The organism is Streptomyces sp. NPDC036815 (assembly GCF_055609205.1).
Genome location: NZ_JBVJPW010000019.1, coordinates 1 through 56,681, shown reverse-complemented (window position 1 = coordinate 56,681; position 56,681 = coordinate 1). Strand labels below are relative to the sequence as shown.

Annotated in this window: 53 protein-coding genes and 1 pseudogene (1 of these 54 running past the window's edge); 14 read left to right on the top strand and 40 right to left on the bottom strand. The window is 71.3% G+C overall.

Features of this window, described 5'->3' with window-relative positions:
* The 10 genes from lepB (ACZ69I_RS30055) to ACZ69I_RS30010 form a co-directional block, all read right to left on the bottom strand.
* Window positions 1–391, bottom strand: partial view of a signal peptidase I gene (gene lepB / locus ACZ69I_RS30055; protein ID WP_470835724.1) — the 5' portion only. Its footprint begins 365 nt before the window's first position; the window shows 391 of its 756 coding nt (coding positions 1–391); the start codon lies at window positions 389–391; the stop codon falls past the left edge of the window.
* A gap of 80 nt (window positions 392–471) precedes the next feature.
* A complete protein-coding gene (gene lepB / locus ACZ69I_RS30050; protein WP_467671803.1) occupies window positions 472–1,440 on the bottom strand; it encodes a signal peptidase I in 969 nt (322 codons plus the stop codon).
* Window positions 1,325–2,410, bottom strand: a complete 1,086-nt coding sequence (gene lepB, locus ACZ69I_RS30045; RefSeq protein ID WP_470835723.1) for a signal peptidase I — start codon at window positions 2,408–2,410, stop codon at window positions 1,325–1,327. Before lepB (ACZ69I_RS30045) ends, lepB (ACZ69I_RS30050) begins: the two co-directional genes overlap by 116 nt.
* Window positions 2,403–3,125 (bottom strand): signal peptidase I, encoded by a 723-nt coding sequence (gene lepB, locus ACZ69I_RS30040; protein ID WP_470835721.1) that lies wholly within the window; start codon window positions 3,123–3,125, stop codon window positions 2,403–2,405. Before lepB (ACZ69I_RS30040) ends, lepB (ACZ69I_RS30045) begins: the two co-directional genes overlap by 8 nt.
* A gap of 45 nt (window positions 3,126–3,170) precedes the next feature.
* Window positions 3,171–3,521, bottom strand: a complete 351-nt coding sequence (gene rplS, locus ACZ69I_RS30035) for a 50S ribosomal protein L19 (RefSeq protein WP_467671797.1) — start codon at window positions 3,519–3,521, stop codon at window positions 3,171–3,173.
* Window positions 3,522–3,691: 170 nt separating this feature from the next.
* Window positions 3,692–4,513: a tRNA (guanosine(37)-N1)-methyltransferase TrmD gene (gene trmD / locus ACZ69I_RS30030; RefSeq protein ID WP_470835720.1), complete on the bottom strand. Its 822-nt coding sequence runs from the start codon at window positions 4,511–4,513 to the stop codon at window positions 3,692–3,694.
* Window positions 4,513–5,100, bottom strand: coding sequence for a ribosome maturation factor RimM (gene rimM / locus ACZ69I_RS30025; protein WP_470835719.1), 588 nt, complete (start codon window positions 5,098–5,100; stop codon window positions 4,513–4,515). The genes trmD and rimM overlap by 1 nt, the downstream gene beginning before the upstream one ends.
* A gap of 92 nt (window positions 5,101–5,192) precedes the next feature.
* Window positions 5,193–5,432 (bottom strand): RNA-binding protein, encoded by a 240-nt coding sequence (locus ACZ69I_RS30020; protein ID WP_014176063.1) that lies wholly within the window; start codon window positions 5,430–5,432, stop codon window positions 5,193–5,195.
* Between the two features lie 2 nt (window positions 5,433–5,434).
* Window positions 5,435–5,872, bottom strand: coding sequence for a 30S ribosomal protein S16 (gene rpsP, locus ACZ69I_RS30015; RefSeq protein WP_150186450.1), 438 nt, complete (start codon window positions 5,870–5,872; stop codon window positions 5,435–5,437).
* 191 nt (window positions 5,873–6,063) lie between these two features.
* Entirely contained in the window at window positions 6,064–6,660 is a 597-nt protein-coding gene (locus tag ACZ69I_RS30010) for a hypothetical protein (RefSeq protein ID WP_361720674.1), read from the bottom strand.
* A gap of 631 nt (window positions 6,661–7,291) precedes the next feature.
* Between ACZ69I_RS30010 and ACZ69I_RS30005 the strand changes: the two genes are divergently transcribed.
* Window positions 7,292–8,152 (top strand): SAM-dependent methyltransferase, encoded by an 861-nt coding sequence (locus ACZ69I_RS30005; RefSeq protein ID WP_470835718.1) that lies wholly within the window; start codon window positions 7,292–7,294, stop codon window positions 8,150–8,152.
* Window positions 8,153–8,158: 6 nt separating this feature from the next.
* On the opposite strand, the gene ftsH is transcribed toward ACZ69I_RS30005, so the two are convergent.
* From ftsH to nsdA, 6 genes are all read right to left on the bottom strand, one after another.
* Window positions 8,159–10,093 carry an ATP-dependent zinc metalloprotease FtsH gene (gene ftsH / locus ACZ69I_RS30000; RefSeq protein ID WP_470835716.1) on the bottom strand — a complete coding sequence of 645 codons (1,935 nt, stop codon included), beginning with the start codon at window positions 10,091–10,093 and terminating at the stop codon, window positions 8,159–8,161.
* A gap of 151 nt (window positions 10,094–10,244) precedes the next feature.
* Entirely contained in the window at window positions 10,245–11,798 is a 1,554-nt protein-coding gene (ffh, locus tag ACZ69I_RS29995) for a signal recognition particle protein (RefSeq protein ID WP_467671786.1), read from the bottom strand.
* Between the two features lie 146 nt (window positions 11,799–11,944).
* A complete protein-coding gene (locus tag ACZ69I_RS29990; RefSeq protein WP_470835715.1) occupies window positions 11,945–14,422 on the bottom strand; it encodes a [protein-PII] uridylyltransferase in 2,478 nt (825 codons plus the stop codon).
* Between the two features lie 88 nt (window positions 14,423–14,510).
* Window positions 14,511–14,849 (bottom strand): P-II family nitrogen regulator, encoded by a 339-nt coding sequence (locus ACZ69I_RS29985; protein WP_467671782.1) that lies wholly within the window; start codon window positions 14,847–14,849, stop codon window positions 14,511–14,513.
* Window positions 14,846–16,243 carry an ammonium transporter gene (locus ACZ69I_RS29980; protein WP_470835714.1) on the bottom strand — a complete coding sequence of 466 codons (1,398 nt, stop codon included), beginning with the start codon at window positions 16,241–16,243 and terminating at the stop codon, window positions 14,846–14,848. The genes ACZ69I_RS29985 and ACZ69I_RS29980 overlap by 4 nt, the downstream gene beginning before the upstream one ends.
* 334 nt (window positions 16,244–16,577) lie before the next feature.
* On the bottom strand, window positions 16,578–18,053 hold the full coding sequence (gene nsdA / locus ACZ69I_RS29975) for a transcriptional repressor NsdA (protein ID WP_467671778.1): 1,476 nt from the start codon (window positions 18,051–18,053) through the stop codon (window positions 16,578–16,580).
* Between the two features lie 421 nt (window positions 18,054–18,474).
* On the opposite strand from nsdA, the gene ACZ69I_RS29970 reads away from it, so the two are divergent.
* Complete coding sequence (locus ACZ69I_RS29970; RefSeq protein ID WP_467671776.1) at window positions 18,475–19,137, top strand: bifunctional DNA primase/polymerase; 663 nt, start codon at window positions 18,475–18,477, stop codon at window positions 19,135–19,137.
* 119 nt (window positions 19,138–19,256) lie between these two features.
* Here ACZ69I_RS29970 and ftsY read toward each other — a convergent pair whose 3' ends face one another.
* On the bottom strand, window positions 19,257–20,480 hold the full coding sequence (ftsY, locus tag ACZ69I_RS29965) for a signal recognition particle-docking protein FtsY (RefSeq protein ID WP_470835713.1): 1,224 nt from the start codon (window positions 20,478–20,480) through the stop codon (window positions 19,257–19,259).
* A gap of 199 nt (window positions 20,481–20,679) precedes the next feature.
* Between ftsY and ACZ69I_RS29960 the strand changes: the two genes are divergently transcribed.
* Entirely contained in the window at window positions 20,680–22,140 is a 1,461-nt protein-coding gene (locus ACZ69I_RS29960) for a purine-cytosine permease family protein (protein ID WP_470835711.1), read from the top strand.
* Between the two features lie 114 nt (window positions 22,141–22,254).
* Entirely contained in the window at window positions 22,255–23,238 is a 984-nt protein-coding gene (locus ACZ69I_RS29955; protein ID WP_470835710.1) for an LLM class flavin-dependent oxidoreductase, read from the top strand.
* A 52-nt stretch (window positions 23,239–23,290) separates the two neighbouring features.
* Here ACZ69I_RS29955 and ACZ69I_RS29950 read toward each other — a convergent pair whose 3' ends face one another.
* From ACZ69I_RS29950 to ACZ69I_RS29935, 4 genes are all read right to left on the bottom strand, one after another.
* The gene (locus ACZ69I_RS29950) at window positions 23,291–24,715 is read right to left on the bottom strand and encodes a sugar porter family MFS transporter (protein WP_467671768.1); all 1,425 of its coding nucleotides are present in this window, start codon (window positions 24,713–24,715) and stop codon (window positions 23,291–23,293) included.
* A gap of 207 nt (window positions 24,716–24,922) precedes the next feature.
* Window positions 24,923–28,483 (bottom strand): chromosome segregation protein SMC, encoded by a 3,561-nt coding sequence (gene smc / locus ACZ69I_RS29945; protein ID WP_470835709.1) that lies wholly within the window; start codon window positions 28,481–28,483, stop codon window positions 24,923–24,925.
* A gap of 231 nt (window positions 28,484–28,714) precedes the next feature.
* Window positions 28,715–28,918: a hypothetical protein gene (locus ACZ69I_RS29940; RefSeq protein WP_055551056.1), complete on the bottom strand. Its 204-nt coding sequence runs from the start codon at window positions 28,916–28,918 to the stop codon at window positions 28,715–28,717.
* A 403-nt stretch (window positions 28,919–29,321) separates the two neighbouring features.
* Entirely contained in the window at window positions 29,322–29,603 is a 282-nt protein-coding gene (locus ACZ69I_RS29935; protein ID WP_361720632.1) for an acylphosphatase, read from the bottom strand.
* 192 nt (window positions 29,604–29,795) lie between these two features.
* Between ACZ69I_RS29935 and ACZ69I_RS29930 the strand changes: the two genes are divergently transcribed.
* Entirely contained in the window at window positions 29,796–30,614 is an 819-nt protein-coding gene (locus ACZ69I_RS29930) for a CAP domain-containing protein (protein ID WP_470835707.1), read from the top strand.
* 128 nt (window positions 30,615–30,742) lie between these two features.
* Window positions 30,743–31,123, top strand: a complete 381-nt coding sequence (locus ACZ69I_RS29925; RefSeq protein ID WP_467671761.1) for a winged helix-turn-helix transcriptional regulator — start codon at window positions 30,743–30,745, stop codon at window positions 31,121–31,123.
* Here the strand turns inward: ACZ69I_RS29925 and mutM are convergent.
* The 9 genes from mutM to ACZ69I_RS29880 all read right to left on the bottom strand — a co-directional run bounded on the left by mutM (window position 31,096) and on the right by ACZ69I_RS29880 (window position 40,351).
* Window positions 31,096–31,956, bottom strand: a complete 861-nt coding sequence (gene mutM / locus ACZ69I_RS29920; protein WP_470835706.1) for a bifunctional DNA-formamidopyrimidine glycosylase/DNA-(apurinic or apyrimidinic site) lyase — start codon at window positions 31,954–31,956, stop codon at window positions 31,096–31,098. The genes ACZ69I_RS29925 and mutM overlap by 28 nt on opposite strands.
* Before the next feature lie 95 nt (window positions 31,957–32,051).
* Complete coding sequence (rnc, locus tag ACZ69I_RS29915; protein ID WP_467671757.1) at window positions 32,052–32,870, bottom strand: ribonuclease III; 819 nt, start codon at window positions 32,868–32,870, stop codon at window positions 32,052–32,054.
* A 7-nt stretch (window positions 32,871–32,877) separates the two neighbouring features.
* Window positions 32,878–33,051, bottom strand: coding sequence for a 50S ribosomal protein L32 (rpmF, locus tag ACZ69I_RS29910; protein ID WP_026165248.1), 174 nt, complete (start codon window positions 33,049–33,051; stop codon window positions 32,878–32,880).
* Between the two features lie 2 nt (window positions 33,052–33,053).
* On the bottom strand, window positions 33,054–33,737 hold the full coding sequence (locus ACZ69I_RS29905; protein ID WP_470835705.1) for a YceD family protein: 684 nt from the start codon (window positions 33,735–33,737) through the stop codon (window positions 33,054–33,056).
* 118 nt (window positions 33,738–33,855) lie between these two features.
* A complete protein-coding gene (locus ACZ69I_RS29900; protein WP_470835704.1) occupies window positions 33,856–34,914 on the bottom strand; it encodes a cell division initiation protein in 1,059 nt (352 codons plus the stop codon).
* 111 nt (window positions 34,915–35,025) lie between these two features.
* Entirely contained in the window at window positions 35,026–35,505 is a 480-nt protein-coding gene (coaD, locus tag ACZ69I_RS29895) for a pantetheine-phosphate adenylyltransferase (RefSeq protein ID WP_467672050.1), read from the bottom strand.
* A gap of 26 nt (window positions 35,506–35,531) precedes the next feature.
* Window positions 35,532–36,125 (bottom strand): 16S rRNA (guanine(966)-N(2))-methyltransferase RsmD, encoded by a 594-nt coding sequence (gene rsmD / locus ACZ69I_RS29890; RefSeq protein ID WP_467671751.1) that lies wholly within the window; start codon window positions 36,123–36,125, stop codon window positions 35,532–35,534.
* Window positions 36,126–36,360: 235 nt separating this feature from the next.
* Window positions 36,361–38,580, bottom strand: coding sequence for an ATP-dependent DNA helicase RecG (gene recG, locus ACZ69I_RS29885; protein ID WP_470835703.1), 2,220 nt, complete (start codon window positions 38,578–38,580; stop codon window positions 36,361–36,363).
* Between the two features lie 109 nt (window positions 38,581–38,689).
* Window positions 38,690–40,351 (bottom strand): DAK2 domain-containing protein, encoded by a 1,662-nt coding sequence (locus tag ACZ69I_RS29880; protein WP_470835702.1) that lies wholly within the window; start codon window positions 40,349–40,351, stop codon window positions 38,690–38,692.
* A 239-nt stretch (window positions 40,352–40,590) separates the two neighbouring features.
* Here ACZ69I_RS29880 and rpmB point away from each other — a divergent pair, with 239 nt between their 5' ends.
* The 3 genes from rpmB to ACZ69I_RS29865 all read left to right on the top strand — a co-directional run bounded on the left by rpmB (window position 40,591) and on the right by ACZ69I_RS29865 (window position 45,222).
* Entirely contained in the window at window positions 40,591–40,776 is a 186-nt protein-coding gene (gene rpmB, locus ACZ69I_RS29875) for a 50S ribosomal protein L28 (protein ID WP_016642993.1), read from the top strand.
* A 121-nt stretch (window positions 40,777–40,897) separates the two neighbouring features.
* On the top strand, window positions 40,898–43,993 hold the full coding sequence (locus ACZ69I_RS29870; RefSeq protein WP_470835701.1) for an AfsR/SARP family transcriptional regulator: 3,096 nt from the start codon (window positions 40,898–40,900) through the stop codon (window positions 43,991–43,993).
* Window positions 43,990–45,222 (top strand): FAD-dependent monooxygenase, encoded by a 1,233-nt coding sequence (locus ACZ69I_RS29865; protein ID WP_470835700.1) that lies wholly within the window; start codon window positions 43,990–43,992, stop codon window positions 45,220–45,222. Before ACZ69I_RS29870 ends, ACZ69I_RS29865 begins: the two co-directional genes overlap by 4 nt.
* On the opposite strand, the gene thiD is transcribed toward ACZ69I_RS29865, so the two are convergent.
* Window positions 45,195–45,989: a bifunctional hydroxymethylpyrimidine kinase/phosphomethylpyrimidine kinase gene (gene thiD / locus ACZ69I_RS29860; protein ID WP_467671741.1), complete on the bottom strand. Its 795-nt coding sequence runs from the start codon at window positions 45,987–45,989 to the stop codon at window positions 45,195–45,197. The two genes, ACZ69I_RS29865 and thiD, sit on opposite strands and share 28 nt — an antisense overlap.
* Window positions 45,986–46,954: a thiamine-phosphate kinase gene (locus ACZ69I_RS29855; protein ID WP_467671739.1), complete on the bottom strand. Its 969-nt coding sequence runs from the start codon at window positions 46,952–46,954 to the stop codon at window positions 45,986–45,988. Before ACZ69I_RS29855 ends, thiD begins: the two co-directional genes overlap by 4 nt.
* Before the next feature lie 209 nt (window positions 46,955–47,163).
* Between ACZ69I_RS29855 and ACZ69I_RS29850 the strand changes: the two genes are divergently transcribed.
* Window positions 47,164–47,397 (top strand): Lrp/AsnC ligand binding domain-containing protein, encoded by a 234-nt coding sequence (locus ACZ69I_RS29850; RefSeq protein WP_361720591.1) that lies wholly within the window; start codon window positions 47,164–47,166, stop codon window positions 47,395–47,397.
* A gap of 20 nt (window positions 47,398–47,417) precedes the next feature.
* Window positions 47,418–47,915, top strand: coding sequence for a DUF3515 domain-containing protein (locus tag ACZ69I_RS29845; protein WP_470835699.1), 498 nt, complete (start codon window positions 47,418–47,420; stop codon window positions 47,913–47,915).
* An 18-nt stretch (window positions 47,916–47,933) separates the two neighbouring features.
* Here the strand turns inward: ACZ69I_RS29845 and ACZ69I_RS29840 are convergent, their stop codons facing one another.
* From ACZ69I_RS29840 to ACZ69I_RS29830, 3 genes are read right to left on the bottom strand one after another with little or no spacing between them, the layout of a single operon-like run.
* Window positions 47,934–49,112, bottom strand: a complete 1,179-nt coding sequence (locus ACZ69I_RS29840; RefSeq protein WP_467671734.1) for a D-alanine--D-alanine ligase family protein — start codon at window positions 49,110–49,112, stop codon at window positions 47,934–47,936.
* A 46-nt stretch (window positions 49,113–49,158) separates the two neighbouring features.
* Window positions 49,159–50,187 carry an NAD(P)H-dependent glycerol-3-phosphate dehydrogenase gene (locus tag ACZ69I_RS29835; protein WP_470835698.1) on the bottom strand — a complete coding sequence of 343 codons (1,029 nt, stop codon included), beginning with the start codon at window positions 50,185–50,187 and terminating at the stop codon, window positions 49,159–49,161.
* A complete protein-coding gene (locus ACZ69I_RS29830) occupies window positions 50,184–50,966 on the bottom strand; it encodes a lysophospholipid acyltransferase family protein (RefSeq protein ID WP_470835697.1) in 783 nt (260 codons plus the stop codon). Before ACZ69I_RS29830 ends, ACZ69I_RS29835 begins: the two co-directional genes overlap by 4 nt.
* Window positions 50,967–51,164: 198 nt before the next feature.
* Between ACZ69I_RS29830 and cofC the strand changes: the two genes are divergently transcribed.
* Both cofC and ACZ69I_RS29820 read left to right on the top strand, forming a co-directional pair.
* Window positions 51,165–51,800 carry a 2-phospho-L-lactate guanylyltransferase gene (gene cofC, locus ACZ69I_RS29825; protein ID WP_470835696.1) on the top strand — a complete coding sequence of 212 codons (636 nt, stop codon included), beginning with the start codon at window positions 51,165–51,167 and terminating at the stop codon, window positions 51,798–51,800.
* 14 nt (window positions 51,801–51,814) lie between these two features.
* The gene (locus ACZ69I_RS29820) at window positions 51,815–52,018 is read left to right on the top strand and encodes a hypothetical protein (RefSeq protein ID WP_467671726.1); all 204 of its coding nucleotides are present in this window, start codon (window positions 51,815–51,817) and stop codon (window positions 52,016–52,018) included.
* 153 nt (window positions 52,019–52,171) lie between these two features.
* Here ACZ69I_RS29820 and ACZ69I_RS29815 read toward each other — a convergent pair whose 3' ends face one another.
* The 4 genes from ACZ69I_RS29815 to leuC form a co-directional block, all read right to left on the bottom strand.
* Window positions 52,172–52,870, bottom strand: coding sequence for an HU family DNA-binding protein (locus ACZ69I_RS29815; RefSeq protein WP_470835695.1), 699 nt, complete (start codon window positions 52,868–52,870; stop codon window positions 52,172–52,174).
* 161 nt (window positions 52,871–53,031) lie between these two features.
* Window positions 53,032–53,268, bottom strand: a complete 237-nt coding sequence (locus tag ACZ69I_RS29810) for an SCO5555 family protein (protein ID WP_361720567.1) — start codon at window positions 53,266–53,268, stop codon at window positions 53,032–53,034.
* A gap of 248 nt (window positions 53,269–53,516) precedes the next feature.
* Entirely contained in the window at window positions 53,517–54,110 is a 594-nt protein-coding gene (gene leuD / locus ACZ69I_RS29805; protein ID WP_470835693.1) for a 3-isopropylmalate dehydratase small subunit, read from the bottom strand.
* 5 nt (window positions 54,111–54,115) lie between these two features.
* Window positions 54,116–55,540: a 3-isopropylmalate dehydratase large subunit gene (leuC, locus tag ACZ69I_RS29800; protein ID WP_467671720.1), complete on the bottom strand. Its 1,425-nt coding sequence runs from the start codon at window positions 55,538–55,540 to the stop codon at window positions 54,116–54,118.
* A 180-nt stretch (window positions 55,541–55,720) separates the two neighbouring features.
* On the opposite strand from leuC, the gene ndgR reads away from it, so the two are divergent.
* A complete protein-coding gene (ndgR, locus tag ACZ69I_RS29795; protein WP_135330737.1) occupies window positions 55,721–56,437 on the top strand; it encodes an IclR family transcriptional regulator NdgR in 717 nt (238 codons plus the stop codon).
* 152 nt (window positions 56,438–56,589) lie between these two features.
* On the opposite strand, the pseudogene ACZ69I_RS29790 reads toward ndgR, so the two are convergent.
* Window positions 56,590–56,681, bottom strand: a pseudogene (locus ACZ69I_RS29790) (IS5 family transposase); the annotation flags it as partial.

Sequence of the window (56,681 nt, the reverse complement as noted above, 5' to 3'; positions counted from 1 at the left end):
CGGTGGCCGCCGCGCCCTGGCCTTCGGGGAGATACGGTTCTGCGACTTCCTCGCCGTTGACGGTCAGCTTGCCGTCCTTGCAGCAGGCCACCTTGTCGCCGCCTATGCCGACGACGCGCTTGACCATCGGCAGATCGCCCCAGGTCGACTGCTTGAAGACGACGACGTCGCCGCGGCGGACGTCGCCACCGTCGATCCGCTGCGCGAGCACCCGGTCCCCCGAGCCGATCGTCGGCGTCATCGAGCCGGTGGGGACGGTGTAGGGCTGGTACTGGACGGCACCCCAGGCGAACCCGCCGAGGAAGAGCACACAGCCGAGGGCCACGGCGACGCCCGACAGCACGCTGCCGAGCCGTCCGCGGCCCTCGTCCGTACGACGTGTCCTGCTCATCCCGGTGCTCCCCCGTCTCGGAGACGACCCCGCCGTCCGTAGGCACGGACGGCGGAAGATCGGCGATCTGGGACGGCACCCTACCTGGCGGTACCTCCGCCAGAAACCCTCGCGGCCTGCGCGGCCGCGACCGTCAGGCGTCGCCTGCGCCAGAGCACGATCGGCACCGAGCCCGCGAGACCGAGGACGCCCGGCGCCGCGCTGGAGAGCGCGTTGATGCCCGGCTGGTCGAAGGTGTCCGGCTTGGGCAGCGTGGCCCAGCGGGTGGGCGGCCAGGCGATCACGATGGCGCGGCCCACGACGTTGTCCACGGGGACCGCGCCGCCGCCGGGCTGGTTCTGGTGGTAGCGGGAGTCCAGCGAGTTCTGCCGGTGGTCACCCATGACCCAGATTTTGCCCTTGGGCACCGTCACCTTGAACTGGCCGCCCTGGTCGTCGACGCTGCACGGGGTGTTCCCCGCGAAGACGTACGGCTCGTTCAGCGCCTTGCCGTTGACCTTCACCGGGCCGGTGCCCTTGCACTCCACGGTGTCGCCGCCGACGCCGATCACGCGCTTGATGAGGTCCTTCTCGTCGGCCGACGGCATCAGGCCGACCCAGCCGAGGACCCGCTGGACCGCGTTCGGGTCGGGTGTGGGCTCGCCGTCCAGCCAGTGGCCCGGGTCCCTGAAGACCACGACCTCGCCGCGCTCGGGCTCGGAGCCGAACCACGGAGTCAGCTTGTCGACGAGGACGCGGTCGCCCTGCTGCAGCGTGTTCTGCATCGAGTCCGACGGGATCGAGAACGCCTGGACCAGGAAGGTCTTGATGACCAGCGCCAGGACCAGGGCGATGCCGATGAGCAGGGGCAGTTCCTTCCAGAAGGAACGGGGCTTCTTCTGCTGCTTGGCATCCTGCTCGCGCGTCGCGCCGTCGCCGTCGCCGTCCGCGACGTCATTCCCGGGGGTGGCACCGCCTTCGACGCCCTCGACGCCCGGCTCGTCGGATCGTTCCGGCCGCTCCTCGGGCCCCTCGTGTCCGGATCGTGCGCCGACCGCCAAATCCCCCACATCCACTCCTCAGTCCGTGCCGCCGCCTGCCCCAGATGCGATGCAGGCCCACCACTCCCATAACGAGCGGGAGTTCCGCAGGGGTCGGGAGCCGGATCAATCCATATCGATCGTCGGTGGCCACCCTATGCGACACACCTGTGGCGGTGTCCGATGCCGCACGCGCGTCGGGAACCGACGCATACGTGGCGGGCTCTTCCAGTTTGCGCCAGTGGCCGAAGGGCCAGGCGATGACCATCGCGCGCCCCACCACCTCGTCCTCGGAGACGGTGCCGTGGAACTTCTCGGTGCGGTGGAAACGGGAGTCGGCCGAGTCGCTCCGGTGGTCGCCCATCATGAAGAGCCGCCCTTCGGGGACCTTCACCTCGAACGCGAAGGCGGAGGGCTTGTCCCCGGGGTGGATGTACGGCTCGTCCAGAGGGACCCCGTTGACGGTGACCTTGCCGTTCTTGTCGCAGCACTTCACGGTGTCGCCGCCGACGCCGATCACGCGCTTGATCAGGTCCCGTTCACTGTCGGAGGGGAGCAGACCGATCTGGGTCAGGCCCTCCTTGAGCTGCTTGACGACCACCGGGTCGTCCTTCTTCTTGCCCTGCTCCTCTTCGAGCCAGTTGCCGGGGTCCTTGAAGACGACGACGTCACCGCGGTCCGGCTTCGACCCGAACCAAGGAGTGAGCTTGTCGACCAGGACCCGGTCACCGATCCGGATCGTCTGCTCCATGGACCCGGAGGGGATCACGAAGGCCTGTACGAGGAAGGTCTTCAGGACCAGCGCTATCAGCAGGGCCACGCCTATGAGGAGCGGCACCTCCTTGATCGCCGAGCGTCGCCTGCGCCGCTTCACCTTCCTCGCGAGCTTGCGGCGATCGGCCCGGCCGGGCAGTACGGGGCCGCCGGTCGGCCGGGACCCCGTGGGCAGCCGGGTGTCCGCGTCGTCGCCGGCGCCACGCGTCCGTCCCCGGTTACCCATGGCGGCCTCCCGGGTCCGGCACGCGCGCGTAGCCGTCGGGCCGCTCCAGGGACGTCCAGTGACCGACCGGCCAGGCGATCCAGTCGGCCCTGCCGATGACGTCGTCGACCGGGATCATGCCGCCGCCGGGCTCCCCGAGGTGGTCGCGGGAGTCCCGGGAGTCGCTGCGGTGGTCGCCGAGGAGGAAGAGGCTGTCCTCGGGGACGACGACGTCGAAGGGCACCTGGGAGGGGACGTCCCCCGGGTACAGGTAGGGCTCGTCGACGGGTTCACCGTTCACCTCGACCCTCCCCCGCTTGTCGCAGCAGACCACCCGGTCTCCCCCCGTGCCCACGACCCGCTTGATGTAGTCGGCGTCTCCGAAGTAGCCGGTGCCGTCGAAGACGACCGCGTCACCCCGCTGCGGCTCGGAACCGAAACGGTACGCCAACTTGTTGACGAGCACCCGGTCCCCGGACCGGAACGCGGGCTCCATGGAGCCGCTCGGGATCTCGAAGGGCTGCACCGCGAAGGTGCTGACGGCGAGCAGGAGACCCATGCACAGCAGGAAGGACAGGGTGAGCCTGCCGCCCGGCAGCCAGTCGGTCAGTGACGCAAGAACGGAGCGCGACCGGTCCTCCGTCTCCTCGGACGCTTCGGCGACGTGCGGGACGTCTCCGGAGTCGGAGGATGAGGAGGAGCGGTCGCGCTCCGTGTGCTGTGCTTCGGTGTCCATCGGGGCCAGATGCTATCCGGCCCCGCTGTGGACCCGCGCGCGAGCTCAGTTGTCGCGCTTCTCCTTGATCTTCGCGGCCTTGCCGCGCAGGTCACGGAGGTAGTACAGCTTCGCGCGACGCACGTCACCGCGGGTGACGAGCTCGATCTTCTCGACGATCGGGGTGTGCACCGGGAAGGTGCGCTCGACGCCGACGGAGAAGGAGACCTTGCGGACCGTGAAGGTCTCGCGCACGCCGGCACCCTGGCGGCGGATGACTACGCCCTTGAACTGCTGCACACGGGAGCGGTTGCCCTCGATGACGCGGACGTGCACGTTGACGGTGTCACCCGGGCGGAACGCGGGGACGTCGCTGCGCAGCGACGCGCTGTCGACGGAGTCGAGCAGGTTAGCCATGATCGTCTGCTTTCTTCACTGATGCCACAGGTCATCAGCGGAACGTGGTGATGAGGATTCGGTAGCTGATCGCGTCGGGCGGGCGTCTTGACCATCTCCCGCTGACGCGGAGAGAGAACTTCGGTCGATCCCCCTGTGGCAGGGGCGCACGCTGGACGTACAGCAGCGGCCTATTCTTCCACGGCTTGGGGGTCTCGCCCAAATCGGCCGTCGGGCCCCGGCCGCCACCCCAGGATCGAGAGCATCTCGCGGTCCTTCTTGTCGAAGGCCTTGGGGTCGCAACGCTCAATGAGGTCAGGCCTGTTGCGGGTGGTGCGCCGCAGCGCCTCGTCCCGCCGCCAGCGCGCGATCCTGCCGTGGTGACCGCTGACCAGCACGTCCGGAATGCCGTGCCCGCGCCACTGGGGAGGCTTGGTGTAGACGGGGCCCTCCAGGAGGTTGGCCATCGCCCCGGGGGCGAAGGAGTCGTCCTGGTGGGACTCCGCGTTGCCGAGGACACCCGGCAGGAGCCGCGCCACGGCCTCCGTGACGACCAGGACGGCGGCTTCCCCGCCCGCGAGGACGTAGTCGCCGATGGAGACCTCGTAGACGGGCATACGGGTCGCGTACTCGTCCGTGACGCGGCGGTCGATGCCCTCGTAGCGCGCGGGCGTGAAGACGAGCCAGGAGCGCTCGGAGAGCTCCACCGCGAGTTCCTGGGTGAAGGGGCGCCCGCTGGGCGTGGGGACGACCAGGACGGGGCCGTGGGCCCCCGCCTCGTACCCCTCGGCGAGCACGTCGTCGAGGGCCGCGCCCCAGGGCTCGGTCTTCATGACCATGCCGGGGCCGCCGCCGTAGGGGGTGTCGTCGACCGTGTTGTGCCGGTCGTACGTCCACTCCCTGAGGTCGTGCACCCGGACGTCGAGCTGCCCACGCGCGCGTGCCTTGCCCACGAGGGAGACGTTCAGGGGCTCCAGGTACTCCGGGAAGATCGTGACGACGTCGAGCCGCATTACGCCTGGTCCTCCGACGCCGCGCCGTCGCCGCTCTCCTCGGCCGCCTCCGCGTCCCGGGCGGAAGCGATCTCCGCGCGGTCGTCGATGAGGCCCGGGGGCGGGTCGATGACCGCGCGCTGCTCCTCGAGGTCGATCTCGGTGACGATCTCCCCCACGAAGGGGATCATGACCTCGCTGCCGTCGGGCCGCTCCACGATGAACAGGTCCTGCGAGGGCAGGTGCGAGATCTCCGTGATCCGGCCGACCTCGGTGCCGTCGGTCAGGACGACGTCGAGGTCCATGAGCTGGTGGTCGTAGAACTCGTCCTCTTCCTCGGGGAGCTCTTCGGGGTCCACCTCGGCGATCAGGATCGTGTTGCGCAGCGCTTCGGCCGCCGTGCGGTCGCGCACGCCCTCGAAGCGCAGCAGCAGGCGGCCGCTGTGCACCCGGCCGGACTCGATCGTCAGCGGGCCGGTGGCGGCGGGGTCGGTGGCGAGGACGGCGCCGGGGCCGAGCCGCAGCTCCGGCTCGTCGGTGCGGACCTCGACGGTTACCTCACCCTTGATGCCGTGGGCACGGCCGATGCGGGCGACTACCAACTGCACTGCGTTTCTCCTCATCCACGACTACGGGCCGGGGAAGGCCCTTGAGCCCTCCCCGGCCCGAGCCGGTGCTGCTGTGGTTCTACGAACCCGGTTCAGCGAACCTGGTCCACGTCGACGAGGTCGACGCGGACACCGCGGCCACCGATGGCGCCCACGACCGTGCGCAGAGCGCGTGCGGTGCGGCCGTTGCGGCCGATCACCTTGCCGAGGTCGTCAGGGTGGACCCGGACCTCGAGGACGCGCCCGCGGCGCAGGTTGCGCGAGGCCACCTGCACGTCGTCGGGGTTGTCGACGATGCCCTTCACGAGGTGCTCGAGAGCCTCCTCGAGCATGCTCAGGCCTCGGTCGACTCGGTGGACGCGGCTTCGGCCTCGTCCGCCTTCTTGTCAGACTTCTTGGCCTTCTGGGTGATGGCCTCACCCTTGGCGTCGTCGCCCTCGAGACCCTTGGTGAAGGCCTCGAACGCGGCGCGCTTGTCCTTGGGCTCGGCAACCTTCAGCGGCGCCGGGGCGGGCAGACCCTTGTGCTTCTGCCAGTCGCCGGTGAGCTTCAGGATCGCCATGACCGGCTCGGTCGGCTGGGCGCCGACGGACAGCCAGTACTGGGCACGCTCCGAGTTGACCTCGATGCGCGAGGGGTTCTGCACCGGGTGGTACAGACCGATCTCCTCGATGGCCCGGCCGTCACGGCGGGTACGGGAGTCGGCGACGACGATGCGGTAGTGAGGCGAACGGATCTTGCCCAGACGCTTCAGCTTGATCTTGACTGCCACGGGAGTGGTGTCTCCTGGTCTTGACGTGGGTGGGCACAACAGTGATGCCGCGTGGGGTTGCGGTACTCGAGTGCCCGATGGACGCGTCAGCCGGAGGAGAGAGGGGTCCTGTGCGACTGTCGAGTACAGCTAGCCATTGTGCCATACGTCGCCGGGGCGCCCGAACCCGGGCCGGACGCCCCCGCTCCAGCTCAGCCCACGCCCACACCGACCACTTCCGGGATGCGGAACGGCTTTCCACAGCCGCCGCACATGATCGGCGCCTGGGCGAGCACGGAAGGGACGACGCGGACGTTGCGCCCGCAGTCGCAGACCGCCTTCACGCGCACGCCGCCCCCGGAGGAGCCGTGCCGGGCGGCCGGTCCCCGGAAGCTGCGCGCGGTGTCCGCCGTCGTCGCCGCGGTGTGCGCCTTCAGTGCGCGCTGGAGGCGGTCGATCGTCGGGCGATACCGCTTCTTCGCCTCGGGGTTGAGCGTGACCAGGGAGAAGCCGCTGCTGGGGTGTGGCTCCTCGGGGTGATCGAGGCCCAGCTCCTCGGCGATCGCGAGGAATCTGCGGTTGTGATATCGGCCGGCACGTGAAGTGTCGCGTACACCGCGCGAGGCGGCGATGCCATGGACTGCCTCGTGAAGCAGTCGCTCGAAGGAGAGCTCGGCGCCGCAGGCGGACGACGACTCTCCGATCAGGGATTCGGGCGCGGCAAGGTCGGGCAGCTCGGGGTGGTGCCGCTGAATGTCGGCCCACGCCTGTGCCAGCTCTGCGGCGAGAACAGGTGGTGTCGTGCTCACGTCGTGACAACGAGCCGAGTGCCCTGGGGGTTCCATTCCGGGGCATCCCAAATAATTTGCACGTACCCGTCAGTTGCCGTTGATGCGTCCGGACGAGGGCGGGTGCGCTGATCTGCGGAGAAGCCTCACAGCTCACACCAAGCCGGTACGTAGTGGCGCGTACGCCCCGGCGCGTAGGCCATGTCCTCGCGCCGGGTCTCGTGTCGCACGGGCGGGAGCGTGGACCGGGGGCGGACGCGCTGGTACCGGAGCCGCATCTCTCAGTTTCCTCGGCGGGGCGGGCCCGTGTTCCTCGGTCGGAGCGGGCCGCGGCAGCGACGTTACCCGGGGTCTCATCGGCGTCCGGCACCGCCCCGTCCCCCAACGACCGGACGCCGTACGGTCACGGCCTGCCCGGCCGGGTGTCCGGCCGTGGCGCGCAGGGGAGAGGCGGGGCTGCGGGGACGTGAATCCCCGCCCCTCGGGGGGCGCACGACGGTGGCACGCAAGCATTGCCACACAACCCCTGGACTCCACGACGGATGCGGAGTTCTCTGGCATACGGGGGGAGTGCGAGCGCACTGCACGGGGGGCGGACGAACCGTTGAATTCCGGCACGGCACGTAACTCTCGTTGGATTGGGGCGCTTTCGATGACACCAACACTCGTGCAGTCGCACCTCCCCCGCGCGGGCGCTTCGCCCCGTGTGGACCTGTGTGCACGCGCGCGTGACTGGGCGGAGATCCAGGAACGGATGCTGGTCCCGCTCTATGAAGCGGTGTACGAACGGCTCGAAGTGGGTGCCGGCACCCGGCTCCTCGGCCTCGGCTGCGGTTCCGGACTCGCTCTGCTGATGGCGGTCTCCCGCGGCGCCGCGGTCACCGGCGTCGACCCGGCGCACCCCGAACGCCTCGCTCTCGCGCGAGGGCGCCTCCTCTCGGACGGCACGGAGGACGCACGCGCGCGTGCGGACACCCGCCTCGTGGAGGGCGGCCCGGCGGACGCGGCGGAGGCGGGCCTGCCCGCGTACAACCTCGTCACCGCCATGCAGCCCATCGGCTGCACGGCGGGCGACTCCGAAGGGCTGTCCGAGCTCCTGGAGGCGGCGGCGCCGCTCGCCCGGCGCGGCAGCCCGGTGGTGCTCGCCGGCTGGGGCCCTCCGGAGCGGTGCGCGACGTCCTCCGTCCTTCGGGTGGCCACGAAGCTCGCCGAGCCCCTGCGGTCCACGGGCAGCTGGCGGCCCGCGCTCCGGGACGACCTGGAGGAGGTCGCCCACCGGGCCGGGCTCAAGCCCGACGGCTCGGGCCGGGTGGCGTGCCCCTTCGGGTACGCGGACATGGAGAGCGCGGTCCGCGGGCTGCTCTCCACGGGGCTGTTCGACGCGGCGGTGGGCGCGACGGACCAGGTGCAGGTCGACAAGGAACTGACGGAGGCGCTGCATCCGCACCGGCGCGGGGACGGGACGGTGTGGATGCCGAACGTCTTCCGCTACCTGATCGCACGCACGCCGTAGACAGACCTAAGAGTCCTTGGTCATCCGCGTGATGCCCGCCACCCGGTACGCCTGCGTCTCCTCCAGCGTCTCGTTCTCCAGCAACGCCGCGGCCAGCGCGTCCAGTTGGGCCCGGTGCTCGCGCAGCTGCCGGCAGGCGCTCTCGTAGCACTCGTCGACGATCCGCCTCATCTCCGTGTCGATCGTGTCGAGGGTCCCGGGTGCCGCGGCGAGCCCGTACGCCTGCTGGGCGTCGTTCGGCAGGGCCGAGAGGCGGCCCACCCGTTCGCTCATGCCCCAGCGGCCGACCATGCCGCGGGCGATGTTGGTGACCTGTTCCAGGTCGTTCTCCGCGCCGGTCGTGATGACTCCGTAGACGACGTGTTCGGCGGCCATGCCGCCCAGGGCGCCGGTGATGCGGCCCCGGAGGTACTCCTCGGTGTAGGCGTACTTGTCGGAGTCCGGGGTCGAGAGCGTCACGCCGAGCGCGCGCCCGCGCGGCACGATGGTGATCTTGCGGACCGGGTCGGCGCCCGGCTGCAGCATGCCGAGCAGGGCGTGGCCGCTCTCGTGGTACGCGGTGCGCCTGCGCTCCTCCTCCGGCATCACGAGCGGCCGCTCGGCGCCGAGCTGCACCTTCTCCATGGCTTCGGAGAGGTCGGACTGCGTGACCGCGTCCTGCTTGCGCTTGACGGCGACGAGGGCGGCTTCGTTGGCGAGGTTGGCGAGTTCGGCGCCGGTCATGCCCGGTGTCGTACGGGCGACCTGGGCGAGGTCGACGTCGTCGGCCAGCGGGATGGCCCTCGTGTGGATCCTGAGGATGGCCTCGCGCCCACCGCGGTCGGGCGGCGAGACGTTGACGACGCGGTCGAAACGCCCCGGCCTGGTGAGGGCGGAGTCCAGGACGTCGGCACGGTTGGTGGCGGCGAGCACGATGACACCTTCCGCGCCGGAGAAACCGTCCATCTCGGTGAGGATCTGGTTCAGCGTCTGCTCGCGCTCGTCGTGCCCGCCCATCCCGCTGCCGCCGCCCCTGGCCCGTCCGATGGTGTCGATCTCGTCGATGAAGATGATCGACGGGGCGACCTTGCGGGCCTCCGCGAAGAGTTCCCGTACGCGCGAGGCGCCCACGCCCACGATCATCTCGATGAACCCCGAGGCGGAGGCGGAGAAGAAGGGCACGCCCGCTTCGCCCGCGACGGCGCGCGCGAGCAGCGTCTTGCCGGTGCCGGGCGGCCCCGCGAGCAGCACGCCGCGCGGCATCCTGGCGCCCATCCTGCGGTAGACGTCGGGGTTCTTCAGGAAGTCGACGACGTCGTTGAGCTCGCCCTCGACCTCGTCGATCCCCGCCACGTCCTCGAAGGTGGTCCGCTTCGCCCCGGGCTCCAGCTCGACCGGCTTGGGCGGCGTCTTGCGCCCGAGCATGCCGCCCCCGCCGCCCATCCCCGCGCTCATGCGCCGGGCGATGAAGATCCACAGCACCACGAGCAGCAGCATCGGGGCGAGCGAGATCAGGAGGTTGGAGAGGAAGCTGCGCTCCTGCACCACCGGTTCGGCGGTGACCGTGACCCCGTGCTTGGTCAGGTCGTCCCAGAGCTTGTCGTCGGCGAAGGCGGGGCGCTGCGTGGTGAACTTGGTGTATTTGCCCTTGTCGCCGTCCGGCGCGGACTGCTCCTTCTTGAGCTGGCCCTGGATCGCGTCGCCCTTGGAGTAGATCTTCGTGACGTTGCCGTCGTCGACCTGCTTGCTGAACTCCGTGTACGAGATCGTCGGCTCGTCGCCGTCGTTGAAGAAGGACAGGACGAGGTTGGCGATGAGATACACGATCAGAGCCGTGAGGATCAGGCTCCCCCAGCCGCCCGGCATCTTCTTCTTCGGCGGCGGCGTGGGTGCGGGCGGCGGGGCGCCCTCGGAGCGCCACGGCTGATCGGGCGCCTGGCGCGGCGGCACAGGGTTGCTCATATCCGGACGTTACGTCAGAAAAGAGGACCGGGCACCCGCTCCGTACACCCGGGGAAACGCCGAGGGCGCCCCTCCGCGGAGGGGCGCCCCGGTGACGTACGAGACGGAACAGTCCGTGATCGGCGGGCGGCTCCGCCCGCTTCGCCGGACGTCAGCCCATGAACTTCTTGAACTCGTCGGGGAGCTCGAAGTCCTGGCCGGCCTGGCCGCCCGGCAGGCCGAAGGCGCCCCCGGCCTGGCCCGCCGCCTCGCGGCGCGCGGCGGCCTCCTGCTCCTCCTGCTTGCGCTTCATCGGGTTGCCCGACTTGCGCTTGCCCTTGGCCTGCTTCTGCTTCTTCTTCTGCTTGCCCGGGCCACCACCCATGCCCGGCATCCCGGGCATACCCGGCATCCCGCCGCCCTGGGCCATGCGGGACATCATCTTCCGCGCCTCGAAGAACCGCTCGACCAGGTTCTTCACCGCGCTGACGTCGACACCGGAACCCTTGGCGATACGGGCCCGGCGCGAGCCGTTGAGGATCGTCGGCTCCTGACGCTCGGCGGGCGTCATCGACTTGATGATGGCGGCGGTACGGTCCACGTCCCGCTCGTCCAGATTGTTGATCTGGTCCTTGATCTGCCCCATCCCGGGCATCATCCCGAGCAGCTTGCTGATGCTGCCCATCTTCCTGACCTGCTCCATCTGGGCCAGGAAGTCGTCGAGGGTGAAGTCCTGGCCCTTCTTGGAGGCCAGCTTCGAGGCCATCTTCTCGGCCTCTTGCTGCGAGAAGGTCTGCTCGGCCTTCTCGATCAGCGTGAGCATGTCGCCCATGCCGAGGATGCGGGACGCCATGCGGTCCGGGTGGAACGCGTCGAAGTCGTCCAGCTTCTCGCCGTTCGAGGCGAACATGATCTGGCGGCCCGTGACCTGGGCGATCGACAGGGCGGCGCCACCGCGGGCGTCACCGTCGAGCTTCGACAGGACGACGCCGTCGAAGCCGACGCCGTCGCGGAAGGACTCCGCCGTGTTGACGGCGTCCTGACCGATCATGGCGTCGACGACGAAGAGGACCTCGTCCGGGCTCACGGCGTCGCGGATGTCCGCGGCCTGCTGCATCAGCTCCTGGTCGATGCCGAGGCGGCCGGCGGTGTCGACGATGACGACGTCGTACTGCTTCGTCTTGGCGAACTCGATCGAGTCCTTGGCGACCTGCACCGGGTCACCGACGCCGTTGCCCGGCTCGGGGGCGTACACGCCGACGCCGGCGCGCTCCGCGACCACGCTCAGCTGGTTGACGGCGTTGGGGCGCTGGAGGTCACAGGCGACGAGCAGCGGCGAGTGGCCCTGCCCCTTCAGCCAGAGACCGAGCTTGCCCGCGAGGGTCGTCTTACCGGCACCCTGCAGACCCGCCAGCATGATGACGGTCGGGCCCGTCTTGGCGAACCGCAGGCGCCGCGTCTCGCCGCCGAGGATGCCGACGAGCTCCTCGTTGACGATCTTGATGACCTGCTGGGCGGGGTTGAGGGCCTGGGAGACCTCGGCACCGGCCGCACGCTCCTTGACCTGCTTGATGAAGGCACGGACGACGGGCAGGGCCACGTCCGCCTCGAGCAGGGCGATGCGGATCTCGCGCGCCGTGGCGTCGATGTCCGCCTCGGACAGGCGGCCCTTGCCCCGGAGGTTCTTGAATGTCGCTGCGAGGCGGTCGGAGAGAGTATCGAACACGGCGGTCGCGAATCCTCGGGTCGGGGGAAGGGGGACAGGTCGCCTTCCAGAGTATCGGTCGACCGCGGGTGCCCGGGGCTCCGGGCGGCTCTTCCTTGGCTCGGGGGGGCGAGCGCCACCGGGCCGCGCCCGCCCCGCGCTCGCGCTCAGCCCCGCAGGACCCCCTCCACCTCCCGGGCCACTCCGGCGGCCCGCTCCCCCTCCAGGGGAACCCCGTCTGCCCCCGTCACATAGAACGCGTCGACCGCGTTCGCCCCCAGCGTCGACACGTGCGCACTGCGCACCACCACCCCTGCGTCCTCCAGCGCCCGCCCGATCCGCCGCAGCAGGCCCGGCGCGTCCTGGGCCCGCACCTCGATCACCGTCGCGAGCCGCGAACCCGCCGGGGCCACCGCCACCCGGGCCGGCGGTGCGACCGTGCCGCGGCGGCGCGGGTACGCCGCCTCCCGTTCCGCGAGCCGCGCCTCGATGTCCAGGGAGCCGTCGAGCGCGCGGACCAGATCGGCCCGCAACCGTGCCGCCTGTGGCATCGAGCCGTACTCCGCCGCGACCCGCCAGCTGAGCAGCAGCACCGAGGAGGACTCGACGCCCGAGGGCAGCGTCACCTCCCGCAGCTCCGCGGTCCGCACCGCGAGCCGGTGCAGCGCGAGCACCCCGGCCACCGCGGACAGCACCCCGGGCTGATCCGGCACGGCGACCACCAACTCGACCCCGAGCGGCTCGGCCCCCTCCTCGGACTCGGCGGCCCCCGGCGTGCCCTCCGCCCGCGCCCGGAGCGCGAGCACCGGTCCGCCCGTACGGAACGCCTCCATCGCGAGCCGCTCCTGCTCGGCCGTCGGCGCCGCGTCCTCGGCCCGCGCGGGCTCGTCCCCGGACAGCAGCGCCGCGACCCGCCGCACCAGGTCGGCGACGAGCGCCCCGCGCCACGCCGACCAGGCCGCGGGCCCGGTGGCCAGCGCGTCCGCCTCGGTCAGCGCGTGCAGCAGTTCCAGCGTCCCCACCGAACCCACCGCCTCGGCGACCCCCCGTACCGTCGCGGGATCGTCGAGGTCGCGCCGGGTGGCGGTCTCCACGAGGAGCAGGTGGTGGCGCACCAGGCAGGCGACGACCGCCACGTCGCCCCCGTCGAAGCCGATCCGCGCGGCGACGTCCCTGGCGATGATCTCCCCGGCCGCGGAGTGGTCCCCCGGCCACCCCTTGCCGATGTCGTGCAGCAGCGCGGCCACCAGGAGCAGGTCGGGCCGCCCCACGCGCCGGGTGAGTTCGGCGGCCCGTACCGCCGTCTCCACCAGGTGCCGGTCGACCGTCCAGGTGTGGACGGCGTTGCGCTGCGGCCGGCACCGCACCCGCTCCCAGTCCGGCAGCATCCGCGTGATGAGCCCCTCGGCCTCCAGCGCCTCCCACACCTCGACGGTGGGCCGCCCCGCGCCGAGCAGCGTCACGAGCTGCTCGCGCGCCTCGGCGGGCCACGGCGTGGGCAGGGGGCGCGCCGCGGCGGCGAGGCGGCGCACGGCGTGCAGCGACAGCGGGAGGCCGGCCTGCGCCGCGGCCGCGGCGGCCCGCAGCGGCAGGACGGGGTCCCGTTCGGGCCGCGCGGCGCGGGCGAGCACGGCCTCGCCGTCCTGTTCGACGACCCCTTCGGCCAGCGGCGTCCGCTCGGCGACGGCCCCCCGGCCGCCGCCGAGCAGCGTGCGCAGCCTCGGCCGCCCGGCCCGCGCCCGCAGCACGCGCCCGACCTCGCGCCAGGTGACGTCGCTTGCGTACGAGACGACGCGGGCCGCCTCGTACACCTGTCGCAACAGGGTGTCCGCGTCCAGCAGGCCCAGTTCGGCGGCGACCTGGTCCTGCTCCTGGAGTGCGAGCCGGTCGGTGGCACGGCCGGTGGTCAGATGCAGTGCGTCGCGCACGTCCAGGAGTTGCCTGCGGGCGTCGGCGAGCCCCTCGCGGGGCGCGTCCGCGAGCCACGAGGCGGCGACGGCCCGCAGCGCGGTCGCGTCGCGCAGGCCACCCCTTGCCTCCTTCAGGTCGGGTTCGAGCAGGTAGCTCAACTCGCCCTGCCGCTCGGCTCGTTCCTCGCACAGCTCGCGCAGTTCGGGCAGCCGCTTCACCGCCTGGTTGCGCCAGTCGGCGAGCACGGTCGTGCGCAGCGCGGCGGTCAGCCCCGGGTCTCCCGCGACATGGCGGGCGTCGAGGAGCCCGAGGTGCACCTTGAGGTCCTCGCCGGCCGTCCGGCGCGCTTCCGCCGGTGTCCGCACGGAGTGGTCGAGGGCGAGCCCGAGGTCCCAGACGGGGTACCAGAGGCGGTCGGCGAGCGCGGCGACCTCCTGCCCGTCGGCGTTCCCGTCGTGCAGGAGGAGCAGGTCCAGGTCGCTGCGGGGCGACAGCTCGCCCCGCCCGTAACCGCCCACGGCGACGAGCGCGGCACCCCGGGGCACGCTGCCGACCGGGGCGGACCCGGCCCGGAAGAGCCCGGCCAGCCAGTCGTCCGTCAGCTCGGCGAGGGCGGCACGGCGCGGCGGCCCGGACCGCGACTCCTCGTGGAGGAGCCGCAGCCGGGCCGCCGCGTAGCCGCTGGGTCCGGAGTCTTCGGTTGTCGCTTCGGTCTCTACGTCCACACTCGTCACCCAGCAGCTCCTGTTCAGTCCCGCTCAGTTCCCTGCATCACGCCTCACACCCCCCGCGCCCCGCGCCTCCCTGCCGACACCTCGCGCCTCACAGCGCGTCGGGTCCCCGCTCCCCGGTGCGCACCCGGACAGCCGTATCGACCGGGACGCTCCAGACCTTGCCGTCCCCGATCTTGCCGGTACGGGCGGCCTTCACCACGACGTCGAGGAGTTGCTCGGCGTCGCCGTCCTCGACGAGGACCTCGATGCGAATCTTCGGCACGAGATCCACCGTGTACTCGGCACCCCGGTAGACCTCGGTGTGTCCGCGCTGCCGTCCGTAGCCGCTGGCCTCGGTCACGGTCAGGCCCTGGACGCCGAAGGCCTGCAGCGCTTCCTTGATCTCGTCGAGCCGGTGCGGCTTGACGACCGCGGTGATGAGCTTCATGCGTCCACCTTCTTGTTCTTCCGAGCCGTCTCGTCCTTCTGAGCCGTCTCGTCCCTCTGGACAGGAGCACCCGCGCCGCCCCCGAGCGGGGTGGGGAGCCCGGTGCGCGCGGCCGTGCCGCCGCCCGCCCCGCTGAAGTCGTACGCGGTCTCGGCGTGTTCCACCTGGTCGATGCCCGCGACCTCGTCGTCCTCGTCGACCCGCATCCCGATCGTCCTGTCGACGAGGAGGGCGAGGGCCGCGGAGGCGATCAGGGAGTACGCGAGGACGGCGCCGACACCCGCGAGCTGCTTCCACAACTGGTCGAGGCCGCCGCCGTAGAAGAGGCCCTGGGCCTTGGACTGGCCGCCGCCGGTGGCGAAGAAGCCGACGAGGACCGATCCGGCGATGCCGCCGACCAGGTGGACGCCGACCACGTCCAGGGAGTCGTCGTAGCCGAACCTGAACTTGAGCCCGACGGCCATGGCGCACAGCAGACCGGCGATGGCGCCGATGGCGATGGCGCCGAGCGGTGAGCAGGAACCGCCGGAGGGGGTGATGGCGACGAGGCCCGCGACGGCGCCGGAGGCCGCGCCCAGCGTGGTGAACGCGCCGTGGCGGAGCTTCTCGTAGAGGAGCCAGGCGAGCATGGCGGCGGCGGTGGCGACCTGGGTGTTGACGAACATGAGCGCGCCGACGCCGTCGTCGTTGCCGAGCCACGATCCGGCGTTGAAGCCGAACCAGCCGAACCACAGGAGGGCCGCGCCGAGCATCACCAGCGGGAGCGAGTGCGGCCGCATCGGGTCCTTCTTGAAGCCGACGCGCTTGCCGATGACGAAGATCACGCCGAGCGCCGCGGCTCCGGCGTTGATGTGCACCGCGGTGCCGCCCGCGAAGTCGATGACTCCGAGTTCGAAGGCCCAGCCGCCGGTGCCCCACACCCAGTGCGCGACGGGGAAGTACACGACGGTGGCCCACAGCGTGATGAACAGCGCCCAGGCCGTGAACTTCACGCGGTCCGCGAGGGCGCCGCTGATCAGCGCGGGGGTGATGATCGCGAACATCAGCTGGAAGACGGCGAAGACGTAGACCGGGATGGTGTATCCGTCCCAGAGCTGGTTGATGCCGAGACCGCTGAGGCCCACGTAGTCACCCTCCCAGCCGACGAGGCTGCCGTGGTCGGTGCCGAACGCGACGGAGAACCCGTACAGCACCCAGAGGATGGTGACGATCCCCAGGCTGATGAAGCTCATCATCAGCATGTTCAGGGTGCTCTTGACGCGGACCATGCCTCCGTAGAAGAAGGCGAGTCCCGGCGTCATGAGCATCACCAGGGCGGAACAGATGAGCATGAACCCGGTGTTGGCGGCAGACAGCTCGGGGGCGTCTGCGGCGATCGTGATGCCTGGGGGCATCGGCGTCTCCTCGTCTCGTATGCGGCCCGTGCGGGCGAGGCGTGCGGGGTGCCGAGGGGCCCTTGCTCGGGGAGCGCGGGGCTGTGGGCCGGTCGTGCGCCAGACATTGGCGCAGCGCGGTTTCGGCGGGCGCCCCTCGGTGTTTCGCCGCAGTGACGAAGAGGTCGTGCGTGTTACGCGGTCATGAACTGCCGGGTCGCGCGGGGGGCGGTTCCCTCTTCCGCGCGCTGGATGAGAACCGGCCGCGGCGGCCATCCGGCTGACCTGGCATGGGGGAGCCGAGTCGGGCTGTTCGGGATGGTCCTGCCGCGGCCGGGGCCGGTCGTGCCGGGCTTCAGACCGCTTCCGCGGTCTCCGGCATCTCGATGGCGAGCCGTTCGGTGATCTCCACGACCTCGGCGACGTCGCCGAAGTCCCGTACGGCGGTGTCGACGGTCTTGCGCAGGCGGGTGTTGACCCGCTCCGAGCGGACCTTCTTGGCGATGTCCAGGGCCTGTCCGGCGAGGACGGTGCCTTGCTCGGGCTCGCGCTGGAGGAGGTGGACGGTGGCCTTGCCGATGAGGTTCAGCGCGTACGAACGCTGGTGCTCGGGGTCCTTCTCGAAGAGCTCCACGGCGCGCTCCATGACGGGCTCGGCGAGTGAGGCGTACGTGGGGCTGCGGCCTGCCACGTAGGCCAGGTCGCGGTACGAGTGGGCGTTCTCGCCGTTGAGCTCGGCCTCGGAGAAGAAGCGGATCCAGTCCGGCTCGGGCCCGCCGAAGTCCTCGGCGTCGGCGAAGGTGTCCTCGGCCATCCGGACGGCCCGCTTGCACTTGCCGGGCTGGCCCATGCTGGCGTACGCCCGGGCCTCCATCGCATACAGCATGGCCTGGGTGCGCGGGCTGGCGCAGTCGCGGCTGCCGTACTGCGCGAGGTGGATCAGTTCGAGCGCGTCGTCGGGCCGGCCGAGGTGGATCATCTGGCGGCTCATGCTGGAGAGGATGTACGACCCGAGGGGCTTCTCACCCGCCTCCTTCGCGGCGTGCAGGGCGAGGACGAAGTACTTCTGGGCGGTGGGCTGCAGTCCCACGTCGTAGCTCATCCAGCCCGCCAGCTCGGCCAGTTCGCCCGCGACCTTGAAGAGGCGCTTGGAGGTGGCCTCGGGCTGGGGCTCCTGCAGCAGATCCGTCACTTCGTGCAGCTGTCCGACGACGGCCTTGCGCCGGAGCCCTCCGCCGCACTGGGCGTCCCACTGCCGGAACATCACCGTCGTGGACTCGAGCAGGTCCAGCTCGGGCTTGGAGAGCCGAGACGGGCGGCGCGGGGCGGCGGCCTCGGGGTCCCGGGGCGCCGAGGCGGACGGTGAGGGCACCAGCCAGCGCTGCATGGGCTCGATGAGGGCGGGGCCCGCGGAGAGCGCGAGCGAGGTGCCGAGGAAGCCGCGGCGGGCGAGCATCAGGTCGCTGCGCGAGAACTCGCTCATGAGCGCGACCGTCTGCGGGCCGGTCCAGGGCAGGTCGACCCCGGAGGAGGCGGGGGTGCGGTGCGCGGCGCGCAGGCCGAGGTCCTCGACGGCGACGACGCAGCCGAAGCGCTCGGAGAACAGCTCGGAAAGGATGCGGGGAATCGGCTCGCGGGGATTCTCGCCGTCCAGCCAGCGGCGCACCCGCGAGGTGTCCGTCGAGATGTGGTGGGCGCCCAACTGGCGTGCTCTGCGGTTGACTTGGCGGGCCAGCTCACCCTTCGACCAGCCGCTGCGCACGAACCAGGATGTGAGCATCTCGTTGGGGCGCTTCTCAGCGTTCACTCCGCCTCCGCCGTTGCCGCCCACTGGAACGCCCCCATCCATCAAGCCACTTGGTCGTTGTGCACGCCAAGCCCTAACAGAATGCCGCGTCTTACGGCTGTCCGTCCGGAGAATGTCACCCATCGAACAGGAAACCGACTTGCCTCCGGCATACCCACGGGTGCTCGAACTCCCAGGGCCATGCACCGAAAGTAATCCTACGATCACCCCTCTCGCGAGGGCGATTGCGGAAACGCCACCATTCGCCACCCCTTCGAATGAACTCCCGGGCCGCCACAAGCGATTCACTTGACATAGGACGGACGAAAGTGGGCGGAGCGGAGTGCACCGGGGCGCGCGGCACCGGGCGCACCACCCTTGAAGCCATCGGGCGCCGTCCCGCGACAGAGGGTCACGATCCCATTCCGTCACGTAACCGCGGCACGCTCGACCCGTTGGAGGGGGCATGGGCTTCACGATCGGCGGCACCCGGGGGACCGACAGGCCCCGGACCGGAGCACGGCGGCGCGGCCGCACGTCGGACTGCACCGCGGTCGCGGAGTACACCGGCCTGTGGGGCTGGGCCGCGGTGCCCGGCGCCCGGACCCTGGACGGCGCCTGCTCGTGCGGTGCCGCCGACTGCGCCGCCCCCGGCGCCCATCCGCTGGAGTTCGCCCCCGAGGTCCCGGCCGGGGCCACGCTCGACGAAGTGGCCGACGCCTGGGCGGAGTTCCCGGGCGCGGCCGTACTGCTGCCGGTCGGGCGCGCGTTCGACGTGCTGGAGGTGGCGGAGACGGCCGGGCGGCGCGCGCTGTTCCGGCTGGAGCGGATGGGCCTTCCGCTGGGCCCGGTGGCGGTCACGCCCGACGGCCGGGCGCAGTTCTTCGTCGCCCCCGGCGCCGCGACCGAACTCCCCCGGCTGCTCTACCGCATGGGCTGGGACGGCGCCGCCCTGGACCTGCGCGGCCTGGGCCACGGCGCCCACATCACCGCGCCCCCGTCGGACCGCGGCGGCCTCGGACCGGTCCGCTGGCTCCGCTCCCCCGCGCTCGACACGGCGACGCATCCGCCGCAGGCACGGCTCCTGCTCGGCACGCTGGCGTACGTCGCGCACCGGTCCCCGGCGTAGCCCCGGACCCGGCACGACCCTCACGACCCCATACGGAAGGGCCCCTCGCACCTGCACCGTGCGAGAGGCCCTTCTTCGCGTACGCCACAGCGTCACGCACGGAGGAGCGTGCGGGGCCCTCAGTCCCCGATGAGCGCGTCCACGAACGCCTCGGGCTCGAAGGGAGCCAGGTCGTCCGCGCCCTCGCCGAGGCCCACCAGCTTGACGGGAACGCCCAGTTCGCGCTGGACGGCGACGACGATGCCGCCCTTGGCGGTGCCGTCCAGCTTCGTGAGGACGATGCCCGTGATGTCGACGACCTCGGCGAAGACCCGGGCCTGCACCAGGCCGTTCTGGCCGGTCGTGGCGTCGAGGACGAGCAGCACCTCGTCGAGCGGGGCGTGCTTCTCCACGACGCGCTTGACCTTGCCGAGCTCGTCCATGAGGCCGGTCTTGGTGTGCAGCCGGCCCGCGGTGTCGATGAGGACGACGTCCGCGCCCTCCGCGATGCCCTCCTTGACCGCGTCGAAGGCGATCGACGCGGGGTCGCCGCCCTCGGGGCCGCGGACCGTACGGGCGCCGACGCGCTCGCCCCAGGTCTGCAGCTGGTCGGCGGCGGCGGCGCGGAAGGTGTCGGCGGCGCCGAGGACGACCGAGCGGCCGTCGGCGACGAGGACGCGCGCGAGCTTGCCGGTGGTGGTGGTCTTGCCGGTGCCGTTGACCCCGACGACCATCACGATGCCCGGCGTCTCCAGGCCGGACTCGGTCTTCACGGTGCGGTCGAGATCCGCGCCGACGAGCGTGAGGAGCTCCTCGCGGAGCAGGGTGCGCAGCTCGTCGGGGGTGCGGGTGCCGAGCACGCGCACGCGCTCGCGCAGCCGCTCGACGAGCTCCTGGGTGGGCGCGACGCCGACGTCCGCGGTGAGCAGCGTGTCCTCGATCTCCTCCCAGGTGTCCTCGTCGAGGTGCTCGCGGGACAGCAGCGTGAGCAGCCCCTTGCCGAGCGCGTTCTGCGAGCGGGAGAGCCGGGCGCGCAGCCGGACCATGCGGCCCGCGGCGGGCTCGGGGGTCTCGATCTCCGGCGCGGCCGGTTCCTCGGTGACCGGTTCCTCGACGACGACCGGGGCCGTGGCCGACGGCTCGACGAGCGGGAGTTCCACCTCCTCGATCGTGCGGCGCGGTTCGTCGCGCGGCGTCTCGGCCTCTTCGCCGACCTTCGGTTCGGCGGGAGGGGCGGTGATGGTGGGCGTGCTGGACGGGGCCTGCGGGGGCAGCTGCTTCTTCTTGCGGCTGCCGATCACGAGCCCGCCGAGCGCGCCGATCACGACCACGGCGATGACTACAGCAAGGATGACGATTTCCATAACCCGTCCAGTATCGGCCATGCCACCAAGAGAGGCCCAGATTGGAGTTTCCTCCAAAGAACATATGCCATGGGAGGGCACTACTCGGACTAAAGTACGATGGAGGTCCCCGCATCAACGCGCGTAGAGTCCATCGCGAATCACCCCCACCGGCGGATCGCGACGTTGCGATCCGAGTGAGAGGCACGGACCCACCCCCATGAGCAGCACCACCGCCGAATCCGAAGGCGCCCTCGAGACACGCGGCCTTGAGCCCGTCCCGGACGCCGAGCGCACGGGCAGGACCCGTGAGCTCTTCCCCACCTGGGTAGCGGCCAACATCAGCGTCCTGCTGCTGACCATGGGCGCGGGCCTGATCGTCTCCAACGGCCTGAACATCTGGCAGGTCCTGGTCGTCGCGCTCGTCTCGCCCCTGCTGAGCTACGGCATGGTCGGCCTGATCTCCATCGCCGGCAAGCGCGGCGGTTCGCCCGGCATGACGCTCTCCCGCGCGGTCTTCGGCCAGCGGGGCAACCTCTTCCCCGGCGCGCTGATCTGGATCGCCCGCTGGGGCTGGGAGACGATCAACGCGGTCACCGGCGCGTACGCGATCATCACCGTCCTGAACATCTGCTTCGGCGTGGAGTCGAGCACCTGGCTCACCGTCGTCACGCTGGTCGCCTTCGTCACCTGCACGTTCCTGATCAGCGGCCTCGGCCGGAAGATCCTGCACATCTGCAGCACCTGGTCGACGTACGCCTTCGGCGCCTTCAGCGTCCTGGTACTGATCTACCTCCTCGCCGAGACCGACTGGTCCGCCGTCTTCGACAAGCCCGCGGGCTCCACCGCGATGATGGTCGCGGGCGTCGGCACGATCGCCGCGGGCGGCATCAGCTGGGTGCCCACCGGCCCCGACTTCACCCGGTACCTGCCGCGCGCGGCCTCCAACAAGCCGCTCATCGGCCACGCCATCGGCGGCGCCGGCATCGTCGTCGTCCCGATGGTCCTGATGGGCGCCGTCATGGCGGTCTCCGACCCAAAGCTCTCCTCGGCGCAGGACCCGGTCTCCTTCCTCGGCGAGCTGCTCCCGATGTGGATCGCGGTGCCGTACCTCCTCATGGCGCTCATCGGCATGCTGCTGATCAACTCCATGTCGATGTACTCCGCGGGCTTCACCGCCATGACGCTCGGCATCAAGGTCCCGCGCACCTGGGCGGTGAGCGTGAACGCCGTGATCAGCCTGATCTTCGGCTACATCCTGATGAACGTGGCGACCAGCTTCATGGGTTCCTTCATCTCCTTCCTCACGCTGCTCGCGGTCGCGTTCTCCGCCTGGATCGGCGTCTTCGGCGTCGACATGCTGCGCCGCAAGACGTACGACGGGGAGGCCCTGATGGACACCAAGCGCACCAGCGCCTACTGGTACAGGGCCGGCTTCGCCTGGCAGGCCATGACGGCGTGGGCGGTCGCCCTGGTGGGTGGCCTGCTCTTCACCAAGGTCGACTGGTTCAGCGGCCCGCTCGCCACGTCCTGGATCGGCCGGCACGGCCTCGGCTGGCTGACCACGATCGTCATCGCCGCGCTGCTGTACGCGATCCTGCCGAAGACCCCGCCGGTCGAGCGGCCCGCGGCGGCCTCGGACGGCAAGGGCGAGGGCGACACCGAGCTGGTCTCCGCCTGACCCTCGCCATCTTCGGCGCGGATCGATCCAACTCCCGTACGAGGCTATCCATCTGACATCGCGTCAACTAACGTCCCCCTTCGCCGCCCACGCACGGTGAAGGGGGACGTTTCCATGCCCGCCACAGTCGTACGTTTCAACCTCGTCGATCCCGCGGCGACGCCCGCATCCCTGAGCGAGCGCTACCGGACCGCCCTGGAGATGGCCGCCTACGCCGACGACCGCGGCATCTCCACCGTCCAGACCGAGGAACACCACGGCGCGGAGAACAACTGGATCTCCTCGCCGTTCACCTTCGCGGGCGCCGTCTTCGGCGCGACCCGGCGCATCGCGGTGACGGTGTCCGCGGTCATCGGCCCGCTGCACGACCCGCTGCGGCTCGCCGAGGACATCGCCGTACTCGATCTTCTGAGCGCCGGCCGCCTCGTCACGGTGGCGGGGATCGGCTACCGGCCCGAGGAGTACGAGCAGGCGGGCGTCGACTGGGCGCACCGCGGAAAGCTCCAGGACGAGCTCCTGGAGACCCTGCTCAAGGCCTGGACGGGCGAGCCGTTCCCTTACCGCGGCCGCACCGCGCGCGTCACGCCGCGGCCCTTCACCCAGCCCCACCCGCTGCTCCTGGTCGGCGGCTCCTCGAAGGCTGCGGCCCGGCGCGCGGCCCGGCTCGGCCTGCCCTTCTTCCCGAGCGCCCACCTGCCCGAGCTCGAGGCGTACTACGACGCGCAGCGCGCGGAGCACGGCACCGAGGGCTGGACGATGATGCCCGCCGCCGAGACCCCGCTCCTGCACATCGCCGACGACCCCGAGCGCACCTGGGCCGAGCACGGCGAGCACTTCCTGCACGAGGCGCGCACGTACGCCTCCTGGCAGTCCAAGGACATCCGCTCGGCGGTGAAGTCGTCGGCGACGACAGTCGGGGAACTGTGCGACGAGGGCGTCTACCGCATCCTGACGCCCGACGAGTGCGTGGCGTACGCGAAGAACGGCGCGGGCAGCCTCGTCCTGCATCCGCTCTCCGGCGGCATGCCCGTCGACGAGGGCTGGCGCAGCCTGCACCACTTCTGCGAAAACGTACTGCCCCGGCTCAAGGACAAGTGAGCACGAGTCCTTCAGCCGGGGCAGCTTCCTGAAGAGGAGGGGGCAGCGGGGTTTAGCCCATCTCCTCCAGGGCCTTGCCCTTCGTCTCCTTGACGAACTTCATGACGAAGGGGATCGAGATGGCGGCGAAGGCGCCATAGATGATGTACGAGCCGGTCAGGGACCACTCGGACATGCTCGGGAAGGTCTTGGTGATCGCGAAGTTGGCGAGCCACTGGGCGGCCGCGGCCACCCCGAGCGCCGCGGCGCGGATCCGGTTCGGGAAGATCTCGCCGAGCAGCACCCAGACCACCACGCCCCAGGAGAGGGCGAAGAAGAGCACGAAGGCGTTGGCGGCGATGATCGCGGTCAGGCCCTGCGCGTTGGGCAGCGAGACGTTGTCACCGGAGCCGGTCTTGTACGAGAACGCCCACGCCATGGTGAACAGCGCGGCCGCCATGCCCGCGGAGCCGATGATCGCCAGCGGCTTGCGGCCGATGCGGTCGACGAAGATCATCGCGATGACGGTGCCGATGATGTTCACGATCGACGTCTCGAACGAGTACAGGAACGAGCTGGACGGGTCCTTGCCGATCGACTGCCACAGCTGGTTCGAGTAGTAGAAGATCACGTTGATGCCGACGAGCTGCTGGAAGACCGAGAGCCCGATGCCGATCCAGACGATCGGCAGGAAGCCGACCTTGCCGAGGAGGTCCTTGAAGGAGGGCTTGTGCTCCCGGTGCAGGCCCGTCTCAATCTCCTGCACGCGCGCGTCCAGGTCGATGTGCTGCCCCTCGACCTCGCCGAGGACCTTCTTCGCCTCGGCCTGCCGGCCTGCCGAGATCAGGAAGCGCGGCGACTCCGGGATGATGAAGGACAGCAGCCCGTAGAGCAGCGCGGGGATGACCATGACGCCCAGCATCCACTGCCAGGCCTCGAGGCCCCCGATCTTGCCGCGCTGGTCACCGTCGGCCATGTTCAGGATGCCCCAGTTGACCAGCTGGGAGACGGCGATGCCGATGACGATCGCGGCCTGCTGGAACGAGGCGAGGCGGCCGCGGTAGGCGGGCGGGGCGACCTCGGCGATGTACGCAGGGCCGATCACCGAGGCCATGCCGATGCCGATGCCGCCGATGAGGCGCCACACGGTCAGGTCCCAGGCCGCGAAGGGCAGGGACGAGCCGATCGCGCTGGCCGCGAAGAGCACGGCGGCGATCTGCATGCAGCGGATGCGGCCGATGCGGTCCGCGATGCGGCCTGCGATGGCGGCACCGACGGCACAGCCGAGCAGCGCGGTCGCGATGATCCAGCCGAGCATGTTGGCGTCGACGTCGAAGCGGTGCTGGATGGCGACGGTCGCGCCGTTGATCACCGAACTGTCGTAGCCGAAGAGGAAGCCACCCATCGCGGCGGCCGCCGTGATGAAGATGACATGTCCGAGATGGTCCGGGTGGGCCTCTCTGGCTCCGGACTGAGGCGCCTGCGATGTGCTGGTCACGTGTACTCCTCGGGCCACCGGCAGCGTTGCCGGGGGTGGGGGCGAGCTCTTCAAGTGGCGCACAACTTCACGCCGCCCACCACCTGAAGGTAAAAGCAATGTTGCAGAGACTATGCCTTCAAGTTTCGAAGTCAATAGGGGGGCTGCTGTGAAGTTGCGGGCACTCTGAGCTTGCTGATGTTCAAGTCTTGAAGTGTTGAAGAGCGCCTAGCGGAGCCGCTGGCTGATCACCTTCGAGACGCCGTCACCCTGCATCGAGACGCCGTACAGCGCGTCGGCGACCTCCATCGTGCGCTTCTGGTGCGTGATCACGATGAGCTGCGAGGCCTCCTGCAGTTCCTGCATGATGCGGATGAGCCGCTGCAGGTTGGTGTCGTCGAGCGCCGCCTCGACCTCGTCCATCACGTAGAACGGACTGGGCCGCGCCTTGAAGATCGAGACGAGCAACGCCACGGCCGTCAGGGACCGCTCGCCGCCGGACAGCAGCGAGAGCCGCTTGACCTTCTTGCCGGGCGGCCTGGCCTCGACGTCCACGCCGGTGGTGAGCATGTTGTCGGGGTCGGTCAGGATCAGCCGCCCCTCGCCGCCGGGGAAGAGCCGGGAGAAGACACCCTCGAACTCGCGGGCCGTGTCGTAGTACGCCTCGGTGAAGACCTGCTCGACGCGCTCGTCCACCTCCTTCACCACCTGGAGGAGGTCGGTCCGCGTCTTCTTCAGGTCTTCGAGCTGCTCGCTGAGGAACTTGTGCCGCTCCTCCAGCGCCGCGAACTCCTCAAGGGCCAGCGGGTTCACTTTTCCGAGCTGCTGATACGCCCGTTCGGCTGACCTCAGCCGCTTCTCCTGCTCGGCCCGGACGAAGGGCACCGGCCCGCTCCGCGGATCGTCGGCAGCGGGCAGCTCCTCACCCTCGGCGGGGGGCGAGGCCGGTACGAGCTGATCCGGACCGTAGTCCGCCACGAGTCCCGCCGGTTCCACACCGAGCTCCTCCAGCGCCTTGGCCTCCAGCTGCTCGATCCGCAGCCGCTTCTCGGCACCCAGTACCTCGCCGCGGTGAACTGAATCAGTCAGTTTGTCGAGTTCGGCCTTGAGGTCCCTGCCCCGGCCGCGCTCGGCCACCAGATCCCGCTCCCGCGCCTCCTTGGCACGCTCGGCCGCGGCCCGCTCCTCCTGCGCCCGTACGAGGGAGACCTCGACGTGGGCGAGCAGCTGGCGCCCGCCGGACGCGACGGCCCCGGCCACCGCCGCCTCGTGGCGCAGCCGGGCCCTGCGCTGTTCGGCACGCGCGCGTGCCTCGCGTTCGGCGCGGGCGGCCCGGTCCAGGGAGTCCGCGCGGCCCGCGAGCGCCTTGACCCGCTCCTCGTGCGTACGGGCCTGGAGCCGGGCCTCCATCTCCGTCTGCCGGGCGTTGGCCCCGTCGGCGGCGAGCCGGTCGCGCGCGGCGGTGTCCGGCTCCTCCTCTCTTTCTCCCGAGGGAGAAGCCTCCTCGGCGACGGCGAGCCGCTCGGCGAGTTCCTCGGCCTCCTCCAGAGCCCTGTCCAGCGCGTCCTGCGCCTTCGCCGCCGCGGCGGCGGACCGCTCGGCCTCACCCGCGGCGCCCCGCGCCTGCCCGGCGAGCCGCCCCAACTGCTGCGCCACGGCGGACTTCTCGCGGTCGGCGGCCCTGCGCCGCTCCCCCAACTCCTCGACCAGCGCGGCACATTCCCTGCGCCGCTCCCCGGCCCGCTCCTGATCGAGGGCCAACTGCTCGCACCGCCCGCCGAGTTCCGCCAGCTCGGCGGCGGCCTCGTCGACGGAGGCCTGCACTTCGAGCAGGCTCGGCGCCCCCGCGGACCCGCCCTGCGCGAAGTGCGCCCCGAGCAGGTCCCCTTCGGCGGTGACAGCGGTCAGGCCGGGGTGTGCGTAGACCAGGTCCTCCGCGTCCTCCAGCGTGCCCACGGCGACGATGCCGCGCAGCAGCCGCCGCACGGCGGGCAGCAACTCCTCGGGCCCCCGTACCAGATCGGCGACCAGCGGCGGCCCCTCCGGGCGTACCTCACGCGCCTGGTCCGGGGCGCCGCCGAGCAGCAGCGCGGCCCGCCCGGCGTCCTGCTTGCGGAGCAGGCGGATGGCCTCGGCGGCCGTGCTCGGACCGCTCACGGCGACGGCGTCGGCGCAGGCGCCGAGCGCGGCCGCGACCGGGACCTCGAAGCCGGGGGCGACGGTGAGCAGCGCGGCGGCCGGGCCGAGCAGCCCGGTGAGCTGCTCCCCGGCGGCGAGCAGCGCGCCGGTGCCGTCCTTGCGCCGCAGGCCGAGCGCGAGCGCGTCGTGCCGGGCGGCGACCGCGGCCCGCTTGCGCTCGGCGCCGGTCGCGGCCTCCCGCGCCTCGGTCAGCGCGGCCTCCGCCTCGGCGAGCTCCCGCTTCGCCGCGTCGTGCCGCTCCCCGAGCTCCGCGTCGTCCGCGTCGAGCCCGTCGACCTCGGCCTTGAGCTGCTCGTACTCCTCCTGGGCCGTCACCGCGCGCTCGGCGGCCTCGTCCCGGGCGGCGGCGAGCCGGTCGATCTCGGCCTGGGCGGACGCCGCCCGCGAACGGGCCGCGCCGACCTGTCCGCTCAGCCGGGCGAGCCCTTCGCGCCGGTCGGCGATGGACCGCGCCACGTCCTTGAGCCTGCGCTCCTCGACGGCCAGTTGCCGTTCGAGCTCGGCCCGGTGGGCGACCGTGTCCTCCAGGGCGTGTTCGGCGGCCGCGAGCGCGGCTTCGAGCTCGGCCTCCTGCTCGCGGATGCGGGCGGCCTCGCGCTCCATGTCCTCGGGGTCGCGGCCGCGCCGCTCCTCGGGGGGCGCCGCGGTGGCGCTCTTGACCCGGGCGTCGGCCAGCGAGACGGTGCCGCGCACCCGCTCGGCCAGCTGGGACAGCTCGTACCAGGTCTGCTGGGCCCGCTGCAGACGCGGCGTGAGGCGCCGCACCTCGCCCTCCAGCTCCGCCTCGCGCTGCAGGGCGGCCTTCAGCTCGGCCTCGGCGCTCTCCTTGCGCTGCTTGAGCGCGGCCTCGTCGGCTACCTCCGCGTTCAGCGTCTCGCGCAGCCGTACGAGATCGTCGGCGAGCAGGCGCAGGCGGGCGTCGCGCAGGTCGGCCTGGATGACGGCGGCCCGGCGTGCGACGGCGGCCTGCCGGCCCAGCGGCTTGAGCTGGCGCCGCAGCTCGTCGGTGAGGTCCTGCACGCGCGCGAGGTTGGCCTGCATCGCGTCCAGCTTGCGGAGCGCCTTCTCCTTGCGCTTGCGGTGCTTGAGGACGCCCGAGGCCTCCTCGATGAACGCGCGCCGCCCCATCGGGTCGGCGTGCAGCACCCCGTCGAGCTGGCCCTGCCCGACGATGACGTGCATCTCCCGTCCGATGCCGGAGTCGGAGAGCAGTTCCTGGATGTCCAGGAGGCGGCAGGTGTCGCCGTTGATCTGGTACTCGCTGCCGCCGTTGCGGAACATGATCCGCGTGATGGTGACTTCGGCGTACTCGATGGGCAGGGCGCCGTCGGAGTTGTCGATGGTGAGGGACACCTCGGCCCGGCCGAGGGGGGGCCGCCCGGTGGTGCCGGCGAAGATGACGTCCTCCATCTTGCCGCCGCGCAGGGACTTGGCGCCCTGCTCGCCCATGACCCAGCTCAGCGCGTCCACGACATTGGACTTGCCGGAGCCGTTGGGACCGACGACGCAGGTGATGCCCGGCTCGAACTTCAGCGTCGTGGCGGACGCGAAGGACTTGAAACCGCGCAGGGTCAGGGCCTTGAGATGCACGCCGTCGGACTCTACCTTTCAGTGGCCGTTTCACCGATGAAGGTGCAGGGCACATCAGACGGTAAAGGAAGCGGCATATGCGGGAACGCATGCGGGAGCGGGAAAGAAAGAAGGGACGCCGAAGCGTCCCTTGCAGATCTTGAAACAAGCGGCTGACACGAACAGCCTGACCAGTTGCTTATCAGGGACGCATGTTCAGAAAGCCCCTGTGAATTCGTGATCGATTAGTGGTCAGGTGAGCGCAGGCTCCGCCTGGGGTACGTCGATGCTCTCGAGGAGCGATTCGTGAGAAGCGGCAGCCGCGAGCGCGTCGTTCTCCGCCTGGATCCGACCGAGCTCGGATTCCAGGTCCTGTACGCGCTGCTGGAGCCGTCGCATCTCGGCGAGGAGTCGCGGGTCGCTGCCGCCGACGTAACCGAGAAGCGCCTTTGCCATGATGGATGGTCCTCCACACTGAGTGACCGACCGAAGCGGTGTGGGTCGTGAGGGAATCGCACCCGCGGTGCTTGGCACTCATTGTTCTGCTGGGGTCTTGCTGGCCGTTCTCACATGCCAAACAGCTAAGGTGCGCGGGGCTTCCAGAGTCTCACCAAAAAGTTTGACGGTCAACACGATCACACCCCGTATTGGCGGGCGGCCCGGGGGCAAGCGGCCCTGGAACGGGCGGCGCTGCGACTCCTTCGGGGCCCTGGGGGCGTGGAGATCATCCTTACCTGCGGAGCCTGCCACGGCAAGCGGTTCTTGGCAACCACCAGGCTTTTTCTGCCTCAGGCAGTTGCCCCGGACACTCGTCCCGCCCCCCGTCGCCCCCGTCCTGGGACGTCTCGCCCGGTCACGGTCACCGGATGGCGAAGGTCTCGTATATGCCACGCGGTGTGTCCCAGATCTCGGTGACTCCGTCGACCCGCCCGGGTGTGTCGCCCTCGCGGAGCCAGTCGAGCAGTTTCTGGCAGCCGGCCCGGGGCCCCTCGGCGACGACCTGTACGCGGCCGTCCTCCAGATTGAGAGCAAAACCACTCAGGGAACCGATCTCCAGCGCCTTGGCCCGCGTGAACCAGCGGAATCCCACGGCCTGTACGCGTCCTCGCACCCAGGCGGTGAGTCGCACGTCTTCATTCATGGCTGCACGCTAACCGGCCAATTGCTCAGGAGACACTTCGTGCCCATGCGCCATCGCGTACAGTCGCGACTCGATGAGCCTCACCCATATGGGTGAGTCACGTTGATCATAAGGACGAAAGGCCAGGAGATGGGACGCCACCGACGCTCCGGCGCTGGACAGGCCGCCACCCCTGAGAATCCTCCGGGGACGGTGTCGCACCGCCGCAAGGGCCGTGCCTCCGCTCCGGTCCGCACGGGTCTGCTCGGCGTATCGGCCGCCGTCGCGATGGGCGCCGTCGCGGTCGCCGCGGGCGTGCTCCCGGGGTCCGACAGCTATCGGCTGGGCGGCGGGAGCGACTCGGGCAAGGTACGCTCCGCGGCCGCGCCGACGGAGGTGGACGCCCAGGGCGGCTCGGGCGACCGGGCGGAGCCCGCCGAGCCGACGCCGAGCCGTGGCACCGCGCGCTCCGAGGCGCCGGCGCCCACTCCCTCCAAGGCCGCCCCGAAGCCGTCGAGGACCCCGGCAGGGAAGCCGACGCCCAAGGCTCCGAAGCCGCACACCGACCAGAAGAGGTCGACGCCGCCGAGCCCGTCCCGTACGCCCGAGAAGGCGCCCGCCACTCCCCCGGCGAACTCCCGGCCCTCCTCCGACGAGGTCAAGGCGGAGGCCGAGGTGATCACCCTGGTCAACCAGGAGCGGGCCAAGGCGGGCTGCCGCCCCGTACAGGCCGACGACCGGCTCGCGGCGCTGGCCGGTGCCTTCAGCGCCGACATGGCCGAGCGCGACTTCTTCGACCACACCGACCCGGACGGCGCGACGCCGTGGGACCGCGCCGACAAGGCGGGCATCTCCGGCCTGGGCGGCGAGAACATCGCGCGCGGACAGGCCGACCCCGAGTCCGTGATGGCCGCCTGGATGGACAGTCCGGGCCACCGCGCCAACATCCTCAACTGCGACTACAAGACCCTGGGCGTCGGTGTGCACTTCGCGCCGGGCGGCCCGTGGTGGACGCAGGACTTCGGCTTCTGACGGCCGGGCGCCGCCGTCCGCGCCGCCGCTGGCCCCTCTGCTCCCTCACCTCGCGTCAACACCCCGCGTCAGCGCTGACCCATCAGCACTAACCATTGGTTAGCGCTGCGCGAGAGTAAGGTATCCGTATGGAACCCACCGACCTGGCGTACGACGTCTTCTCCCGGCAGTGCCCCTCCCGGGCCACCCTGGAGCACGTCACGGGACGCTGGGGAGCGCTCACCCTCGGAGCCCTGCACGAGGGGACGTTCCGTTTCAACGAACTGCGCCGCCGCGTCGACGGCGTCAGCGAGAAGATGCTCTCCCAGACCCTGCACGCCCTTGAGCGCGACGGCCTGGTGCACCGCACCGCCCAGCCGACCAACCCGCCGCGCGTGGACTACCGGCTCACCCCGCTCGGCCAGGAGATCACCGAGCGGCTGCTCGCCCTGATCCGCTGCGTGGAGGGCCGTCAGGACGAGGTCCTGCGGGCGCGGGAGCGTTACGACGAGGCGCGCGGCGGCCGCTGACAGCGGGGGCAGAAGTAGCTGGAGCGGTTCATCCAGGGGCGGCGGCGCATCGCGGTGCCGCAGCGGCGGCACGGCTCGTCCTCCCGGCCGTAGGCGTCGAGCGACCGCTCGAAGTAACCCGATTCGCCGTTCACGTTGACGTAGAGGCTGTCGAAGCTGGTGCCGCCGACGGCGAGGGCCGCGTTCATCACGTCCCGTACGTGGCCCAGGAGTTCGGCCGTGCGCGGGCGCGTGAAGGTTCCGGTGGGCCGCTCGTAGTGCAGCCTCGACCGCCACAGCGCCTCGTCCGCGTAGATGTTGCCGACGCCGCTGATCAGCGACTGGTCGAGGAGCGCCCGCTTGATCGTCGTACGGCGGCCGCGCAGCGCCCGATGGAAGGCGTCGTCGTCGAACGCGACGTCCAGCGGGTCGCGCGCGATGTGCGCGATGACGTCGGGCAGGCCGTCGGCGGTGTTGTCGTGCAGCGAGAGCCCGCCGAAGGTGCGCTGGTCGACGAAGCGGAGCTCGGTGCCCTGCCCGTCGGCGAAGCGCATCCGGATCCTCAAGTGCTTCTCGTCCGGGGCCTCTTGGGGCTGCACCAGAAGCTGCCCGCTCATGCCCAGATGAGCCAGGACGGACTGCGCGGAGTCGGCGAGCGGCAGCCACAGGTACTTGCCGCGCCGCTGGGCGAGCCCCGTCCGGTGCCCGGTCAGCCGGGCCGCGAAGTCCGCGCCGCCCGCCATGTGCCGCCGCACCGCACGCGGGTGCAGCACCTGCACCTCACCGATGAGACGCCCGCTGACCCACCGCTCCAGACCACGCCGGACGACTTCGACTTCGGGCAGCTCGGGCATGTCCGCTCCGGGAGGGTGGGTGTGGTGGGTGCGGGAAAACACAGCGCCGGCCACCCTCGTGAAGAGGGCGGCCGGCACCGAAGGATGGGCGGCCGTCAGGCCGAGGGGGTGTCGGCGGTCCCCTCGGACTGCGCGGCAGCGGCGGCCTCGGCCGCCTTGATCCGCTCGTCCGCGGCGGCACGGATCGCGCGCCACGCGGACTCTGCGGCCTGCTGCTCCGCTTCCTTCTTGCTGCGGCCGGTGCCGGTGCCGTACGAGACGCCTCCGACGCGGGCGGCAGCAGTAAAGGTCTTCTCGTGGTCGGGGCCGCTCTCCGTGACGAGATACTCGGGCACGCCGAGGCTCTCGGTCGCGGTGAGCTCCTGGAGACTGGTCTTCCAGTCCAGGCCCGCTCCCAGGTTCGAGGACTTTTCGATCAGCGGGTCGAAGAGCCGGTGCACCAGCTCGCCCGCCGCGTCCAGACCCTGGTCCAGATAGACCGCGCCGATCACCGCTTCAAGGGTGTCGGCGAGGATGGATGCCTTGTCCCGGCCACCCGTACCCTCTTCGCCCCGGCCGAGCCGGATGAAGGAGCCGAGTTCGAGGCCGCGGCTGACCTCCGCCAGCGCACGCGAATTGACCACCGCGGCCCGCAACTTGGCCAGCTGGCCTTCGGGCAGGTCGGGGTGGGTCCGATAGAGCGTGTCCGTGACGACGAGGCCGAGCACCGAGTCCCCAAGGAACTCGAGCCGCTCATTCGTCGGCAGACCGCCGTTCTCGTACGCGTACGAACGGTGGGTCAGTGCACGCACCAGAAGGGCGGACTCGAGCTTGTACCCGAGCCGCCCTTCCAGAAGCGTGTGGGACGAGGCCGTTGTCTCCGCCAATTTCTTGGCGTCTTCCGCCTTCTTGGGGCTAGACACGGTGCCTCTCACCAGCCGCTCAGACCTCGAGGACCTGGCGCTTGTTGTAGGTGCCGCAGCTCGGGCACGCGATGTGCTGCTGCTTGGGCTCCTGGCAACGCTCACACGAAACCAGGGTGGGGACCGCAGCCTTCCACTGCGACCGGCGGTGGCGCGTGTTGCTGCGCGACATCTTCCGCTTCGGAACAGCCACGGCTACTTCTCCTGCTTCTCGTCGACGCCCGCTTGTGCTTCGGCGCCGCTCATCTCGTCCTTCTCGCCGTCCTGGATGGTGCCAGCGAGTCCCTGCAAAGCCGCCCAACGGATGTCGACGGCGTCATGGTGGTGGTCCGGGTCGTCCGCGAGCCGCACCCCGCACTGGGAGCACAGGCCCGGACAGTCGTCCTGGCACACCGGCTGCATCGGCAGTGCGAGCACCACCGCATCACGCAGCACGGGCTCGAGGTCGAACATGCCGTCCTCGAGGTAGAGCCTGCCCTCGTCTTCCTCGGCGTCGTCGGCCGGTTCCGCGGTGCGGCCCCGGTCGTCGGCGTCAGGGTACGAGAACATCTCCTGGAAGTCCGCGTCGAGCTCAAGGCCGAGCGGCTCCAGACACCTTACGCACTCCCCCTCGGCCGTTGCACGGGCGGTGCCTGTGACAAGCACCCCTTCCATGACCGACTCGAGTCGGACCTCCAGCTCGACCGGGGCGCCCTGCGGCACTCCGATGACCCCTTCGATACCGAAGGCGCTCGGCGGGCCGGGCGCCTCGATCTCACGGGTCAGCCGCTGCATGGCACCAGGACGCCGCCCCAGCTCGTGTGTGTCGAACACGAGAGGGTTTCGGTGGTCGAGGCGCGTAGTCAGGGCTTTTCCTGCTTTCGAATCCGGGAAGTCCAAGGGAGAGGCCGCCGCACCGGTGCCGCGGACACGGCTTGCGTGGGCAGCCTGCGTCGCGGACGCATGCGCGACCGAAGAGCCAGGATACTTGACCATCCGCTCTCGGCCCAATCCGGTCCTAGCGCCCCTGTTCGTACTGGCGGAGCTGCTCGGCGCTGATCATGGTCGTGTCGAAGAGGCTGGTCTCGTCGAGCACCGCGGGCTGCTGGGGCTGGCCCTGCGGCTGGAGCTGCGCCTGCTGCAGCTGGTCCTGGTCGTAGCCCTGCTGCGGGTAGCCGTACTGGTCGTGCTGCTGGTACGCGTACGGGTCCTGCTGCCCGTAGGGCTGCTGGTAGCCGTACTGGTCCTGGGGCTGGTGCTGGTACCCGTAGGGGTCGGGGTGCTGGTGCGGCGGCGCGTAGGGCTGCTCTGCGGGGACCTGCGGGGTCCGGGCGGGCTGCCGCGGCAGGGGCTCGGCGGGTGCGGGGCCCGCGAGGTCCGCCAGGTACTCCGCGTCGGTGGTGTGGCCCTGGGACCCGACGCTGTCGCCGAGGGCGCCGAGCTCGTCGGCGGGGGCGTGGCCGTGCAGGGTCCGGCGGCCCCGGCCGACGGCCTCCAGCGTCTTGGCGAGGACCGCCTCGAAGGCGCCGAGCTTGGCGTCGACGTACGCGTCGGCGTCGCGGCGCAGCGTCTCCGGGTCGTGGCTGCGCTGCGGGGCGTCCTCGTCCTCGTAGCCGTGCTCGTCGAGGCCGGGTCCGGTGCCGAGGAGCTTCTCGCGGCCGCGGCCGACCGAACCGAGGGTCTTGGTGAGGACGACCTCGAAGTTGGCGAGCTTGCTGTCCACGTAGTCGTCGGCCTCGGCGCGGACCTCCTCGGCGGTCCGGCGGGCCTCGGTGAGGATGCGGTCGGCCTCGCCCTGGGAGTTGCGGGCGACCTCCGTGTCGGAGATCAGGGAGCCGCGCTCGGCGTGCGCGCTCTCGATGATCCGCTCCGCCTCCTGGCGGGCCTGCTCGACCAGCTGCTCGCGGCCGCCGATGAGCTCCTGCGCCTGGGCCAGGGAGCCCGGCAGGGCCTGGCGCACCTCTTCGAGCATCGAGAGCAGATCGGCGCGGTTGACCACGCACGAGGCCGACATGGGCATGGACCGGGCGCTGCCGACCGCCCGGACGATCTCGTCGATCTTCTTCTGCACGTCCACCGTGTGCTCGCCACTCTCTACAGCTGGTTGGGAGACGGACGGGACGACTGTAAGGCCAGTGGCCGTCCGTCCGACACCGGCTGACGCACTGTCAGCGGGACGGCCGAGAGGTCACTTGTCGCCCAGTCGTTCCACGAGGGCCGTGTGGACCACCGGGGGCAGCAGGTGGGCGACGTCGCCGCCCCAGGCCGCGACCTCCTTGACCAGCGAGGAGGAGAGGAAGCTGTAGGTGGGGTTGGTCGGGACGAAAAGGGTCTCGACGCCCGAGAGGCCGTTGTTCATCTGGGCCATCTGCAGCTCGTAGTCGAAGTCGCTGACCGCGCGCAGACCCTTGACGATGGCCGGGATGTCGCGCTGCTTGCAGAAGTCGACGAGCAGGCCGTGGAAGGCCTCCACCTCGACGTTGCCGAAGTCGGCCGTGACCTGGCGGATCAGCTCGATCCGCTCGTCGATCTCGAAGAGGCCCTTCTTCGACTGATTGATCATCACCGCGACATGCACCACGTCGTACAGCTTGGAGGCGCGGGCGATGATGTCGAGGTGTCCATTGGTGATGGGGTCGAAAGACCCCGGACATACGGCGCGGCGCAACGTGAGTCCCTCGCTCTCCGGTCCGGTCATGGCGCGACGCTTGAGTCGTCGCACGTAGAGGCGGCGCGACCGTACCAAAAGGTCCCCTCGCCGTAACGACGGGACCTGAGGGGCTCGAAACCCTCCGGCCAGCCGAATTCCCCGCCTCTTGTACTGCGTTCAACGGTGACGAGCGCGTCGGACGTGAGCCAGCCTTCCGAGCGGAGTGTGAGCAGGATCTCCCGAAGATCGTCATCGACCACGGCATACGGCGGATCGAGAAAGACCAGGTCGTACGGGGTGGTGGGGGCTCCGCCCCGGACGATCTGGGCCGCTTTGCCCGCTCGCACCTCCGCGCCGGGCAGGCCGACCGATTTCACGTTCTCCCTGATGGTGCGCGCCGCCCTGGCGTCCGCCTCGACGAGCAGGGCGTGCGCGGCGCCGCGGGAGAGCGCCTCCAGGCCGACGGCGCCGGAGCCCGCGTAGAGATCGAGGACGCGGGCTCCGTCGAGCGTGCCCTGGAGGGCCTGCCAGGTGGAGAAGAGGCCCTCGCGCGCGCGGTCGGACGTGGGGCGGGTGCCGTCGCCCGGCGGGACGGACAGGCGGCGTCCGCCGGCGGTGCCGGCGATCACGCGGGTCATCTGGTTCCTTCTGGCTGGCCGGTGTGCGCCACGGTGGTGGGCTGTCTCCACGATATGGCGTACGCGGCGCCGAGAGCCTGTGTCATATCCCCGGTCGGATCAGCGGGCGGCGTCTGGTGCGTGCGATCGCAAGGCGCCGGGAAGTCCTCGTAGCGGAGCTACTAGGGCTTTTCGGCAACGCGGCGAGCGTGCGTGCCAGACGCCGCCCGCCCGGCCGGGGATATGACACAGGCTCTTAGCCCTTGTCGAGGTACCGCTCGCGCTCCGCGTCGAGCAGGGCGTCCAGGGCGGTGCGCAGTGCGGGCAGCCGCTCGAGATCGGGGTCGTCGGCGACGACGGTGACCGCCTCCTCGCGCGCGGCGGCGATGATCTCCTCGTCCTCGATGACCGCGAGCATCCGCAGGGACGAGCGGACCCCGGACTGGGCCTGGCCGAGCACGTCGCCCTCGCGGCGCTGCTCCAGGTCGATGCGGGAGAGCTCGAAGCCGTCGAGCGTCGAGGCGACGGCGCCGAGGCGGGCGCGGGCGGGGCCGGCCTCGGGCATGTCGGTGACCAGGAGGCAGAGACCGGGGGCAGCGCCGCGGCCGACGCGACCGCGGAGCTGGTGCAACTGGGAGACGCCGAAACGGTCCGCGTCCATGATCACCATGGCGGTGGCGTTCGGCACGTTCACCCCGACCTCGATGACCGTCGTCGCGACCAGGACCTGCGTCTCGCCCGCGGCGAAGCGCCGCATCACCGCATCCTTGTCGTCGGGCTGCATCCGGCCGTGCAGGACCTCGACCCGCAGCCCCTGGAGCGGTCCGTGCGCGAGCTGCTCGGCGACCTCGAGGACGGCGAGCGGGGGCCGCTTCTCGGCGGTGGCCGCCTCCTCCGCCTTCTCCTCGGCGGACTTCTTCCTGCCGGACTTCTTGGGCTCGTCCTCCTCGTCGCCGATGCGCGGGCAGACCACGTACGCCTGGTGGCCCTTCTCCACCTCTTCGCGCACGCGCTCCCACGCGCGGGCGAGGAAGTGCGGCTTGTCCTGCGCGGGGACGACGTGGCTGGCGATCGGGGAGCGTCCGGCGGGGAGCTGGTCGAGGACGGACGTCTCCAGGTCGCCGAAGACGGTCATCGCGACCGTGCGCGGGATGGGGGTGGCCGTCATGACCAGGAGGTGCGGTGGCTGCTTGCCCTTGCCGCGCAGGGCGTCGCGCTGCTCGACCCCGAAGCGGTGCTGCTCGTCGACGACGACCAGGCCGAGGTCGTGGAACTGCACCTTGTCCTCGATCAGCGCGTGCGTGCCGATGACGATCCCGGCGTCACCGGTGACCAGGTCGAGCAGGGCGTGCCGCCGGGCGGCGGCCCCCATGGAGCCGGTGAGCAGCGTGACCTTGGTGGCGTTCTCGGCGCCGCCCAGCATGCCGCCCTCGGCCAGCTCGCCCATCATCTCCACGATGGAGCGGTGGTGCTGCTGGGCGAGGACTTCGGTGGGCGCGAGCATGGCGGCCTGCCCGCCCGCGTCCACGACGGCGAGCATGGCGCGCAGGGCCACCATTGTCTTGCCCGATCCGACTTCCCCCTGGAGGAGCCGGTGCATCGGGTGTTCGGTGGCGAGGTCGTCGAAGATCTCCTTGGAGACCTTTTCCTGGCCCTCGGTGAGGGTGAAGGGCAGTTTGGCGTCGAAGGCGTCGAGGAGGCCCGCCTTCTTGGGCCTGCGGGCGACGGCGGGCAGTTGCGCGTCCGCGTACCGCCGCCTGGCCAGGGCGACTTGGAGGACGAAGGCCTCGTCCCACTTGAGGCGGTCGCGGGCGGCGGCGATGTCCGCCTTCGAGTGCGGCCGGTGGATCTTCAGGAGCGCTTCGGGGAGCGGGACGAGGCCGCGGCCGTCGCGCAGGGCGGGCGGCAGCGGGTCCTCGGCCTCCTGGGCGCTGGGCAGGACCATGTCGACCGACTTGGCGATCTTCCAGGACTCCAGCTTGGCGGTGGCCGGATAGATCGGCAGGAGGGCGCCGGCCCAGGAGCCGACGGCCTCGCCGACCTCGTCGCCCTCGGCGCGCAGCAGTTCGTACGCGGGGTGGGCCAGCTGCATCTTGCGGTTGAAGAGCGACACCTTGCCCGCGAACATCGCGCGGGTGCCGGGCAGCAGGTCCTTGTGCGGCTTGTGGATGCCCCGGCCGAAGAAGACGAGCTGGATCTGGCCGCTGCCGTCGGTGATGGTGACTTCGAGGCGCTGGCCCCGGCCGCCGTTGAACTTCAGGATGCGCGCGGTCGCGACCTGGGCGACCACCGTGACGTGCTCGTCCAGCGGGAGGTCGGCGAGGCGGGTGAGCTCGCCGCGCTCGGCGTACCGCCGGGGGTAGTGGTGCAGGAGATCGCCGACCGTGTGCAGGTCGAGGTTCTCGGCCATCACCTTCGCGGTGGCGGGGCCGACCACTTTCTTCAGGGGTTCTTCGAGCGCAGGCACGAGATCCATTGCACACCACGCCACTGACATTCCGCCGTACGTCCCCCGGATACGTGCCCGGTCACCCGGATCCGCCGCGCGGTGACGGCGGCGGACGGCGACCGCGACGGCGACCGCTCTACTCGACGCCGATCAGCATCAGCGCCGACTGGCGGCCACCGCGGTAGACCACGGTGTCCACCGCCAGGTACGCCTCGCGCACGTGCTTCTCCAAGTGCTCCGCGACCGAATCGGGCACGGATTCACCGAGCACCAGCGTGACCATCTCGCCGCCCGCCGACAGCATCCGGTCGAGGACGGAGGCCGCGGTGCGGGCCACCTCGGAGCCGATCACGGCGACATCTCCGTCGATCAGGCCGAGCACGTCCCCGGCCTGGCAGATGCCCGCCATGGTCCAGGACTGCCGCTCGGCGACGGCCAGTTCGCCGTACCGGGTCGCGCCGGCCGCCGAGGTCATGGCGACGACGTCCTCGTCGAAGCGCCGGTCCGGCGCGTGCACGGCGAGCGCCGCGATGCCCTGGACCGCGGAGCGGGTGGGGATCAGGGCGACCCGCACGCCTTCGGTGCGGGCCTGTTCCGCCGCGGCGGCCGCGGTGTGGCGCAGCTCGGCGTCGTTCGGCAGCAGCACGACCTCGCGGGCGTGGGCCTGCCGGATCGCGTCGACGAGCTCGCCGCTCGCGGGCGGCTCTCCCGCGCGCGCGGGCACCGTGGTCGCCCCGGACTCGGTGTAGAGCCCGGCGAGGCCCTCTCCGGGCACGACGGCGACGATGGCCCGCTGCGTACGTTCCCGGGGCGGCTGCGCGGTGGTGTGCGCGTCGCCCACTCCGAAGTGGGTGATCCGGATGCGGTGCGGGCGGCCCGCCTCCACGCCCGCCTCGACGGCCGCGCCCGCGTCGTCGACGTGGACGTGGACGTTCCAGAGGCCGTCGCCGCCGACCACGACGAGCGAGTCGCCGAGCCGGTCGAGCCGGGACCGGAGCCGGGCGACGGCGGTGTCGTCCGCCTCCAGGAGGTAGATCACCTCGAAGGCGGGACCGCCTCCGTCGCCGGGCAGCTCCTCGCACTCGATGTCCTCCACGCGCGCGTGGAGGACACCGCCCGTGCTCTTGAGGACGACGCTCTCGCCGGACAGGGCGCCCACCAGCGCCCCGAGCACCGCCACGAGTCCCCGGCCGCCTGCGTCCACCACCCCTGCGCGACCGAGCACCGCCAGCTGTCCCGGCGTCGCCTCCAGGGCCGCGCAGGCCCCGTCGTACGCCGCTCTGGCCACCGCCCCGCAGTCCTCTCCGGCACCGGCCACCGCGTCGGCCGCGGCCGTGGCCACCGTCAGGACGGTGCCCTCCACGGGGTGGGCGACCGCCTGATAGGCGGATTCGGCGGCCTGGCGCAGCGCGCGCTCCAGGACCGGTCCTTCGACGTGATCTCCCTCACCGTCGGCCGGGCCGCCGGGTACGTCCGCCTCGCCCCCGATGACCTGTGCCATCCCCCGCAGCAGCTGCGACAGGATCGTGCCCGAATTGCCCCGGGCCCCGAGGAGCGCTCCGTGCGCCATCGCGCGCACCGTCTCGGCGAGCGAGGGAAGGGCCGGTTCGTGGCCCGTGAACGCCGCGTCGACCGCCTGGGAGGCGGATTCCACGGTCAGGTAGAGGTTCGTCCCGGTGTCCCCGTCGGCGACCGGATAGACGTTGATGGCGTCGATCTCCTCGCGGGCCCTGCCGAGGGCGTCCAGAGCCAGTCGGCACCAGGCGCGCACCGCGACCGCGTCGAGGTTCTGCGGCACCTGTTCGCCTCCTTGACCTTCCGGAATGGACGCAGCGTAGACCCAGCGTGAACACCGGGCCCGGGGCGGGGGCCGGGCCGTCCGTGGTAGTTTCGTTCTATCGAAGCAGTCGTTGTATGCTGCTCCGGTTGCCCGATACACATCGGGACATTCCTCCTGGCAACGCCATCCCGATCATTGCACTGATCCCGGCATGCCGGGTTTAACCGTAAGTGCATCTGAAGTCTTTGGAGTGACCCGTGGCTGCCAACTGCGACGTCTGCGGCAAGGGGCCGGGCTTCGGCAACAACATCTCGCACTCGCACCGCCGTACGCCCCGTCGCTGGAACCCGAACATCCAGCGTGTGCGTGCCGTGGTGAGCGGGACGCCGAAGCGCCTCAACGCTTGCACCTCGTGCATCAAGGCCGGCAAGGTCTCGCGCTGACGTCAGCGCGGCCACCTAGCTGGTTGCTGAAAGAGCCGGTCCCCTCTGGGGGCCGGCTCTTTCGTATGCGTTCCGCTCCTGTGCGTACGCGTACGCTCAGCGGGCTGCCAGAATCTGCCGGATGCGCTTCGGCATCCTCGGCCCCCTGACCGTCCGCTCCCCCGGCGGCGCTCCCCTGGACCCCGGCGGGCCGCGCCCCCGCGCGCTGCTCACGCTGCTGCTCCTGGACGCGGGACGCACCGTCTCCGCGGCCGCGCTGACCGACGGGCTCTACGGTGACGAGCCGCCCGCCGGCGCCGCGAACGCCCTGCAGTCCCAGGTCTCCCGCCTGCGCAAGCGCCTGGGCCTGCACATCGAGGCCGCCCCCACCGGCTACCGCCTCGCGGTCTCCCCCGACGAGGTGGACCTGCACCGCTTCCAGCGGCTGGCCCGCGAGGGGCGCGCGGCCCTCGGCTCCGGAGACCACGTACAGGCCGCCGCTCTCCTGACGGAGGCGCTCGGCCTGTGGCGCGGGGCCGCTCTCACCGAGCTGCCCGATGCCCGGCCCCTCGTCGCCCGGCTCGACGAGCTGCGCCTGACGGCCGTGCAGGACCGCGTCGAGGCGGATCTCGCGCTGGGCCCGGGCCCGGAGCTCGTGCCCGAGCTGCGCGAACTGATCGCCGGGCACCCGCTGAGCGAGCGGCTTCACGGGCAGTTGATGCGGGCGCTGCACGCGGGCGGGCGGCCCGCCGAGGCGCTCGCCGTCTACGAGGACGCGCGGCGCGTCCTGGCGGAGGAGCTCGGCACCGATCCCTCCGCCGAGCTGTCCGCGCTCCATCTGGAACTGCTGCGGAGCCGGGAGCCGGCCCGGCAGCGGGGCGTGCCCGCGCAGCTGACACGGCTCGTCGGGCGGGCCGGCGAGCTCGCGCGGATCGGTGCCCTGCTGGCCGGATCGCGCCTGGTCACGCTCACCGGGCCCGGCGGGGCGGGCAAGACGCGGCTGGCGATCGAGGCCGCCCGCGCGCTGCCCGACGTCTGCTACGTGGAGCTGGCGCCGCTCGACGACGGGGCGCGGGTGACGTACGCGATCCTCGCCGCGCTCGGGGTGCGGGACAGCTTCCGTGCCCAGGGCGGCGACACCACGGAGCGGCTGCTGTCCGCGCTGCGCGGCCGTGAGCTGCTGCTCGTCCTGGACAACTGCGAGCACCTGGTCGACGACGCGGCGCGGGTCACCGGGCTGCTGCTCGGGGCCTGCCCCGGCGTGCGGGTGCTCGCCACGAGCCGGGAGGGGCTCGGGATCACGGGCGAGGTCCTGTGGCCGGTGCCGCCGCTGGCCCCGGGGCCGGCGGCCCGGCTCTTCGCGGACCGGGCGGCGGCGGTGCGGCCCGACCTGGAGAGCCCCCGCGACGCGCACGAGCGGCGGCTGACGGGCGAGATATGCGCGGCCCTCGACGGGCTGCCCCTGGCCATCGAGCTGGCCGCGGCCCGCCTGCGCACCCTCACCCTGGACGAGCTCGCCGCCCGCCTCGGCGACCGCTTCCGGCTCCTGTCGCGCGGGGACCGCACGAAGGCGCCCCGGCACCGCACGCTGCGGGCGGTCGTGGAGTGGAGCTGGGAGTTGCTCGACGACGCGGAGCGGGAGCTGGCGCGGCGGCTGACGGTGTTCTCCGCAGGGGCCACGTCGGAGGCCGTGGAGGCCGTCTGCCAGGTCCCGTGTCCGGAGGACCTGCTCACCTCCCTCGCGGAGAAGTCGTTCCTCGAGGTGACCGACGGGCGTTACAGCATGCTGCGGACCATCCGCGCGTTCTGTGCCAGGCAGCTGGCCGAGGCGGGTGAGGAGGAGTGTCTGCGGGCCGCGCACGCCGAGTACTTCCAGCGCCTCGCCGAGCTGTCCGAGCCCCTGCTGCGGGGCGGTGAACAGCTCTCACGGCTTGCCGTGCTCGACGCCGAGCAGACGAACCTGGACACCGCCCTGCGCCACCTGACGCGCACCGCACCGCACGACGGGCTGCGGATGATGGCCGCGCTCTCCTGGTTCTGGCGGCTGCGCGGCCGCTACGCGGAGCGGACCGAGCTCGCCGTGGCCCTGCTGGACGCGGTGGGCGCGCGGCCACCGGCGGGGCTGTGCGAGGAGTACGTCCTCTGTCTGATCAACTCGATCGCGGGGGACGGTCACGACCCGGGCGAACCGGCCCGCCTCGCTCGCGCGGACGCTTTGTTCACGGCTCTGGAGGGGCCGCTGCGGCTGCCGTACCTGGTGGTGTTCTGGTCGGTCGCGGGCGGCCCCGCGCGCGCCATGGAGGACCGGGTGCGGGCCCAGGTCGACGGCGACGCCTGGGGGGTGGCTCTCCTCGACCTCGGGCAGGGCTTCAGGGAGCTGTTCGCGGGCCGTGCGGGGGCGGCCGACGCGGCCTTCGCCCGGGGGCTGGCGGGCTTCAAAACGACCGGCGACCGCTGGGGCATGGCCAACTGCCTGGACCCGCTCGGGATGCTCGCCGCATGGCGGGGAGAGGGGGAGCGCGCGCTGGCGCTGCTCGACGAAGGCCTGGAGTACGCCAGGGAGTTGGCCGCGCCCGAGGAGAGGGCCGACCTCCTCCACCGGCGCGCCACGGTCCTGCTGCACCGGGGCGGTCTCGGCGAGGCAGCGGCCCACTACTCGCGCTCCGCCGCCCTGGCCCGCGGGATCGGTGCCGCCGACAAGGTGGCGGCCGCACGGCGCGGACTCGGCGACGTGGCCCGGCTTTCCGGCGATACGGCACGCGCGCGTGGGCACTATGAAGCGGCTCTGGAGGCGTGCTCCGCCAACTGGTTCAGCCGAGCGGAGAGGGTGCGGATCCTGATCGGGCTCGGCCGCTCCGCACTGGCCGAGTCCCGCGCGCGGGAGGCCGCCGAGCGGTTCGAGCAGGCCCGGGTGCTGTCCCGCGGGGGCGGCGCGGGAACTCGGGGCGGCGGCATCCGCTTCCCTGGCACCGGTGAACTGGCCGAGGTGGCCGAGGCGTTGGCGTCCGTGGCCGCGGAGCCCGAGGGGGCCGCCCGGCTCCTGGGCGCCGCCCACGGTCTGCGCGGCCTCCTGGTCGCAGGCGACCGGGATGTCGTACGCGTCGAGGAGGCGGCCCGCGCGCGGCTCTCCGCGGAGGCGTACGACAGGGCCTTCGAGGAGGGGCGGAGCCTGCGGTCGGCGGCGGTCAGCGAACGGTGGGCGGACGGTCAGCGGCCTCCCCGAAGCTGCCCGGCATGACGAACCTTCCCCGCCCCACCCACAGCCTCGCCCACCTGAACGTCCTGATCTCCGGCGCCGGCGTCGCGGGACCCGCCCTCGCCCTGTGGCTGGCCCGCTACGGAGCCCGCGTCACCGTCGTGGAGAAGGCGCCCGCCCTGCGCGGAGGCGGCTTCGCCGTCGACTTCCGCGGCGAGGTGCACCGCACGGTGCTGCGGCGTACGGGCATCTGGGACGAGGTCCATCGCCGCCGGACGCGCATGGGCCGCCAGATCATCGTGGAGGCCAACGACAAGGAGCGGGTCGATCTGCCCGCGTTCTTCATGAGCGGCGACGTGGAGATCTTCCGGGGCGAGCTCTCCAAGATCCTTTACGACCGCACCAAGGATGATGTGGAGTACGTCTTCGCGGACTCCGTCGCCACGCTGAGCGAGGACTCCGAAGGCGTCGACGTGACCTTCGACCGGGGCGCTCCCCGCCGCTTCGACCTCGTCGTCGGCGCCGACGGGCTGCACTCGCGCACCCGCCGTCTGGTCTTCGGCGACGAGTCGCGGTACCTGCGCTTCCTGGGCTACTACGTGGCCGGTTTCTCCGTCCCCAACCACCTCGGTCTCGACCGCACCGCCCGCATCTACAGCGAGCCCGGCCGCACCATCGTGATCAACAACTACGACGGCGACCCCGCCAGGGCGGGTGTGGTCCTGGTCTTCGCATCCCCGCGGCTCGACCACGAACGGCACGACACGGCGCGGCGGAAGGAGATCCTCGCGGACCGGTTCGCGGGCATGGGCTGGAAGCACGCCGCCACTGCCCTGGAAGGCCTGGGGAGCGCCGGGGACCTCTACTTCGACGCCATCGCGCAGATCCGCCTCGACCGGCTCACCCGGGGCCGGGTGGCGCTGCTCGGCGACGCCGGGTACGGGGCCACGATGGGCGGCATGGGGACGGGCACGGCCCTGGTGTCCGCGTACGTCCTGGCCGGTGAGCTCGCGGCCGCCCGGGGCGACCACCGGGCCGGCTTCGCCGCGTACGAGACGGAGATCCGCGACTACGCCGAGGGCTGCCAGAAGTCCTCGGACCACGCGGGCCCCTTCTTCGCCCCGCCGACCGAGCGGAAGATCCGCAGCCGCGACCGGACGTACCGCGCACTCGGCTCACGCCTGCTGGCCGGTCCCTTCAAGAAGCTGACGGAGAGGGCCCCCGGCGCCCTCGCGCTCAAGGACTACGCCCGCCCGAACCGCCAGCCGTGATCCACCGGGCCGATCCCGCCGCCGAGCGCGAACCCGGCGGCGATCGCCCCGGTCACGTACTCCTTGGCGGCCGTCACGGCCTCCGGGACGCTTCGGCCCTTCGCGAGCTGCGCCGCGATCGCGCTGGCGAGAGTGCAGCCCGTGCCGTGCGTGTGGCGGTTGTCGTGGCGCGGTGCGCGCAGGACGTGCTCCTCGGAGCCGTCGGTCAGCAGGTCCACGGCGTCGCCGCTGAGGTGGCCGCCCTTGATGAGCACCCACTTCGGCCCGTACGCGAGGACGGCGGCCGCCGCGCGGCGCAGGCCGTCCTCCGAGTCGACCTCGACGCCGGTGAGTTGGGCCACCTCGTCGAGGTTGGGCGTCGCGACCGTGGCGACCGGCAGCAGTGCGGTGCGCACGGATGCGAGGGCGGAGGCCGCGAGCAGCGGGTCGCCGTGCTTGGAGACGCCGACCGGGTCGACGACCGCGGGGGCGTCCGTGCCCGCGAGCAATTCGGCGACCGCCTCGACCAGTTCCGCGGAGGCGAGCATGCCGGTCTTCACGGCCTGTACGCCGATGTCGTCGACGACGCTGCGGTACTGCGCCCGCACCGCCTCGACGGGCAGCTCCCAGAAGCCCTGCACGCCCAGGGAGTTCTGCGCGGTGACGGCCGTGACGACGCTCATGCCGTGCGTCCCGTGGGCGAGCATCGTCTTCAGGTCGGCCTGGATCCCGGCGCCGCCGCCGGAGTCGGACCCGGCGACGGTGAGCACGCGCGGCGGCGCGGTCACTCGGCGTCTCCGTTGTCCCCGAAGTGGTCCCAGCCCTTGCTGGCCCACGGCGCGCCGTCGACGGTCACCTGGGGCAGCGCCGAGGGGTTGAGGACCTCACCGATGACCTTCCAGCGGGCGGGCAGTTTCACGTCCGGCGGGAAGGTCGCCACGATCGCGTGGTCCTCGCCGCCGTTGAGCACCCACTGCAGCGGGTCCACGCCGACGGCCTGCCCGATGTCGTTCATCTGGGAGGGCACGTCGACGTCTCCGGAGCGGATGTCGATGCGCACCTTGCTGGACTCGGCGATGTGCCCGAGGTCGGCGATCAGGCCGTCGCTGACGTCCGTCATGGAGGTCGCGCCGAGTCCGGCGGCCGCGGGGCCCGCGTGGTACGGCGGCTCGGGCCTGCGGTGGGCCTCCACGAAGGCGCGCGGCGAGCGGAAGCCGCGGGAGAGCACCGCGTGCCCGGCGGCGGACCAGCCGAGCCAGCCCGTCACGGCGACGACGTCGCCGGGCTGGGCGCCCGCGCGCGTGACGGGCTCATGGTTGCGCAGGTCGCCGAGGGCGGTGATGGCGACGGTGATGGTGTCGCCGCGCACGACGTCGCCGCCCACGACGGCGGCGCCCGCGACCTGGCACTCGTCCCTGAGGCCGTCCATCAGCTCGGTGGGCCAGCTCGCGGGGAGCTCGGCGGGCACGACCAGGCCGAGCAGCAGCGCGGTCGGCACGGCGCCCATGGCCGCGATGTCGGCGAGGTTCTGCGCGGCGGCCTTGCGGCCCACGTCGTACGCGGTGGACCAGTCGCGGCGGAAGTGCCGCCCCTCGAGGAGGACGTCGGTGCTCGCCACGACCCTGCGGTCGGGGGCGGACACGACCGCCGCGTCGTCACCGGGGCCGAGCCGTACGGCCGGCGTGGAGGTGAGCCGCGAAGTGAGCTCTCTGATGAGCCCGAACTCCCCCAACTCGCCCACGGATCCCTTCACCGAGTCTCACCATGCCCTTTCGCGCTGTCCGGCCCCCGGTCGCGAGCCGTGCCTGTCGTCGGTACGGTCGAGGTGACCGTCAACTTCTGTTGTCCGTCCACCACGATGTGCGCGCCACAGGTCACCCGGGTCTCCCCGTGGCGAGCGGCGACGCGGTACCGTGGCGTCCCTTCCCCCCACATGATCCTCGTGGCCGCCCTGGAGGTTCCGTGGTACAGGCGTACATCCTGATCCAGACAGAGGTCGGCAAGGCGTCGACCGTCGCCGAGCTGATCGGCAAGATCGCGGGAGTGATCCAGGCCGAGGACGTGACCGGACCCTACGATGTCATCGTGCGCGCCCAGGCGGACACGGTGGACGAACTCGGCCGCATGGTGGTCGCCAAGGTCCAGCAAGTGGACGGCATCACCCGAACCCTGACCTGCCCGGTCGTGCACTTGTAGCCCCCGTCTACCCTGGCCCGGTGAACATCCCCCGTCTCCGGCGCCGCTGCCTCGCAGGAACGTCCGCCGTCGCTCTGCTGATCACGGCGGCAGCCTGTTCAGCTACGGACGACGAGGCGTCGGTGGTGGTTCCTTCCCCGGCCGCGAAGGCCGCCGGACTCTGCCGCGACCTGCACGAACAGCTTCCGGAGAAGATCGACGGGCTGGGGCGCACCGACCCGGGACCGAAGTCCGAGCTGACCGCCGGGTGGGGAGACCCGGCGATCATACTGCGCTGCGGCGTGCGACGGCCCCCCGAGATGATCGACCCCTCGTACGCCAAGGACAACGGCGTGCGGGTGAACGGCGTCGCCTGGCTCCTGCAGAAGCGCGACGACGGCTCGTACACCTTCACCACCGGGGCGCGGCTCGCCTATGTCGAGGTGACGCTGCCCAAGGAGCGGACCGGGGACGGCCTCGGTCCGCTCACGGACTTCGCCGCCCCCATCAAGAAGACGATCCCCAAGGGCATTGCTTGACCCCGGACCCGTCCGGGGTCAGCGCAGGCCCGTGGAGCGGTTGAGGGCCGACCGGATGAGCCGGTCCACCAGCTCCGCGTAGCCGACGCCGCTCTTCTCCCACATCTGCGGATACATCGAGATGGGCGTGAAGCCCGGCATCGTGTTGATCTCGTTGATCACGAACCGGCCGTCCTCGGTGAGGAAGAAGTCCGCGCGCACCAGGCCCTCGCAGGACGCCGCCTCGAACGCCTCGACGGCGAGCCGCTGGATCTCGGCGGTCTGCTCGGGCGTCAGCGGGGCCGGCACGATCCCGGGCGTCGAGTCGAGGTACTTCGCCTCGAAGTCGTAGTAGTCGTGCGACTGCACCGGCGGGATCTCGGCGGGGACGCTCGCGCGCGGGCCGTCCTCGAACTCCAGGACGCCGCACTCGATCTCACGGCCGCGCAGCAGCGCCTCGACCAGGATCTTGGGGTCGTGGCGCTGCGCCTCGGCGATCGCCTCGTCGAGGCCGTCGAAGGACTCGACCTTCGTGATGCCGATGGAGGAGCCCGCGCGCGCGGGCTTGATGAACAGCGGCCAGCCGTGCTCACCGGCGAAGTCGGCGATGCGCTGCCGGGCGCCCGCCTCGTCCTGGCGCCACTCGCGGGGGCGGATCACCAGGTACGGGCCGACGTTCAGCCCGAAGGAGGCGAACACCCGCTTCATGTAGTCCTTGTCCTGGCCGACGGCCGAGGCGAGGACGCCCGAGCCGACGTAGGGCACTCCGGAGAGTTCGAGCAGGCCCTGGAGGGTGCCGTCCTCTCCGTAGGGGCCGTGGAGCATCGGGAAGACGACGTCGACCTCGCCGAGCGCCTTGGGCACGGAGCCGGGCTCGCTGTAGACGACCTCGCGGTTGCCCGGGTCGACCGGGAGCACGACGCCGCCGTCCACGGAGTCGGCGAGGTCGGTGACGTTCGGCATCCTGCGGTCGGCGATGGCCATCCGCTCGGGCTCGTCGGCGGTCAGCGCCCAACGGCCGTCCGTGGTGATGCCGATCGGCAGGACGTCGTACTTGGTGCGGTCGATGGCGCCGAGGATGGCGCCGGCCGTCACCACGGAGATGCCGTGCTCCGAGCTGCGGCCGCCGAACACGACGGCCACACGCGGCTTGCGGAGCGGCTCAGAGCTCGGCTCGGGGCGCGGCTCAGGGCTCTGGGGGAGGTTCTCGCTGCTCATATCGCGTTGAGGGTACCCGTTGGCCCGGACGTAGTCAGGCGTGCCGTCAGCGACGCTCGGGCTTGGCGCTGCGCGACATGAGGTCCTTGAGGGCGACGACCGGGGGTGTGCCCTCGTGCACGATGCCCACGACCGTCTCCGTGATCGGCATGTCGACGCCGTGCCGACGGGCCAGATCCAGCACGGATTCGCAGGACTTGACGCCCTCGGCGGTCTGCTTGGTGACCGCGATGGTCTCCTCGAGGGTCATGCCCTTGCCGAGGTTGGTGCCGAAGGTGTGGTTGCGCGACAGCGGCGAGGAGCAGGTGGCCACCAGGTCGCCCAGGCCCGCGAGTCCGGAGAACGTCAGCGGGTCGGCGCCCATCGCCAGGCCGAGTCGGGTGGTCTCCGCGAGGCCGCGCGTGATGAGCGAGCCCTTGGCGTTGTCGCCCAGGCCCATGCCGTCCGCGATGCCGACGGCGAGGCCGATGACGTTCTTGACCGCGCCGCCGAGTTCGCAGCCGACCACGTCGGTGTTGGTGTACGGGCGGAAGTACGGGGTGTGGCAGGCCGTCTGCAGGCGCTGCGCGACGCCTTCGTCCCGGCAGGCGACCACGGCGGCGGCGGGCTGCCGCGCGGCGATCTCGCGGGCGAGGTTGGGCCCGGTGACGACGGCGACGCGGTCGGCGCGGACCTTGGTGACGTCCTCGACGACCTCGCTCATGCGCATCGCGGAGCCCAGTTCGACGCCCTTCATGAGGGAGACGAGGACGGTCTCGGGGGCGAGCAGCGGCGCCCACTCGGCGAGGTTCCCGCGCAGCGTCTGCGAGGGCACGGCGAGGACGGTGAAGTCGGCGTCCGCGGCGGCCTGTGCCGTGTCGGTGGTGGCCCGCACGTTCTCCGGAAGCCGGACGCCGGGGAGGTAGTCCGGGTTCGTCCGGGTGGAGTTGACGGCGTCGACGAGTTCGGCGCGGCGGCCCCACAGGGTGACGTCGCAGCCCGCGTCGGCGAGCACCATGCCGAAGGCCGTACCCCAGGAGCCCGTTCCGAAGACCGCGGCCTTCACCGGTCCCGCCGAGTTCACGGGGTTCGTCACTTGCTGTCCTCCGAGGTGCTCTCTGCGGTGCTCGGCGCGGCGCCGCGGCCCGCTGCCTTGCGTCGTTGTTCCAGCCGGGCCCTGCGCGGGTCGTACGGCGTATCGGGGGCCTTCTCGCCCCTGACCTCCTCCAGGAGTTTGGTGATCGCGGCCATGATGGTCGCGGTCACCTCGCGCAGCACCTCCGGCGTCGGCTCCTTGCCGTAGAAGCGCGACAGGTCGACGGGGGGTCCCGCCTTCACCTGGAGGGTCTTGCGCGGGAAGAAGGCGGGCTTCTTGCTGTACGGCGGCAGTGCGAGGTTGGCGCCCCACTGCGCGACGGGGACCACCGGGCACCGGGTCTCCAGGGCGACCCGCGCGGCACCGGACTTGGCCGTCATCGGCCACATGTCGGGGTCCCTGGTGAGGGTGCCCTCGGGGTAGAAGGCGACGCACTCGCCGCGCCGGATGGCGTCGACCGCCGCGCGGAAGGCGTCGAGCGCGTTGGTGGTCTCGCGGTAGACCGGGATCTGCCCCGTGCCCTTCATGACCTTGGCGACAAAACCGCGCTTGAAAAGCCCGTCCTTTGCCAGGAAACGCGGCACTCGTCCGGTGTTGTACTGGAAGTGCGCGTACGAGAACGGGTCGATATGGGAGTTGTGATTCACCGCGGTGATGAATCCGCCGTCAGCCGGAATGTGTTCCATTCCACGCCAGTCCCGCTTGAACAGAACCACCAGCGGCGGTTTTGCAATCACCGCCGCCAGGCGGTACCAGAAGCCGATTCTGCGGCGGGACACGCGGACACCTTCCTCCATGAACCTGGTCGGCCGCACAAGTGTCGCCCCAGGCTGCCGGTCTGTCGAGAACACCGTACGCCCACCCGTCTCGCACCACCGCTCCTGCGTGAGCGCACCGCGCACCGCCCTCTCCCGCCTCCCCCGCACCTCGCCCCCTCAGCAGGTCACAATGGGCCCGACGCGAAGGACGGAGCGCCCGTGCAGTGGACCCTGGTCATCCCCCTGAAACCCCTGGCGCACGCCAAGAGCAGGCTGTCCGCCGCCTCCGGGGAGGCACTGCGCCCGGGTCTCGCCCTGGCGTTCGCGCAGGACACCGTGACCGCCGCCCTCGCCTGCCCGGCGGTGCGCGATGTGGCGGTCGTCACGGACGACGCCCTCGCGCGTCGGGAACTGGCGGCGCTGGGCGCCCGCGTCGTCCCCGATCCGCCCGGAGGCGGCCTGAACGCCGCTCTGGCGCACGGCGCGGCCCTCGTGCGCGCCACGCGGCCCCGAGCACCCGTCGCGGCCCTGAACGCCGATCTGCCGGCGCTGCGCCCGCTGGAATTGGCCCGGGCCCTGGACCGCGCCGCGCCATTTCCCCGCGCATTCATGCCGGATGCCGCCGGAAGCGGGACAACACTGCTGTGCGCGGCGGCGGGAACGGAATTGCGTCCCGCCTTCGGTACGGCTTCGCGGGCCCGGCACGCGGCGTCGGGGGCCGTGGAACTCCCACTCGACGGCGTCGATTCCGTACGGCAGGACGTGGACACCGGCGAGGACCTGCGGACCGCGCTCTCGCTCGGCGTGGGCCCGCGCACCGCGGCGGCCGCGGCCCGGCTGCTCATCGCCGACTGAGTACGCTGCTCCCCATGCAGGCCACCGCGTACACGTACGACTCCGAGACCCGCAGCGGCAGTGTGCTGCTCGACGACGGCACCCCGGTGCCCTTCGAGGCGCCCGCGTTCGACGCGGGCGGGCTGCGGCTGCTGCGGCCGGGGCAGCGGGTGCGGATCGAGGTCGACGGCGCGGGCGCGTCGCGCCGCATCACGCTGGTGACCCTGCAGACGTTCTGAGACCGGGGCGCCGACGGCGCCGTCCGGGTCACGGGGCTCCGGTCGCACACTCCGGAACACGACACACGACACACGACACACGACACACGACACACGACGCGGGCCGGGCTCCCCCGTGGGAGTCCGGCCCGGCGCGTGAGTGCCCTCGTGCCCTTACTTCTTGCGGGCCGTGGCCTTCTTGGCGGTCGTCTTGCGCGCCGCCGACTTCTTGGCGGGCGCCTTCTTGGCGGTGGCCTTCTTCGCCGGCGCGGTCTTCTTCGCCGTGGCCTTCTTCGCCGCCGGGGTGGCCTTCTTGGCGGTGGTCTTCTTCGCCGCCGCCGGAGTGGCCTTCTTGGCCGTGGCCTTCGTGGCGGTCTTCTTGGCGGTGGCCTTCTTCGCCGCAGCCTTCTTCGCCGTCGCCGTGGTCTTCTTGGCGGTGGTCTTCTTGGCGGTGGTCTTCTTCGCCGCCGTGGCCTTCGTCGCCGTCTTCTTGGCGGTGGCCTTCTTGGCCGCGGCCTTCTTGACGGTCGCGGAAGCGCCGCCGGTCAGGCTGCCCTTGGGCGCCTTCTTGACCGCGACATCGTTCTTCGGGAGCTTCTTCGAGCCGCTCACCAGGTCCTTGAAGCCCTGTCCCGCACGGAAACGCGGAACGGAGGTCTTCTTGACCCGCACGCGCTCCCCGGTCTGCGGGTTGCGGGCGTAACGGGCCGGGCGGTCGACCTTCTCGAACGAGCCGAAGCCGGTGACCGAAACCCGGTCCCCGCTGACCACGGCACGGACGACGGCGTCCAGGACCGCGTCGACGGCGTCGGCGGCCTGCTGGCGGCCGCCCACCTTGTCGGCAATCGCTTCTACGAGCTGCGCCTTGTTCACGTCTTCCCCTTCGGAGACATTGCCGGGAGCGAAATACTCCGGCTTTTTCGCACGTTAGGCAGATATATACCGCAAATCAAACACGAAACGGGCTAATCACCCTTGTGCCGCAACGAACTGGCCCATCTCGGAGTTCCTCGAAGGCCCGTTGAGGCTGCCGCTCAGGTGTCTTGGGGGAATCGGCCCTCGTCGGCTTCGTCGAGGGACGCCATCAATCGCTCCAGACGCCTTGCCGCATCGGCGAGATCGTGTTTGGCCGCGGCCGTAATGACCAGCAGCTTCCGGGTCAGCGCCATCCGTACGCCCTCCGGGACTTGCAGTGCGCGCACCCTTGAGTGCGCTTCCTTCAGTTGGTCCGCGACGAGCCCGTAGAGCTCGAGTTGGCTGTCACGTCCCATGCACCGATTGTGCCATCTGGGGCGAGTTGTCGCCTCCGCAGGGGGTAACTGCCGCCGTCGGACGCCCTCCTGAGGGTACCCCGTCCCACTGAGTACAAGGGGATTTCCAGCCTCTTCTTCCTTCCCGGCCAAGGGAGTTGAGACCACCCGTTCAGGCCATCGGGGGCCTCTGGGAGGGCGCACACAGATGTACCCCCAACCGTCCACGATTGGGGGTACATCAGGGTCCGGCGGGGTGTTGCGAGGTGTCAGACCCGCACGGTCCGCGGCTTGTACGAGGGGCGCTCCGTCTCGTACGCGGCGATGGCCGGCTCGTTCTGCAGGGTGATGCTGATGTCGTCCAGGCCGTTCAGGAGCCGCCAGCGGGCGTTCTCGTCGAGTTCGAAGTCGGCGGTGACGCCTTCCGCGCGAACTTGACGATCCTGCAGGTCAACGGTGATCTCGGCCTGCGGGTCGCGCTCCGTCAGCGCCCAGAGCCCGTCCACGACCTGCTGGTCGAGCACCACGGTGAGCAGGCCGTTCTTCAGCGAGTTGCCGCGGAAGATGTCGGCGAAGCGGGAGGAGATGACCGCCTTGAAGCCGAAGTTCTGCAGCGCCCACACGGCGTGCTCGCGGGAGGAACCGGTGCCGAAGTCGGGTCCGGCCACCAGAACGGAGGCTCCCTGGCGCTCGGGCAGGTTGAGCACGAACTCCGGGTCCTTGCGCCAGGCCTCGAAGAGCCCGTCCTCGAAGCCGTCCCTGGTGACCTTCTTCAGCCAGTGGGCGGGGATGATCTGGTCGGTGTCGACGTTGCTGCGGCGCAGCGGTACGGCCCGGCCGGTGTGCGTGGTGAATGCTTCCATCGTTCTCAGACTCCGGCGGTCACGGGGGCGTCGGACAGGTCGGCGGGCGAGGCCAGGTGGCCGGTGACCGCCGTGGCGGCGGCGACCTGCGGGGAGACCAGGTGGGTGCGCCCGCCCTTGCCCTGCCTGCCCTCGAAGTTGCGGTTCGACGTGGAGGCCGAGCGCTCGCCGGGCGCGAGTTGGTCGGGGTTCATGCCCAGACACATCGAGCAGCCGGCGTGCCGCCATTCGGCTCCCGCGGCGGTGAAGACCTTGTCCAGGCCCTCCTCGACGGCCTGGAGGGCGACCCGGACGGAGCCGGGGACGACCAGCATCCGTACGCCGTCGGCGACTTTGCGGCCCCCGACGATGGAGGCGGCCGCGCGCAGGTCCTCGATGCGGCCGTTGGTGCAGGAACCTACGAAGACGGTGTCCACCTTGATGTCGCGCAGCGCCTGGCCGGCGGTCAACCCCATGTATTCCAGGGCCTTTTCGGCGGCGTAGCGCTCCGAAGCGTCTTCGTACGAAGCCGGATCGGGGACGTTCGCCGAAAGCGGCGCTCCCTGGCCCGGGTTGGTGCCCCAGGTGACGAACGGGGCCAGCGAGGCGGCGTCGATGTAGACCTCGGCGTCGAAGACCGCGTCGTCGTCGGTCTTCAGGGTCTTCCAGTACGCCACCGCGGCGTCCCAGTCCTCGCCCTGCGGGGCGTGGGCGCGGCCCTTGATGTAGTCGAAGGTGGTCGCGTCCGGGGCGATCATCCCGGCGCGGGCGCCCGCCTCGATGGACATGTTGCAGATGGTCATCCGGGCCTCCATCGAGAGCTTCTCGATGGCCGAGCCGCGGTACTCCAGGACGTAGCCCTGGCCGCCGCCGGTGCCGATCTGCGCGATGATCGCGAGGATCAGGTCCTTGGCCGTGACGTCGTCGGGCAGTTCGCCGTCGACGGTGATGGCCATGGTCTTCGGGGGCGCCATCGGCAGCGTCTGGGTGGCGAGCACGTGCTCGACCTGGGAGGTGCCGATGCCGAACGCCAGCGCGCCGAAGGCGCCGTGGGTGGAGGTGTGCGAGTCGCCGCAGACCACCGTGGTGCCGGGCTGGGTCAGGCCCAGCTGCGGTCCCACGACGTGGACGACGCCCTGCTCGACGTCGCCCAGGGGGTGCAGGCGCACGCCGAACTCCGCGCAGTTCTTGCGCAGCGTCTCCAGCTGGGCGCGCGAGACCGGGTCGGCGATCGGCTTGTCGATGTCGAGGGTCGGGGTGTTGTGATCCTCGGTCGCGATGGTGAGGTCGAGCCGCCGCACCTGGCGGCCGGCCTGGCGGAGGCCGTCGAAGGCCTGCGGGCTGGTCACCTCGTGCAGCAGGTGCAGATCGATGAAGAGGAGGTCGGGCTCGCCCTCGGCGCGCCGGACGACGTGGTCGTCCCAGACCTTCTCCGCGAGTGTCCTACCCATCGCTTTCCCTCCGACCGGCCGCTTCGCCGGCCCAACTAGAGAATCCGTTCGCCGACGCGCGTACCCCTCGTGCCGCACGTAGACCGCCGATCCGTCGGTCCGCGGATCGCTCGTACAGAGTGGCGCGTCTCGCAGAAAATTGAACTTGCGTTTCACAGAGTGAGACGCGAGTATCGACGCATGGACAACTCTAGCGGCGTCGGCGTTCTCGACAAGGCGGCTCTTGTCTTGAGCGCCCTGGAGTCCGGTCCGGCCACCCTCGCGGGCTTGGTCGCGGCCACCGGGCTCGCACGACCCACGGCCCACCGACTGGCCGTGGCACTGGAACACCACCGCATGGTGGCGCGGGACATGCAGGGCCGTTTCATTCTCGGCCCCCGCCTCTCGGAGCTCGCGGCGGCGGCCGGCGAGGACCGCCTGCTCGCCACGGCGGGCCCCGTCCTCACCCATCTGCGCGACGTCACGGGCGAGAGCGCGCAGCTCTACCGCCGCCAGGGCGACATGCGCATCTGCGTGGCCGCCGCCGAGCGCCTCTCGGGCCTCAGGGACACCGTCCCGGTCGGTTCGACGCTCACGATGAAGGCGGGCTCCTCGGCCCAGATCCTGATGGCCTGGGAGGAGCCGGAGCGCCTGCACCGCGGCCTCCAGGGCGCCCGCTTCACGGCCACGGCCCTCTCGGGCGTACGCCGCAGGGGCTGGGCCCAGTCGATCGGCGAGCGCGAACCGGGCGTCGCGTCCGTCTCCGCGCCCGTGCGCGGCCCCTCGAACCGCGTGGTCGCCGCCGTCTCGGTCTCCGGACCGATCGAGCGCCTGACCCGGCACCCCGGCCGCATGCACGCCCAGGCGGTCATCGACGCGGCAGGACGCCTCTCCGAGGCCCTGCGCCGCACCGGCTGACGCTCGGGGCGCCCGGAGCGCCCGGCAGACACACGAGCGCCGGAAGGAACCGCCTCAACGCCGCGGCGGCTCCTTCCGGCGCTTTCCTGTTCCTCCCGGAGACCTCCGGCCGCGCGGGACGAGACTCTCAGAGGTCGTTTCATCCTGTTGTTTCATCCCTGAATGCGGCTTTGGTGTGCTGGTGTCGGGTCGCGCCAGGAGATGGTGTTCTCGCCGGTGAGGCGGCGGGCCATGAGGTCGGTCA

Bases quoted from the DNA above. Each gene is read 5' to 3' on its own strand.
- lepB (WP_470835723.1), bottom strand. From the start codon at position 2,410: ATGGGTAACCGGGGACGGACGCGTGGCGCCGGCGACGACGCGGACACC.
- lepB (WP_470835721.1), bottom strand. From the start codon at position 3,125: ATGGACACCGAAGCACAGCACACGGAGCGCGACCGCTCCTCCTCATCC.
- rplS (WP_467671797.1), bottom strand. From the start codon at position 3,521: ATGGCTAACCTGCTCGACTCCGTCGACAGCGCGTCGCTGCGCAGCGAC.
- trmD (WP_470835720.1), bottom strand. From the start codon at position 4,513: ATGCGGCTCGACGTCGTCACGATCTTCCCGGAGTACCTGGAGCCCCTG.
- ACZ69I_RS30020 (WP_014176063.1), bottom strand. From the start codon at position 5,432: ATGCTCGAGGAGGCTCTCGAGCACCTCGTGAAGGGCATCGTCGACAAC.
- ACZ69I_RS30005 (WP_470835718.1), top strand. From the start codon at position 7,292: ATGACACCAACACTCGTGCAGTCGCACCTCCCCCGCGCGGGCGCTTCG.
- ftsH (WP_470835716.1), bottom strand. From the start codon at position 10,093: ATGAGCAACCCTGTGCCGCCGCGCCAGGCGCCCGATCAGCCGTGGCGC.
- ACZ69I_RS29985 (WP_467671782.1), bottom strand. From the start codon at position 14,849: ATGAAGCTCATCACCGCGGTCGTCAAGCCGCACCGGCTCGACGAGATC.
- ACZ69I_RS29980 (WP_470835714.1), bottom strand. From the start codon at position 16,243: ATGCCCCCAGGCATCACGATCGCCGCAGACGCCCCCGAGCTGTCTGCC.
- ACZ69I_RS29970 (WP_467671776.1), top strand. From the start codon at position 18,475: ATGGGCTTCACGATCGGCGGCACCCGGGGGACCGACAGGCCCCGGACC.
- ftsY (WP_470835713.1), bottom strand. From the start codon at position 20,480: ATGGAAATCGTCATCCTTGCTGTAGTCATCGCCGTGGTCGTGATCGGC.
- ACZ69I_RS29960 (WP_470835711.1), top strand. From the start codon at position 20,680: ATGAGCAGCACCACCGCCGAATCCGAAGGCGCCCTCGAGACACGCGGC.
- ACZ69I_RS29955 (WP_470835710.1), top strand. From the start codon at position 22,255: ATGCCCGCCACAGTCGTACGTTTCAACCTCGTCGATCCCGCGGCGACG.
- ACZ69I_RS29940 (WP_055551056.1), bottom strand. From the start codon at position 28,918: ATGGCAAAGGCGCTTCTCGGTTACGTCGGCGGCAGCGACCCGCGACTC.
- ACZ69I_RS29935 (WP_361720632.1), bottom strand. From the start codon at position 29,603: ATGAATGAAGACGTGCGACTCACCGCCTGGGTGCGAGGACGCGTACAG.
- ACZ69I_RS29925 (WP_467671761.1), top strand. From the start codon at position 30,743: ATGGAACCCACCGACCTGGCGTACGACGTCTTCTCCCGGCAGTGCCCC.
- mutM (WP_470835706.1), bottom strand. From the start codon at position 31,956: ATGCCCGAGCTGCCCGAAGTCGAAGTCGTCCGGCGTGGTCTGGAGCGG.
- rsmD (WP_467671751.1), bottom strand. From the start codon at position 36,125: ATGACCCGCGTGATCGCCGGCACCGCCGGCGGACGCCGCCTGTCCGTC.
- recG (WP_470835703.1), bottom strand. From the start codon at position 38,580: ATGGATCTCGTGCCTGCGCTCGAAGAACCCCTGAAGAAAGTGGTCGGC.
- ACZ69I_RS29870 (WP_470835701.1), top strand. From the start codon at position 40,898: ATGCGCTTCGGCATCCTCGGCCCCCTGACCGTCCGCTCCCCCGGCGGC.
- ACZ69I_RS29865 (WP_470835700.1), top strand. From the start codon at position 43,990: ATGACGAACCTTCCCCGCCCCACCCACAGCCTCGCCCACCTGAACGTC.
- ACZ69I_RS29840 (WP_467671734.1), bottom strand. From the start codon at position 49,112: ATGAGCAGCGAGAACCTCCCCCAGAGCCCTGAGCCGCGCCCCGAGCCG.
- ACZ69I_RS29820 (WP_467671726.1), top strand. From the start codon at position 51,815: ATGCAGGCCACCGCGTACACGTACGACTCCGAGACCCGCAGCGGCAGT.
- ACZ69I_RS29810 (WP_361720567.1), bottom strand. From the start codon at position 53,268: ATGGGACGTGACAGCCAACTCGAGCTCTACGGGCTCGTCGCGGACCAA.
- leuD (WP_470835693.1), bottom strand. From the start codon at position 54,110: ATGGAAGCATTCACCACGCACACCGGCCGGGCCGTACCGCTGCGCCGC.
- leuC (WP_467671720.1), bottom strand. From the start codon at position 55,540: ATGGGTAGGACACTCGCGGAGAAGGTCTGGGACGACCACGTCGTCCGG.
- ndgR (WP_135330737.1), top strand. From the start codon at position 55,721: ATGGACAACTCTAGCGGCGTCGGCGTTCTCGACAAGGCGGCTCTTGTC.